The following is a 57,671-nucleotide window of genomic DNA, read 5'->3' on the forward strand; positions in this document are numbered from 1 at the left end:
TCGACCAGGGTGACGATCTGCTGACGCAGCGCCGGTTCGGTGATGCGGATGAAACGCCATGGCTGCATGAAGCCGACACTTGGCCCCAGATGCGCCGCCCGTAGCAAGCGCTCGAGCAGCGCAGGCTCCAGCGGCTCGGGCAGGAAATGCCGCATATCGCGACGCTGTTCGATAACGCGATAAATGGCCGCGATATCGGTGTCGTTGTAACGTCTCATGAGGGCGAAGCTTCGAAGGATGGCTGGCGTCACCGACGAGGCTAACAGACGAAGCTTTCGAGCGGATGTTTCGAAGCCTCAGCACACGTCGTAGCCCGGATGAAGCCAACGGCGGAATCCGGGACCGCGACTTGCCGTGCGCACGGGGTATGGCAATTCACCCGCCCCTGACCCCACCCCGGATTCTCGCTGCGCTTCATCCGGGCTACGTGTGATTTCTTGCGACGGTCAGTTTGATTTGACGTAGAACACGTAAGTCGCCGTATACGGCACGCCGACCTTGGTGCCCTCCCGCGTGGGCGCTGATGCCGGCGCCACGCCGCCCTTGGTTTCCACGCGCTGCACGTAAACGACCTTGCTCAAGATGCCCGGCGTGGCATCGGGGCTGACCTTGATCAGCAACCACGGAATATCCGCGCTCGCCTGCCTGGCCGGCACCGTGGCAACCGGCGCCTCCTTGTCGCGAACCACCTTGCTGCCATCGGCCGCCTCCCAGGACGGGCCGGCGTAGTGATGGATCACCCCGCTCGCGCTGCGCAACTCCGCCAGCGGCGCTTCAAATGTCCACTTCGGCGCGGAGCCGGTTTCCGCCGTGCTCGTATAGATCTGCACACCGGTGGCCTTGGCCGTGAACGCCACCTTGTAACCCGCCGGCGGCTGCAACGTGGCGGGTGTCGCGTCCTGCGCGTGCGATGCGGCGATACCGGCAAGAAAGCATGTGGCGGCGACCCGCTTTCCGAATGTCGATGTTAGGTTCATGGGTTTTCCCGTTGGATTCGAACGTTCACTGGTCCATGGCGTGCGTCTGCTTTGGATCGAAGATGGACGTGCAAGTCGGTGTCCTTCACCCATACATACCCACAATGGATGCCCAATGACATAGCTCGCGTGTCTAAGAGCGCCCTGCTTCGCCGGCTTAGCCTTCCAGATGGCGACGTCTGGATTGCGCCAGCCGACTCACACCGTGAATGGCAAGCGCCAACACCACCAGCACTGCACCCAATCCAGCAACGGGTATCCAGCCACCGCGTTGCCAGGCGATCACAGCACCCCATGCACCGAACGCGCCACCGACAAACATGCCACCCATGAACACCGTATTGACCCGACTGCGCGCTTCCGGGCGCAACGCATAGATCACATGCTGGTTGCTGACCAACGCAATCTGCTCACCAAAATCCAGAAGGATGACGCCGACGATCAACCCAGCCACGCTCGGCCACCCTGCAAACACCAACCACGATAACAACATCACGACAGCACCAAGGCCGATGATCAGGTGCGGCCCCTTGCGATCAGCCACCCTGCCTGCCAAGGGCGCCGCAAGCACACCAATGGCTCCCAGGATGCCAAAAGCACCGGCCGCCTCTGCACCGAGGTGAAAGTGGGCCTCCAGCCTCAGGGCCAGAATGCTCCAGAACGCAATGAACGAACCGAACAGCAAGGCTTGAATGGTCGTCGCTCGCACGAGCGCCGGTTCTTGCGCCAGGAGCGTACCCAGTGAACGCATCAGCGTGGCGTAGGTTTCCGTGGTGCTGGCTGCGCGACTGGGCAGCGTTGCCCACAGAAGGCCTGCTGCCGCGGCCGAGAGCAGCGCGCCGCACCAGTAGGCCGCACGCCACCCGAATTGCTCTCCGATGTACCCGCCAAAAGCCCGACTGAAGAGAATCCCGCACAGCAAGCCGGCCATGACTCTTCCAACGACGCGTCCTCGTTGTTCAGGGTTGGCGAGTTCTGCTGCAAACGGCACGATCTGCTGCGCAACGGAGGCGGTGATGCCGACGAGTGCCGAAGCGACAACCAGGACAAGGGCATTGGGTGACAGAGCAAGAAGCACCAGCGCCAGCACCAGACACAACGTCTGCGCAATGATCAGCGGCCGGCGCGCGATGCGGTCGCCAAGCGGAATAACGCAGACCAGGCCTCCGGCATATCCAAGCTGGGTGATGGTGGGAACCCAGTCAACGATGCCGGCCTGACCGTCAAACGCGCTCTGCAACAAACCTAACAGCGGCTGGTTGTAATAGATGTTCGCCACGCAGACACCACAGGATGCCGCCATGGCTAAAGTCAGTACCGGCCCGATCGATGGGGCGGGAGCCGACGCCGGGGTACTCGCCTTTCCAGGACGGCCCGCAGACTCCAGAGAAGCATTCTGTTCGCTCATGCCGCACCCCGGATCGAGATGACTGGAAGCGGTGAATCAACAGGCGGTCGCTTTGCCGCACGGTGCCGACATGGTCCATCGGATCGACCGGCAAGTCCAACGCCTGCGGAAACCAGGAGTGACCATGCGCATCATCGCCATCTCCCAGCTGAGTGCTCCTTGACGCTTATGCCCGCGTCAGGTCGAAAGCAGGCATCCGCGTTGGGCTCACTTTGCTAACGGACTTTCCCCGAGGGATGGTTTCGCGGCCCCATCCCGGATTCTCGCTGCGCTTCATCCGGGCTACGTGTTGGCGAGTAGCCCGGATGGAGGCGTAGCCGGAATCCGGGAAGGCACGGCATAGATACGTTGGTGCGGGCGTCGGGGTGGGTATCGGGTGAGTGATGGTTTCGCGGCCCCATCCCGGATTCTCGCTGCGCTTCATCCGGGCTACGTGTTGGCGAGTAGCCCGGATGGAGGCGTAGCCGGAATCCGGGAAGGCACGGCAAAGATACGTTGGTGCAGGCTTCGGGGTGGGTATCGGGTGAGTGATGGTTTCGCGGCTCCATCCCGGATTCTCGCTGCGCTTCATCCGGGCTACGTGTTGGCGAGCAGGCCGGACGGAGGCGTAGCCGGAATCCGGGAAGGCACGGCAAAGATACGTTGGTGCGGGCTTCGGGGTGGGTATCGGGTGAATGATGGCTTCGCGGCCCCATCCCGGATTTTCGCTGCGCTTCATCCGGGCTACGCGTTGGCGAGTAGCCCGGACGGAGGCGTAGCCGGAATCCGGGAAGGCACGGCAAAGATACGTTGGTGCGGGCTTCGGGGTGGGTATCGGGTGAGTGATGGTTTCGCGGTCCCATCCCGGATTCTCGCTGCGCTACATCCGGGCTACGTGTTGGCGAGTAGCCCGGATGGAGGCGTAGCCGGAATCCGGGAAGGCACGGCATAGATACGTTGGTGCGGGCTTCGGGGTGGGTATCGGGTGAGTGATGGTTTCGCGGTCCCATCCCGGATTCTCGCTGCGCTTCATCCGGGCTACGGTGCTGGTGGCTTACCACGCATCGATGCCTTGCAGCAGTTTCTTGGCCAGTCGCGGCTGTCGGAGTTGCTCCAGCCACCACTCCAGCGCGCGGCCATGGTGATCGCCGCGCCAGCCAACGTAGAGCCGGTTGGGTTCGCGCGGGGCGGCCATGCGTTTCTCCACCAGTTCGCCACGCTTGAGCAGCGATTGCACGCGTTGCCGTGGAAGCCAGCCAACGCCAAGGCCTTCGCGCTGCGCGAGGATCTTGGCGCGCATGCTCGGCACCGCCAGCGTGGTCTGGCCACCCTGGATGCCATAGCTGTGGCTGCCCAGGCCGCGAGCGGTATCGGCCACTACCACGGCGCGATACGGCAGCAATGGTTCCTGCTGCAGCGGCTCGGCGACCTTCGCCAGCGGATGGCGTGGTGACACGGCGAATACCCACTCCATGACACCCAGTTCCGCCCAGCGCAGGTCGGGAATGGCAGGCGGCGCATTGGTGGCGCCGATCACCAGGTCGGCGCGGCCATCGCGCAGCGCCTCCCAGGTGCCGTTGAGCACTTCGTGGGTCACGCGCAGCAGCACTTCGGAAGCCAGGGCGTCGAACGCGCGGATGACCGGCAGCAGCGTGTCGAACTCCAGGATTTCGTCAGTGACGATCCACAGCCGGTCTTCCCAGCCGCCGGCCACCTGCTTCACCCGGCGCGTGAGTCGCGAGACGTCCTGCGCCAGCCGGGCGGATTCTTCGGCCAGCAGCTGGCCGGCGGGCGTGAGCTGCATGCGGTAGCGGCGGCGGTCGAACAGCAGCGCATCGAAACGCGCCTCCAGCTGCCGCGCGGCGTGCGAAACGGTTGAGGGCGCCTTGCCCAGCATCTGGGCCGCGCGCGACAGGCTTCCCCGGGCGTGGATGGCTTGCAGCAAGGCCAGTTCGTCGTCTGACAACATGTTCGACACCTTCGAACGTGTGCACCGATGCCATGGTACGGCAAAGCGCGGCCTGGCGCGCAGCATGGTGATCGTTCCCTCCCAATCACTTCCGGAGCATCACCATGAAACGCTACGCAGACAAAACCGTACTCGTCACTGGCGGCAACAGTGGCATCGGCCTGGCCGCCGCCAAGGCTTACGCCGCCGAAGGCGCCCGCGTGATCATCACCGGCCGCGACGCCACGGCGCTGAAGCAGGCGGCCGACGCGATCGGCCCGACCGCCCTTGCCCTGCGCAGCGATGCCGCTTCGCTGGCCGACGGCAAGGCACTGGCCCATGAGCTCACCGGGCGCGGGTTGCGCCTGGACGCTGTCTTCATCAATGCCGGCATCGCCAAGTTCGCTTCGCTGGAGAACGCTGACGAGACGCTGTGGAACCAGATTTTCGATACCAACGTGAAGGGCCCCTACTTCCAGCTGCAGGCATTGCTGCCGCTGCTGAACCAGGGCGCGGCCATCGTGATCAATGGCTCCATCAATGCGCACATCGGCATGCCGGATACCTCCATCTACGCTGCCAGCAAGGCGGCACTGGTGAGCATGGCCCGCACCTTGTCGGCCGAGTTGCTGCCGCGCGGTGTGCGCGTGAACGTGGTGAGCCCGGGCCCGGTGAGCACGCCGATCTACAACAAGCTGGGCGTGGATGCCGCCGCGCTGGATGCGGTGGCCGGGCAGATCCAGGCACAGATTCCGCTGGGCCGGTTCGGCACGCCGGAAGAGATCGCCTCCACGGTGTTGCACCTCACCGCGCGCGAGTCGGCCTTCATCGTCGGTACTGAAGTCATCGTCGACGGCGGCATGAGCCAGTTGTAATGGATGGAAGACACGGGCCGCACCCCTTCGTGGGTGCGGCACTGCCCTTTTTTCGGCGCCTGTCGACACCTGCACCAGCCCGCAAACTCTTGCGCCAGGCTTTCGGACGGCCAACCGTCCGGCCGCGCCCGGCAACGCCACGCCCCGCTCAACTTTCCACCTTCTACGCCGATAAAAGTTCAGCGCGGAGTAGTGGGCTCCGTAATTCCCGGAGCGAATATGTTGGTCCTGATCGGTGCGATCGTCGTACTTGCGTCCGTGCTGGGCGGCTTTGTGCTGTCGCACGGAGAGATTCTTGCCTTGTGGCAGCCGTATGAGCTGCTGATCATCGGTGGCGGCGCGCTGGGTGCCTTCCTGTCGGCCAACCCGCCCAAGGTGGTCAAGGCGGCGATCACCGATGCCATCGGCCTGCTCAAGGGCCCCAAGTACAAGAAGCAGGATTACGTGGACCTGCTGTCCATGCTCTACGACCTGTTCAGCCTGATCCGCAAGGAAGGTCTGCTCGGCGTGGAGGAACACATTGAAGATCCGCAGGCCAGCTCGCTGTTCTCCGCCTACCCGCGCCTTCTGCGCGAGCACCACCTGATCGAATTCACCACCGACTGCCTGCGCCTGATCGTGGGCGGCAGCATGAACCCGCACGAGCTGGAACAGTTGCTGGACGTGGAGCTGGAAACCCATCACCACGAAGCGCTGGCGCCTGCGATGGCGGTGACGAAGATGGCCGATGCGCTGCCGGGCTTCGGCATCGTGGCGGCCGTGCTCGGCATCGTCACCACCATGGGCCAGCTCGACGGCGACACCTCGCGCATCGGCATGCACATTGCCGGCGCGCTGGTGGGCACCTTCCTCGGCATCCTGCTCTGCTACGGCTTCCTTGGCCCGCTCGGCTCGGCCATGGAAAACCGCGTGCAGGAAGACGGCAAGGCGTTCGAGTGCGTGAAGATCGCCCTGCTCGCCAGCCTGCGCGGCTACAACCCGAAGGTGTCAGTGGAATTCGCGCGCAAGGCGCTCTCCACGCAATCGCGCCCGGGCTTCCAGGATCTTGAAGAACACCTCAAGGCGCCGCGCGCCAAGGCGGCGACGTGAGCGAACAAGGCGAGCAGCTGCCGCCCATCATCATCCGCCGTGTAAAGAAGGCGGCGCACGGCCACCACGGTGGCGCCTGGAAGGTGGCCTACGCGGACTTTGTCACCGCCATGATGGCCTTCTTCCTGGTCATGTGGCTGATCGGCGCGGGCACGCGGCAGCAGCGCGCTGCCATTTCGGAATACTTCAAGAACCCCAGCATGACGCCCGGCACGGCCACCATGGCTCCGCCGGGACAGGCCGGCCCGGGTGGCGCCAGCAACAGCATGATCAAGCTGGGAGGTGCGATGGACATGTCGCACGGCCCCGGCAAGGACACCAAGGGCGTGGCCGCCAGCGCCGATCCGAAGGAGATCGAAAAGGAAGCGCGCAAGCAGGAACGCGCGCGCCTTGAAGAGTTGATGCAGCAGCTGCAGGCAGCCATCGAGAGCAGCCAGGCGCTGGAACCGTTCAAGGACCAGCTGTTGCTGGACATCACGCCCGAAGGCCTGCGCATCCAGATCGTGGACAAGCAGAACCGCCCGATGTTCGACACGGGCAGTGCACAGCTGCGGCCATACACCACCAAGATCCTGGAAGAGCTGGCCAGCTTCATCAATCGCGTGCCCAACCGCATCAGCCTGTCGGGCCACACCGACGACGCGCCGTATACCAGCGACCATCAATACAGCAACTGGGAGCTCTCCGCCGATCGCGCCAATGCCGCGCGACGCTCCTTGCTCTCCGGTGGCCTCACCGAAGACAAGATTGCTCGCGTGGTGGGCCTGGCCTCCTCCGTGCCGTTTGACCGCGTGAACCCCGGCGACCCGATCAATCGACGCATCAGCATCATCGTGATGAATCGTCAGGCCGAGGCCGCCTCGCTTTCACAGGAAAGCGGACCCGAAGAAATGAAGGTACCCACGGCCCCGCTGCCCACGGTGACACCGGTCGCCGCCGCCGCGCCGGCCATCATCACGGTCGCACCGGCGGAACCCGACGGTGCGGGCCATGCCGATGCTCCCGCGCAGGCTGGCCCTCACTCACCGTAAGGCAGGTGGTGCCTTGCGGGCACCATACGGGTGCGCATTCATCAATGCATGGCGCTCTCCCGCGCGCCGTGCGCACCCGCCGATCCGACGCGTATGCAAAACCTTGGGCTATGTAGACCCCATGTACACCCAAAACGGGCTATGCTCGAAGACTGGCCTGACAGCTTGACCGACCGCTATCGATCGAGGTTGCAGCTCATGTTCAAGCTTGGGCGATGGTCCATGCTCAATCTGCTGATTGCGATGATGAGCGTCATGGTGCTGATCGCCGTGATCGTGCCCATCTGGCGCACCCTAGGCACCCGGCAACATATTGCCGACGCCGTGCTGGATGCGAGCGCACTGAAAGTGGTGGTGCTGGAAGCGGCCACGGTTCGCGGCGGGCTGGCCGAGGTCCGTTCCAATGACCTGCACTACAACCCCAAGGCCTCCATCGGCACCTATGTGGCCTCGGCCGAAATCGCCGACGGCGGCCTGATCACCCTGCACACCCGCAACACCGGCACCAGCCCCGACCCCATCCTGATGCTGATTCCCAGCGAACGGAACGGCAAGGAAGGCGCCGAGATCACCTGGACGTGCAAGATGATGCAGAACGCCTATGCGTTGTCCCCTCCCGATTGCCTGAAGCAGGACAGCACTCAGCCGGCCCCTGCGAATTCGCCGACGCCTCGTGTCACGACGGCAGCTGCCGCACAGGCGCTCACGCGCACTGACACGACGCACTAAAGCCCCGGGGCAAGATGCCCCGGGCGATCAACCGTGGGCGGCGCCACCCTCAGCTGCCAGCGCGTTCGCTGGCGGCGTCACGGTGGCCGCCGGGAAGCTCTCCGAAATGTCCCTGGCCAGTGCGTCCAGCGCATTCACCTCTTCGCTCAACACGCCCACCATTTGATTGGTGATGTGCAACAGCTCCCGGGGCTCGACGTCGCCTGCCTGGATATCGATGGTGGCATCGGCCATGCGCGATTCGCTGAGCACGGCCGTGGTCTCACTGGCGATGATGGCGGCCTTGGCGCTCTGCTCGGCGTATACGCTGGAATAGCGGCGCAACTGCCCGGCGTCGATCCAGCCCGCCGACTGGTTGGCCACGGCCACGTCCCAGGCTTCATGGCGCAGCGTGGGCCAGCGTCCATCGAGATAGAAATTGCCGGCCATGGCATCGTGCAGGTGCTTGTCGATGTCGGCCGCGGACGCATGGGCTTTCAGGTCGCCAAGCAGATCGTCACGGAGCTTGCCGAGCGTACGCATGCGCTCACGATCATGCTCCCGTGCCCGGGTGATCTCCACGAAGTTCTGGTGGATCTCTGCATCGATGCGCGCCCGTGCCTCGCTGGCTGCATGCTCGTGATGCACGTGCTCGACCCACGCCTCCAGCGAAAGCGCCGTGAGGATGCTCACCACGATCATCACATAGTGCTTCGCAAAGGCTTTCAGCGAATGGGCGTGTACTTCCGGTAACTCGAAATGCATGGGACAACCCTGTCTGGCCAACGGAAAGGACAAACGGCAGATCGCTCCACCGATGTGGAACGTCTTGCCCTGCAACGAAAGAACCATCCTGCCTGGGCGTGCGGACCTGCTTCGTCGGCATCACGCGCCGCCGGCATGATATCGGACCCTGGCGCCATCGACCCACCGACTGCCGGTGTCGCCCTACCCTCGCCGCCTCCTTCCTCCACGCCATTGCTCCATCGTCAGTTCGACGAAGGCGCGGCTCGCGGCGCTCTGATAGGCATCTTTCCGCCGCAACAGCACGGCCGTGCGCTTGAGCAGGCTGGGATGGAGCGCAACGGCGAAAAGCTCGGGATGCTGGGCCGCAATGGATGCCGGCAGCAGTGTGGACAGCGTGGTGCGCCTCACGATATCCACCACGGCACTGATCGAATTGGCCTCGATGGCCACATGCGGATGAACGGCATGCTCGCCGCAGTAGCGGTCAATCTGCTCGCGCGTGGCGAACTCCTTCGAAAGCAGCACCAGGGACTCATCATTCAGGGCCTGCAGCCCAAGGGTCCGCTTGCCCGCGCAGTGGTGTGCCTTGCCAACGACGAGCGCCAGGGTTTCCTCCAGCAGCGCACTGGCCTCGATATCGGCAGAACGCACTTCGTCAAAGGCAATGCCGACGTCGAGCTGGTCGCTGCCCAGCAGTTCCTCGATGCGCTCCTGCGGCATCTCGCGGATGGTCAGCACAATATGCGGGTAACGCCGGTGAAAGGCTTCCACCAGCGGGCCGATCAGATAGGACGTGAAGGTAGGCGTCAGGCCCAGGCGCAATGCGCCACGACTCAGGTCCTGCACGTCGTGCAGTGCGCGCTTCCCCGCCTCCAGATCCAGTAGCGCCCGTTGCGCGTAACGCTGGTAAACCTCTCCGGCATCGGTCAGGCGCGTGGCCTTGCCGCTTCGATCGAACAGAGGCACGCCCAGCGTCTCTTCCAGCAGTTTGATCTGCTGCGACAGCGCCGGCTGCGAAACGTGGAGAGCCTCTGCCGCGCGAGTGAATCCGCCGTGCTCGGCGACCGCCAGAAAGTAGTGGATGTGTCGCGAAAGCACAGCCAGTCACTCCATAAGAAAATTCAATTGATTACATCATAAATCAGTCTTTTACCTTATGCATTGCGACGCGTACCGTGGGCTCCATCGACCACCCGAGGGCCGGAGCAGCAGCCATGAAAGACATCATCGACGGTTTCCTGAAGTTCCAGCGCGACGCCTTCCCCGAGCGGGCCGGCCTGTTCCGCGAACTGGCCACGCGACAGGCGCCCCGCGCCCTGTTCATCTCCTGCTCCGACAGCCGCCTCGTGCCGGAACTGGTGACCCAGCGCGAGCCCGGCGATCTCTTCGTGATCCGCAACGCGGGCAATATCGTGCCGTCCTACGGCCCCGAGCCGGGCGGTGTATCGGCATCGGTGGAATACGCTGTCTCCGCACTGCACGTGTCGGACATTGTCATCTGCGGCCACTCCGACTGCGGTGCGATGACCGCCATTGCCTCCTGCACCTGCCTGGACCATATGCCGGCCGTGGCCCACTGGCTGCGCTATGCCGACTCGGCGCGCGTGGTCAATGAGGCCAGGCAGCACAAGACGCCGCTGGAGCGCGTGCAGTCGATGGTGCGCGAGAACGTGATTGCGCAGCTGGCCAACATCAAGACGCACCCGGCGGTGCGCCTTGCCCTCGAAGAAGGCCGAGTGAGCCTGCATGGCTGGGTCTACGACATCGAGACCGGCAGCATCGATGCACTGGACGGCGCCACCGGCCGCTTCGTCTCGCTCGCCGCGCAACCCCACGTCTGCGCCACGCCCGCATCGCACGCCCACGCAGCCTGAATCACCCCATTAAAAGGAGCCCCCATGATCCAGTCGCAGCACACGCCGTCAGCCCGCCAGGCGCTGTCCGAAACCATCATCGCCACCAAGCTCAGGAAGGATCTTTCCTTCGAACAACTCACGGACGGCACCGGCCTGAGCATTGCCTTCGTCACGGCCGCCCTGCTTGGCCAGCACGCGTTGCCGGCGGATGCCGCCCACGCGATTGCGAAGAAGCTGGACCTCGACGACGACGGCACCGCGCTGCTCCAGGCCATCCCGCTGCGCGGCAGCATCCCCGACCGCGTGCCCACCGACCCCACCATCTACCGCTTCTACGAGATGTTGCAGGTGTACGGCACCACGCTGAAGGCGCTGGTCCACGAGAAGTTCGGCGACGGCATCATCAGCGCGATCAACTTCAAGCTCGACGTGCAGAAGATCGATGATCCGGAAGGCGGTTCGCGCGCCGTGATCACGCTGGACGGCAAGTACCTCCCCACCAAGCCGTTCTGATCCTTGCACCTGACATCGGGCGGCGAGCGGCTTGCTCGTTGCCCGGTCTCGCCTCGCCACCATTGCTCATGGCCAGGCTTCCGCCTGGCCCGCCCCACTGAGGTACCCCATGGATTTTGTAAAGCGCACCATCGACCTTGCCATGAAGAACGTCGAAGAAGGCGGCCGCCCCTTCGCGACGGTGATTGTCCGCAACGGTGAGATCCTCGCCGAGAGCCCCAACCTGGTCGCCCAGACGAAGGACCCCACCGCGCACGCGGAAATCCTCGCCGTGCGCGAAGCCTGCCGGAAACTCGGCACCGAACACCTGACCGATTGCGATATCTATATCCTCGCCAGCCCCTGCCCGATGTGCCTGGGTTCGATGTACTACTGCAGTCCCCGGCAGGTCATCTACATCACCACCCGCGAAGACTACGCGCCGTTCTACCGTGACGACCGCAAGTACTTCGAGCTGGATACCTTCTACGCCGAATTCAGCAAACCCATCGGCGAACGCCGCATGCCCATGCTGCAGCAGAAGGACGAAAGCGCGATCAAGGTGTACCAGCGCTGGAAGGAACTCAACGCGAAGTAATCAGACACCCCGTAGCCCGGATGAAGCGAAGCGGGAATCCGGGAGCAAGCGCCGCCATGGCTCGATATCACTTCAAGGCAAGGGTTTCGCCATCCCACAGGTTGCGACACGCCACGCCCTCCCGGATTCCCGCTTCGCTTCATCCGGGCTACTTCAAGGGGATCCGCGACCCCGGTCCCCTTACCATTTCATCGAGCCGTCACAATGCACGACTAACGTGCGACATCCACGAACACCCAGCCGCTGAAGCCTTCGGCGGCGTCGCGAGTGCATGTGACCGTCGATTCCACGTCCGGGCTGGCCCGGTTGTTCGAGCAGCAGCACGACACGCTCTACCGCTATTTCCTCAAACGCACGGCGCATGCCTGGGATGCGCAGGATCTGGTGCAGGAGCTTTATCTGCGCCTGCTGCGCACGGATCGTGACCAGGGTGCGGTCATCCAGAATCCGGAGGCCTATCTGTTCACGGTGGCGGCCAACCTGGTGAAGGAGCACGCCACGCGGCGCCAGCGCAGCCCGCTGGGCAGCGATGACCTGGAGGAAGTGATCGAGCGGCTGGCCACGCCTTGCGACGCGGCTGCCGGGGTGGATCGCTCGCTGCGGCGGGAACGGCTGGCCGACACCATTGGCCGGCTGCCGGCGAAATGCCGCGCAGCGCTGGTCATGCACTACCGTGACGAACTGGGTTATCGCGATATCGCCGAGCGCCTGGATATCTCCACCCACATGGTCAAGAAATACATCGTCAAGGCGCTGGCCGTGTGCCGTCTGGGGATGGCCCGCTATGAATGATTTCGCCCGCCACCAGGCACCGACGAACCAGCAGCGCCGCATCGCCGAAGAAGCGGCCGAGTGGTACCTGGATCAGCGCGAGGGGCTCAGTGCGGAGCAGCATGCCGCCTTCATGGACTGGCTGTGCCGCTCTCCCGCCCACGTGGCGGAGTACCTGGCCATGACGCGCCTGCATGGCGATCTCGCCGCAGCCGCGGCGCTTGATCCATTGACGACTGCGCAGCTGAAGGAGCACGCCGCACAGGAGCACGCCGTGACGCCGCTGCGCCTGAGCACCCAGAGCGGCCGGCCGGCGACCGAGCCCACACGCCGTTGGCGCCGCGCGCCGATGCAGGCTGCAGCTGCCGCACTGGTGCTGTGCCTGGGCGCACCCACATGGTTGCAGCAATCGCCGGTGCACTGGGACGCCTATGCGTCCGACGCCGGCCAGGTCCGCAGCCTGCAGCTGGACGATGGATCGCAGCTGGAACTGGATGCCAACAGCATCGTGCTCACGCAATTTGACCTGACGCAGCGCCGCGTCGAGCTGTGGCGCGGTGGTGCACTGGTTGATGTGGCGCACGACCCGGCCCGTCCGTTGAAGGTCAGGCTGGGGCGCAATGAACTGCAGGATATCGGCACGGTGTTCGACGTCCATCTTGGCAAGAACGGCAACCGCGTCACCGTGATCAGTGGCCGGGTCAAGGTGTGGCAGCCCGCGCACTCTGCGTGGATGGCCAGCCCGGACAATATCGGTTCGCTGGTCGCTGACCTCTCCGGCGGCCAGCAAGCACGCCTGCACGACGATGGTTCGCTGGACCTGGTCGATCGCCAGGCCAATCTGTCCGACAGCACCGCCTGGCTACCCAGTGACATCCATTTCGAAGGAGCCACCGTGGCCGAGGTAGCGCGACGCTTCAACGCGTACACCACGCAGCCGCTGGATATCGAGGATGCCGGCGTGGCGGCCACGCGCATCTCCGGACGCTTTCATGCCAGGGATGTCGACGCATTCATCACTTACCTGCAGACCCTGCCGGGCGTGCAGGTGGCGCGCGGCGCAGACAGCGTGCGCGTGTATGCCGGCAACGGTCCGTTGAAGGACGTCCGCCGGCTGTAAGAAAAAATTCATGAAGAAAAAGGTACCCAATGGCTGCGCTGGGCACTCGTAGAGAGTCAGGCAGCGGCAAGGAGGTCCACTCCTGCCGCCTTACAGACTCTCCATCGAAGGCTATCGGCTCCATGCGTACACGGCTTGCTCTTCATATCGCGCTTCTGCTCGGCGGCGCCATTCCCACCCTTTCGCTTGCCGACACGGCACCGGCCATTCCGCCGATGCAGCTGAGTCAGGCACTGGATCAGTTTTCGCGGAGCAACGGCGTGCAGGTGGTGTACAGCGCCGACGTCACCGGCAGCCTGCGCAGCAGCGCCGTACCCGCCGGCACGGATGCCAAGACCCAGCTGAGCCAGCTGCTCAAGGGCACGGGCCTAGGCTACCGCTTCATCACCCCGACCACCGTCACCATCATCCGCGAGTCCGATGCGGGAAAGCCCTCGGCCGCGGGCGCCGAAGCGTCCCGCGGCCCGACGACCAAGGCCAATGACGCCACGCACGAGCTGGCCCCTATCAGCGTCAGCGCCAATGCGGTGAACACACTGGCCCCGAGCGCCGCGCCGCTGGATGCCGTGCAGCCGACCTCGGTGATCGACGAGCGCTTCATCCGCGACGGCCTGCGCTTCAACTCCAACTTCGACGACATCATCAAGTACGCGCCCAGCGTGACGGTGACCTCGCCCGAAGGCCCGGGCATGGGCAAGAACGAAGGCATCAGCATCCGTGGTTTCCAGGATGGCCAGTTCAACATCACCTTCGACGGCATCCCCTTCGGCGACGCCAGCGACCTGCACCACACTACCTCGGCCTACTTCAACAACCACGTGCTGGGCCAGGCGGAAATCGACCGCGGCCCGGGCGGTGGCGCCACCATCGGCAATGCCACGTTCGGTGGCACCGTGGCGCTGCGCTCGCGCGACCCCAGCGACGTGCCGGGCATCACGCCCTACCTCACCTATGGCAGCTGGAACACCCGCGCAGGCGGCATCAGCGCCGACGAGCAGCTGGGTTCCAGCACACGTCTGTTCGCCGATGTGTCGAAGGAAGCCAGCGACACCTACCTGAAGGGCACGGACGATCGCCGCGAGCATGCCTTCATCAAGACGGTGAGCGACCTCGGCGCGTCCACCACGCTGACCTTCGTGTCCAGTTACAACAGCGAACACCAGAACACCGTGCAGGGCGCCACCAAGCAGGAGATCGAGGAGTACGGCTGGCGCTATGGCCTCAGCGACAACCCTGCCTTGCAGACCTACAAGGGCTACAACAACGCCGCGTACTACTCCAGCTTCACCTACGTAGGCCTGGCCACCCGCCTGGGCGACTGGGATCTGGACAACAAGGTCTACTACAACAGCTTTGACCACTGGGCTCGCAAGACCACCGATGCCAGCGACGACAACTCCGCCGACAACGGCGTGACCTTCTACGACGCGAACGGCAAGAAGCTGAAGAAGGTGACGGCCGATGTGCCGGGCAAACTTTCCGATTCGGGGTTCCATGCCTTCGGCGACGTGCTGCGCCTGGCGCACGACCTGGGTCCGGGCAACCTGCAGACCGGCATCTGGCTGGAGCGCAACCTGGATGCGCGCTACCAGTATCCGATCGACCTGAGCACCGGCCAGCAGACCGGCACCAAGTACGGCCCGACGTACAACTACCAGTTGAACGATCGCACCGACACCGTGCAGCCCTACGTGCAGTACGACTGGCAGGTCACCGAGTCGCTGACGTTGGCCCCCGGCGTGCGTTACTCGCAGGTCACGCGCTATCTCAACGCGGCGCTCAACAAGGTGTCGCCGCCCACGCCCTCCTACGCCGAGAGCACCTACCATGCCACCCTGCCCTCGCTCAGCGCGCACGAGAAGATCAGCGATGAGTGGAGCGCGTATGCGCAGGTGGCCAAGGGCTTCCTGGCGCCGCCGATCGACGTGATCGAAGTGAATGGTTCGCGTGGCCTCAAGCCCGAACAAACCACCAACTACCAGTTGGGCACGGCCTATGCCACGCGCGAATTCACCTTTGGCGCGGACGTCTATTACATCGACTTCGACAACTACCTCACCGAAACCGAAGTGAACACGGGTAACGGCAACGAGAACACCTATATCAACGGTGGCGGCGCCATCTACAAGGGTGCGGAGGCCGAAGCCACCTACGCATTGACCCAGACGCTCAGCCTGTATGGCAATGCCAGCTACAACAAGGCCACCTACAAGAACTCCGACGTGCAGGTGGCGGCCACGCCCAAGGTCACTGCCGCGCTGGGCGTGCTCTACTCCAGTCCCACGGGATACTTCGGTTCGCTGATGGGCAAATTCGTCGGCGAGCAGTACGGCGTGGACAACATGACCAACAGCTCGGGCGATACGGTGTTCGCCAACAGCCAGCGCATCGGCGGCTACTTCAGCACCGATGCTGCCTTCGGCTTCCGCAGCGAGCATGGTCCCTGGGGCACCAAGGGTTACTCGGTGAGCATGGCGGTGAACAACCTGTTCGACGTGCACAAGATCACCGGTTACGCCGGCACGCAGTCCGTCAGCGGCGATCCGCTGTTCTTCGGCCTGCCCGGTCGTGGCGTGTTCCTCGACCTGTCGGTGAAGCTGTGAGCGCCGCCCGCCTTGTCGCGCTGGCCCTGGCCTGCCTGTTGAGCTTGCCGGCCGCGGCCAGCGACAACACGCCGCTGGCGCGGGTGATCGTGCTGCGCCACGGCGTGCGTTCGCCCACCAGCGCGCCGGCCGAACTGGCACCGACGGCTGCCAAAGCCTGGCATGCGTGGCCGGTGGCGCCGGGCGTGCTCACCGAGCACGGCGCCGCAGCGATGCAGTCACTGGGCCAACGTTATCGCCAGATGTTGATGGCGGACGGCCTGTGGTCGGGTCGTTGCGACGAACAAGGTCGCGTCTCCATCCTGGCCGACAGCACACCGCGCAATCGCGCAAGCGGCGCAGCACTCGCCAAGGGCCTGGGCGGCAACTGCCACCTGACCTATCGCGCATTGCCCGCGGAGCAATCCAATCCACTGTTTCACTATGCCGAGGCTCATGGCGCCAAGGATGGCGATGCGCCCACCGTCACACCGCAGGCGTGGCCGCCGGTGGCACTGACGGAATTGCAGAGCATCCTGCTCGGCTGCGAAGACAAGGCTTGCGTGGACAACGCCAGGCAACAAGGGCGCAAGCTGTTGCTCGACCCCGCCCACGACGATGCCGCCAGCCGTAGCAAGGCGATCAAGAGCGCGGGCAGCCTCAGCGAAAACCTGATGCTGGAATACGTGCAGGGCTTTCCCGCCGCGGAAGTGGCGTGGGGGCACGGCAATGAGGCAACGATTGGCCGTCTGATCAGCCTGCATAACCTGCAGTTCGCGCTGGCCAAGAAACCGCTGCCCAACGCGGCACCAGCCGGGTCGAACCTGCTGGCGCACATCATGGCCACCCTGCAGCAGGCGGCGGGCGTGCCGCCTGAGGTCCAGCCATTGGCCAGCCGCCAGACACCGACCGTGTTGCTGGTGGCGCACGACACCAACCTGGCCAACCTGGCTGGCCTGCTCGACGTGGACTGGCACGATGCGCGCCAGCCCGATGATTATCCGCCCGGCGGCGCCCTGGTGTTCGATCTGGTCAGGGTGCATGGCGAAGACGTGGTGCGACTCAGCAGCTGGATGCCGACGCTCAATGGGCTTCGCAACGCGCGACTGGAACCGGCGGATGCCATGGTGATACGTACGCTGCGCCTGCCGCCCTGCCCGGATACCGATGCCTGCCCGCTGACGCGTGTGCAGCCATGGCTGCAGTCGCGCATGGCAAGCGACGCGACGGATCACGATATACCGGTGATGCCGGTGGTGCTGCCCTGACCATGACACGAAGACGGCGGGGTTGATCCCCGCCGTTTTACGTTGCAGCCGTTCTTTTCCGGCGCGCCTGTCAGCGACCAGTGATCGCCATCAGGTTCGGCGGATAACGCTCGCCTTCGATTCGGATGGCCGTTGCAGCCTTCTCGATCACATCCAGGTCGGCAGGCGTCAGCTCAACCGCGACGGAGCCGAGGTTTTCTTCCAGGCGATGCAGTTTGGTGGTGCCGGGAATCGGCACAATCCACGGCTCGCGTGCCAGCAGCCATGCCAGCGCGATCTGCGCAGGCGTGGCGTGCTTGGTCGCGGCGATCTCCCTGAGCAGGTCGACCATGGCCTGGTTTGCCGCCATCGCTTCCGGCGAGAAGCGCGGGAGATTCTTGCGGAAATCGTTGTCGCCTATCTTGGTGTCCTTGCCCATCGCACCGGTAAGGAAACCCTTGCCGAGCGGGCTATAAGCCACCAGGCCAATGCCGAGTTCCCTGCAGGCATCAAGAATACCGTTGGTTTCAGGGCCTCGCGTCCACAGCGAATACTCGTTCTGCAACGCGGCCACCGGCTGTACGGCATGCGCACGACGCACCGTCTGCGCGCCCGGCTCGGACAGGCCGAAGTAGCGGACCTTGCCTTCGGCAATCAGGTCCTTGACCGCACCCGCCACCTCTTCGATCGGCACATTCGGATCGACGCGATGCTGGTAAAGCAGGTCGATGGTGTCGATACCCAGCCGCTTGAGCGAGGCATCCGCTACGGCCTTGATGTGCTCCGGCCGACTGGTGAGGCCGTTGTTCTTGCCGGTGGCGGGATCGATGTCGAAACCGAACTTGGTGGCAATGACCACCTGATCGCGAACCGGCGCCAACGCCTTGCCCACCAGCACCTCGTTGGTGAACGGCCCGTAGACTTCAGCGGTATCGAAGAACGTCACGCCACGTTCGAACGCGTCGCGAATCAGGCGAATGGCGTCATCGTCCGAAAGGGCATGGCTGTAGCTGAAATTCAGCCCCATGCAACCAAAACCCAGGGCGGAAACCTCCAGGCCGCTCTTGCCAAGCAAGCGCTTCTGCATAAATCACCTCATGGAATACGGAAAATCGATCGGTACTGGGCCGCGTTGATCAGGGGTTCTCGGCGAACAACTTGCGCGCAATGCCCACGGCGGTGCTGGCAGTCGGCCAGCCGGCATAGAAGGCCAGGTGCGTGATCGCCTCGATCAGCTCGTCGCGCGTCACGCCGTTCTCCAAGGCGAACTTCAAATGGAACGGCAACTCATTGATGCGGTACTGCGCCACCAGTGCGGACACCGTGATCAGGCTGCGGTCGCGCTTGGAGAGTTCCTTCCGCTCCCACACTTCACCAAACAACACCTGCTGGGTGAGCTGGTCGAGCGCGGGGGCCACGTCAGCGAAAGGGCCCTGGGTCTTCTGCGTGAAGTCGGTCATTGCCGGGTTCCTTGGGAGGTGTAGATGGATTCGGGCGGCGCGCAGACGAAGGCAGGGCCGCGATGGCCCCGCCAGTGTGATCCCGCCCCGCCTATCTGATAAGACGGCAAATATCGAATGGACTTATGATCTCTATCGATCAATCACGTCGGCGTGATCATGGCCAGCGAGAACTACAACGACCTGCAGGCATTTCTCGCAGTGGCGCGGGCGGGCAGCTTCACCCGCGCTGCCGCCCAGCTAGGCCTGTCGCAATCCGCGCTGAGCCATAAGATCCAGGGACTGGAAGCACGGCTCGGCCTGCGCCTGCTCACACGCACCACTCGCAGCGTGTCGCCCACCGAAGCCGGCGAGCGCCTGCAGCAGGCGCTGGCGCCCAACTTCGAAAACATCGATGCCGCCCTTGCAGGGCTCAGCGAACTACGCGACAAGCCGAGCGGCACCATCCGCATCACCAGCAGCGAACACGCCGCGGCCACCATCCTGTGGCCGGTGCTGCAGACTTTCCTGCCGCGATATCCCGATGTGCGCGTGGAAGTGATCAGCGACTCCACGCTCACCGACATCGTGGCCGAGCGTTTCGATGCCGGCATCCGCCTGGGCGAGCAAGTGGCGCTCGACATGATTGCGGTGCCCATTGGCCCACCGACGCGACTGGTGGTGGTCGGCAAACCGGCCTACCTGAAACGCCGGCCGCCCATCGTCACGCCACGCGATCTCACCGCGCACGACTGCATCAACCTGCGCTTCCTGACGCATGGCGGGCTGTATGCGTGGGAGTTCGAAAAAGGCCGGCATGCACTGAACGTACGCGTGGAAGGCCGCCTGACGTTCAACAACCTGGATCGCATACTCGACGCGTCACTGGCCGGCTTCGGCCTGGCCTATCTGCCCGAAGACATGGTCCGCCCGCACATCAGGGCCGGACGCCTGCGCCAGGTACTGGATGACTGGTGCCCCCTGTTCCCGGGCTATCACCTGTACTACCCAAGCCGACGACAGCCCTCGCCCGCGTTCGCGCTGCTGGTGGATGCGCTGCGTTATCGCGCGCGCAAGTCGTAGGTCACCCTCGACGGGAAAACCATGCCGGGCAGAGCCTTCGTTCGCACCAGTGTCGGTGCTCCAACCGTCATCGCCATCGCGGCGGAACTCATGTTGTTGGCGTGTCGAGGCTGTGTTCCGTGGGCTGCGGTGTAATGGTCATCACCTTGAGCCGGTCGGATCCTTCAAACCGGTGCCAGACGCCCTTGGGTATGACGATGAGTTCCTGCTCTACGAGGGAAAACCGCTCTTCCCCGGCATTGCCCAGCAGGATGACGGTGGTTGTTCCCTCCAGCACCATGACCACTTCGTCGCCGTTGGGGTGACGTTCCCATTCGCTGGAGCCGGAGTAGTAACTCACATACACCGCACCGTCCCGGTAGGGTGCAACTTCGGCAAACGCCTCGCTGGCATCACCCTCAAAGGCCATCGCCGGGGTTCGATCCGGCAGATGCTTCAACCCTGATAGAACGTTGGTCAGTGACTTTTTCATGGCCAGATAACAGTCCTGTGTTGATGTGTCGAACGGCACGTAATCCGGCGCGGGATGGCAGCGTTCTGCCGGCTCGATATCACCCTTCGAGTGGCCCGGATGTTGCCGGGGACGCCAGCCGGAACGGTGCGACGCTCCATGCACCGGACAGGCGGTCTTGCGAGGCACCCACCCGGATTCTCGCTGCGCTTCATCCGGGCTACAAGGTCGGCCCATGTTGGCTGGCTGCAACTGGCAAGGATGCCAGACACAAGGCGTGCTGCACGCAGCAGCCCTGAAGCTTGCATGTAACGGCTGCGCGGGCAAACGTCACATGTCAGGTTGGGCCGAGTTGCTCGTCGCCCTGACGATAGTTATCGTCGCCGCCCCGCATGGCACACGGCACCAACACGATGGCGAGCACTCACGCATGCGCGGCTGATTTGTTGCATGCAGATGACAGTCGGCACGCATTCAAGGTCTTTGCTCCATCGCCGATAGCAGGTTGCCCCCTCCCTTCCTTCGCATTGGGAATGATGATGCCCCAGCGTCGATAAGCACGGTTCGCTGTGCCCGCAAGAATCCATGTGAATCGTTTTCTTTCCGAGCAAAGTTCCTGAGTACCAGGGGATATATGAGAATTCGTTTGAACAACCGTCAGCAAGCGGGATTTACGTTGATCGAATTGATGATCGTCGTAGCCATCATCGCGATCCTGGCAAGCATTGCGATACCGGCGTATCAGGACTACGTCATTCGTACCCAGGTCATGGAAGGCTTCGCGTTAGCCGAAGGTCCGAAGAACGCCGTCGCCGAGTACTACTACATCACCGGCCAGTTCCCCACCACGGAAGCCCAGGCAGGCTTGCAGAGCGCCAATGCTTATGCGGGAAAATACGTGAGCCGAGTAGACGCACTTTCGCGGACCGGTGACATCCTGGTTCACTTCGACAGCACCGGTGGACAACATGCCAATGCAGCCATCAGCGGCCTTCAGCTGGGGTTCGCGGCAGTCATCACCAATGGCACGATCCAATGGGTATGCACCGACCGCAACATCAACGGCATCCCTCTCCGATATCTGCCGACGACCTGTCGCTGATGCGGAACGTTGAGAAGCATTTGACGAAGAACGATATCGCTTCCCATCGTGCCGGGGACGCCCGCGTTGGGTCCCGCTCCAGGCTCCTTACATCCCGCGGCTTTTTGAACTGACGGCCGCCATCGCCAGCCGAGACGAGTTCAAGGGAGCGATCTCAGTTTCCGGGAATGACCTCTCCGTATCTCTGAAGTCCGCTATCGCCGAGCGATGTCGGCTTTGAGTCGAAAGCGGACATCAACGTAGCCGACACTCGGCGCTCCCGATCGCCATGTCCCGGGTTGAAGAAGCCTGACGGCCTGGGGTCAGAAGACCTCACCCCACACGCACCAGCCTGGAGCCAGGACAAGCCGTGCCGTCGAAAACGCATGTCTCAAGGCGCCTCGCTTGACAATATTAATCACTTGATTAATATATATTCATCACTTGATTAATTTGAGGCCATCATGGCACGGAAACCCAGTCGCAGAGCCGGTCGCCCTACGGAAGACAACGCGTTGCTTCGCGAGGTGCTGCTCGATGCCGCCTTGGTGACTTTCGCCGCCAACGGCGTGGCCGCCACGTCGGTCCGTTCGATTGCCACGGATGCGGGCGTGAATGCGGCGCTGATGAGCTACTACTTCGGCAGCAAGGCCGATGTAGTGGAGGCGGTATTCGAGGAACGCGTCAGCCCGGTGCTCGCCGGCTTTTTCGGGAAGCTGCTCTCCAGCGAAGGCGATGTACGCGCTTTTGCCGCGGCATTCGTTTCCGGCATTGGCCAGATCATCGCGGCCCACCCGTGGTACCCGTCGCTATGGGTGCGCGAAGTCTTGTGCGATGGCGGAGCCTTCCGAGAGATGTTTGTGGCACGGACGGCCGAAGTAGCACCGCGCATTACCCAGCGATTCATCCTCGCCCAGAAGGCCGGCGAGATGAACCCGGATCTGGATGCCACGCAGATGGTGGTATCGCTGCTGGGTCTGACCCTGGTGCCTGCGGCAACCATGCCGCTGTGGCAGGTGGGCTTTGGAGCGAAGACGGCCGCCGAGCGCGAGCGGCATGTGCTGGCCCTGCTGCTGCACGGCCTTTCGTAGCACGCATTCACGCGCCACGTCGCGCTCCCTACTGAGGCAAGCCATGAAACCCGCCAAAGCGCCCCCACGCAAACCCCGATTCCGGGACAACCTCGTCCCGCTACGCGCGGACCACTCCGGTCATCAGCTGGCCGGCTGGCAGCCCTCCGCGAAAGCGATGGAGGGCCTGGGCTGCCAGATTCTGGCCGACCAACGCGTGCCGGTCGCGCCGGACGTGGCGCTCGCGGCGGACGTCTATCTGCCCAGGAAAGCGGGTCGCTACCCGGCCATCCTCGCGTTTGGCGCCTATACCAAGGAGTTGCACAGCGCGGGCGTACCGGCGGGCACCAACGAGGTGGGCTGTCCGCCCGTCTTTACCGATCGAGGTTACGCGCATGTCATCGTGACACGCCGTGGCATGGGGCAATCGGACGGCACGTTCGATGTCTTCTTCAACGATCAGGAAGTAAGCGATCATGAGGCCACCATCGCCTGGGTGGCCGCGCAGCCCTGGTGCAACGGCGAGGTGGTGATGTATGGCACGTCCTACTACGGCTGCGTGCAGGCCAATGTCGCCGTGCGTCAGCCCCCGGCGTTGAAGGCGTTTTTCACTCACGAGATGTGCACCGACTACTTTCGTCACATCGCCATGTATGGCGGAACGCCGAACAATGAATTCCTGAGCCTTTGGCTCGGCTCCAACTTCACCGATCAGGTGATTGGCCTGCGCGTTCCGCCGCTCACCCGGGCACTGGTGAGTCAGGTGCTCAACTCGCCTCTGAAGAAGTTCTGGTGGCCGCGCTTCAAGAAGATGATCCGGAAGATCATGGTGAACTTCACCACCAAGACGCCCACGCTGGAGGCCCGGCGTGTATTCGCCAACTTTCTGATCGACGGAAAGACGCGCGCAAGCAACAGGATGCCGGCCGGCCCTTACGCAAGCCTTGACCGCATCGACGTGCCTTTCGTGGTCGTGCAGAACGAAGCCATGTGGAACCTGCACCAGTTCGGCAGCTACGACCTGTGGCAGCACGCCTCCACGCCGCCCGACAGGAAGTGGTTGATTATTGGCGAGGCCTCGTACCAGTTGCCGGCGTATGAATGGCAGCAGGAAGCGCTCGCCTTTTTCGATCACGTCCTTCGCAACACACCCAACGGCTATGTGGATCAACCCCACGTACGTTACTGGCTGAAGGGCGCCGACAGGTTCCAGGGCGACGACGCGTTTCCTGCGACGGGCGCTGTTCGCAGGCGTCTCTACCTGCAGCAACGAGGCGACGATCGCGACATGCATGCACTGGCAACGGAAGCACCCGCAAACGGCGCCACCTCATGGGCCGCCGTTCCGCTGGGCGCCATTACCACGGGCGGGTTCGATGACGTTGCCAATCAGACGCTGTCCTTCGCATGGCTTGCTGCGCAAGACACGGAGTTCGCCGGTGCAGTGACGGCAAGGTTGCGCTTCAGCTGCAATGAGATCGACTCGCACGTCGTGGCTCGGCTCAGCCACGTGTCCGCCGCCGGGGCTGAAACCTTGTTGTCGATGGGCATGATCCGTCCGGCGCGGCGACGCCTCGACCCCTCCCGCGGTTCACGCTGCGAGATCGCCATGGATACGGATGTCGTGGAACCGCTGGTGCCGGGCGAGCCCGTCACGCTCGAATTCAGCCTGACGCCCGCCCCCGTACTCGTTCGCCAGGGCGAACAGCTTCGGTTGTCCGTCGCCAGCCGGACCGATCTGCTGCGCAGTGATCAATCGCACGATCACGCCCATTTCGATTGCCAGGTACCGCCCTACTTTTCACGCAACACCATTCATTGCGGTGAAGACAGTTACGTCGAGCTCGATGAGGTCAAGCGGGCGTAGTGTCGACCTTGCCGGCGATGCGGGACGGCGCCCGCTGTCATCGACGGGCGCCGATGCTGATCGCGTCCCGTCAGAAATTGAACTTCGCGCCCAGCGTGGCAGCACGCGACGTGCCGCTGTTGCCGGTGAACTGCGCATCAAGATTCAACCACCATGACCAGTGCTGTCCGATCTGCGAGGTGAGGCCTGCGCCGAGCCAGCCGCTGTCTTTCGCGGGGTTGATGCCCTGTACGGTGAACGTTGCCGCGGGAGCACCCACATACGCTGCGCTGAAGCTCAGGTCACGGCCACTGAAAAGGTGTTGCCACAGGGCGAAGCCACTGATGAAGGTGGTGCCTCTGGCGGTCGCCCAGCCGTAGCTGAGGCGGCTGCCCAACTGCCCCACCGTTTCGTTGAAGCTTTGGCCGCCCGATGTCAGGCCAAAACCGCCCGCTCCCGATTCGGTGAAGCCGTCGCGATCCAGGTGGTTCATGCCAAGCGAACCGAAAGGCGTGACGGCCCAGTTGTTCGACTTGAACACATAGCCTGTTTCGGCATACGCCGAGGTGATCCCATCGTTACGCGACGTGCCGATGTTCTGCTGCGCCTGGCCGAGCATGCCGGTGCGATCCACCGTCGAACGAACCCAGTCCTTGCCCAGTCGCCCTGCCAGATAGGCGTTGCCCAGGCCATAGCGGCCGTACAGTGAAAAGCCGGTGGCGCGCGAGGTGCTGCGCCCGGTGTCGCCGTCGTAGTCCGCGGTCAGGCGGTTCCAGCTCAGTGCTGCACCGATGATGCTGCCCTCACCCAACGCAGCATCGATACCCGCCATCGCACCGCCTCCCGTGTAGTTGCCGGTAGAGAACCCCGGGCGGGACAGATCACCGTTGGCACCCGTGGCCTGGACCCATGCACCGCCCTGTGCGAACGACGGATCGGCCAGGCGGTCGGCAACGGTACGGCTGACGATGTTGGCCTGCTGCAGATTCAGTGCCTGGGACGACGCATGGATTTCGCCCGACAAGCTGTTGATCGATGCTGCCGCAACGGCCAGCGTCGGCGCGTGCTGAAAATCCCCGGCTGCCGCGATGAAATCGCCATGCCCCGGCGCTCCCGTGGTTACCCAGGTATCCACCTGGGCCAGGGCTTTGTCGAGATTCTGCGCGGTGCGCTGTGTGCTCACGGCCGAGAGCGGTGCGGCGGCGATCGCCACCGCCGAAGGAGACACGCCGGTCAGCGCGATATTCGCCGTGGTGGACGTATAGGACAGCGTGCCGCTCAGATAAACGCTACCCGAGTAGCCCACCGAACCAAACGTGCCCGTCAGGCCACCCGCCGCCACCAGCAACGGCTCCACCGATTTCACGGTATAGCCGCTGGGTTCACCCACCGTGAGGCTGGAGCCGTTGAGCACGGCCGTTCCATTTACCTGCAACGGCGTGCCGATCAGGATCACATGGTTGGCATATGCCGCCGCCGTGTAATTGCCGTTGATCGTCAGCGGACCGAAGTAAGTGGAAATGTTGCCGTTGTTGTTGACGGCCACATTGCCGTTCACCACGCCCTTGCCGGCCAGCACGCCCTGGGCGTTCACCGTGACCGGCGATGCCACGGAGCCGTCGATCTGCAGTACGCCGCTGTTGACCGTGGAGCCACCGCTATACGTATTCGCGCCGGAGAGGACCAGCGTACCAAGGCCGCCAGCACCGACCGTCAGGCTACCCGTGCCGGTGATGTCGTTGGAGAACGTCGCCGTTGCCCCATTGGGGATGTTGGCCTGGAACACGCCCCAGTCGAACTTGCCCGGACCACGGATGGCCTTGTCGGCATTCACCAGGCCGTAGCCATACAACGATGGATCGCCCAGCGACGTCGCCGTACCCAGGAGGGTTTCCTGCACGTTGGATGCGCTCATCCACGGAAACTTCTGCCAGACCAGCGCCGCCACACCGGTCACCACCGGCGCAGACATGGACGTACCTTCGGCGCCACCGGACGAGAACCCGGTGTTGGCGGCGCCCACGCCATAGAACAGGCCCGGCGCGACAAGACAGAATGACGCAGCGGCACCGCACGCGCTGGACGGCACGTCGGTGGACTTGTCCAGGCCGGACACATGGCCATCTGCATCGAGCGTCACATTCACCACGGCCAGCCAGTTGTGGGCGTATTGCGCGCTCGCCAGTGGCAGGCCCGCCAGTTGCGACACATCGGCCTGCCCGTTGTTGCCGGCGGCCACCACCACCAGCGCATCGTGATTCAGCACGGTTTGATAGCTTGAAATTTCCCAGTTGAGACCGTTGGTGTTCCAGTCGCCTGCCATCGCCTGGGTGATGGACGTGCTGTTGCCGGCCGAGATATTGAACAGGCGAACGTTCTGGGCCACCAGATCGTTGATGGCGTTGACGAAGTAGGCTTCCGAGCCGCCGCCTGTATCCGATATCGCACGCGCCACATAAAGCTCGGCCTGCGGGGCCACGCCGCCGCGGAAGTTGCCGGTCGCGGTACCACCGAGATCCTCGGTCACCAGGGTGCCGTGTCCGGCGACGTCCTGCGTGGTGAGATCGGTGCCGGCGTAGTTCTGATACCAGGTAATGCGTCCGCTCAGCGCGGCGTTGTTCGCTTGAGCGCCCGTATCGATGATGCCGACCTTCACGCCCTGCCCCTGCAACAACACGCCATTGCTCGCACCGTCGGACCACACCTGCTGTACCCCGGTCGGGATCAGCTGGTTGTAGGTCGGATCGTAAGGTGCAGGTGCGGGTGCTGGTGCCGGTGCCGGTGCCGGTGCCGGTGCGGGTGCGGGTGCGGGTGCGGGTGCGGGTGCGGGTGCAGGTGCCGGTGCAGGTGCAGGTGCGGGTGCCGGAGTGACAGTCGATCCCGTGGTCGACGGGCGCGTGTTGCCTCCACCGCCACCGCAGGCAGCAAGCGAACCGGAAAGGGCAACCGACAGGGAGATGGCTAGAACAGGACGCGAAAACGACGGCACGGATGGAGCTCCGGAAGCAATGACGGCCATGTCGAATCGTGGACCGTTCCGGATGCGGGACTCCCAACGCACCGCACGCATCGCCATGGCCGGCAACCATCCAGCGCGGGATGAGCGATGTCTCCCGTTGCATGGCCGATGGCCGCACGAATGACGTACAGACCATGACATCGGCACAGGCCGGAGATTCTTTACGTTTTAAGGCTGACTGTGCACGTGGTGATGGACCGCCCGCGAAACGCCTGCCCGATGCACATGGATGGACCGCTGGCGATCTAGCCGGGCACGTCGGCTTTCCGGGGAATGCCCGCCCCGCGCTGCCTGCGCCGGTCGCGCAGGCGCAGGAAGGGCCGTTCGATCGCACCGTGCAGCAAGGCACCGCCAGCCAGGGTTGCCACGGCATAAATGGCGAAAAGCAGCAAGCCGTGTTGCTCCAGTTGGGCACCCCAGGCCTCGTTCACCAGATGAAAGACACCCTTGTGACTCAGGTACATGCTGTACGAAATGCCTGCCAGCCAGGCCGCGCCGGGAACCCGCACGCGCGCCAGCCATGCCTTGCCGCCACTGGCCGCAGCCACGATGGCCAGCAACGCCAGCGATAACAGCGGGTACCCCACCACCGTGGCAGCAAACCCCACGCGTTGCTGGAACACCACGATGGACGCCGCCAGCAGTGCCAGCCCCAGCAGCAGCACGGCGTTGCCGCGGCGCTGTAACCGCGCCATCCACGCCGGCCGGAACACCGCACAGACCGCGAGCGCCACGCCGGCAAGCAGGCCATCCAGACGCGACCAGGTGGGGTAATAGATGTAGCGCAGGAACATCAGGCCCGTCGGCCCGTCCTCCTGCAACGTCGCCGGCTGGTAGTAGTGCAGCCACAACCACGCGCGCAACGCCATGCCGCCCAGCACGATCACCGCGCACATCACGGCAAACCGGAACGCGGAAGGCTTGCGCAGCATCCAGAGCGCAGCAAAGGGGAACAGCAGATAGAAATGCTCTTCCACGCACAGCGACCAGACATGCGAGAAGGCGTAGTTCTGCGGCTGGTCGTACAGCAGGTTGAAGGTGAACGTGGGGAACTGCCACAGCGGCTGCATCCCCGGGGTTTCACGCCATGCCGGCCACAACGCGTACAAGGCCAGCACCACGAAGAAGGCGGGAAGAATGCGAAAGGCGCGTCGACGATAGAACGCGAACAGATCCAGCGCGCCGCCTGCTGCCAGCGGACGCAACACCTGTGTGCCGATCAGGTAGCCGCTCAACACGAAGAACAGGTCCACGCCCATCCAGCCGTACCGCTCGGCGCCCCACAGATGGTCGCCAAGGCCACCGACAAGATAAGAGTGGAACAACATCACCCACACAATGGCGAGGGTGCGAAGCAGGTCAAGACCGGGAGCCCGCAGCGGCAGCCCGGCCGCGGGTACGGCGGAAGAAAGGCGTGACATCGTGATCCCCGAGGGCGCCGCATCCGTGCGCGAAAGTGCGGGAGAACGTATAGCGTTCTGCACGCAATGTCATCCTGCATGACGGAATCACTGCCTTGCGCAGACGCCACGGGTGCTACCGCGGGCCGGCGACCTTGCAACGTACGTGCGTGACCAGCCCTCAGAGCGGATAGCGCACGGCCAGGCTCACGCTGTTGTTCCAGTAGCCCGAGCCACCACCTGCAGCCGAAGCCGTGGAACTGCGCCCCATCTGCAGTTCAAGACGCCCGTTGCCCGGCAGGCGGCCGTTGAGCGATACGCCGACGGTGTAGGCACTGGCCCCTGCCCCGTCCACCACCTGGCGACCGACAGACGCCACGCCCCGCACTTTCCAGTCCTGGTTGAGGCTGTACACACCCACCAGGCCGATCTGCGCGGTGCGGTAGTTGGCGGGGTTGAAGTACACGCCATGGCTGGGCTGGCTGCTGTGGAAGATGCGCGCGGAGAATTCCGCACCGATGGCGCCGCTGGTATCGGGAATGTCGTAAGGGCTCAACAGCACACGCAGCGTGCCGCCATCGCGCTGGTTGCCGTCGCTGAAGTTCTGCCGATAGTACGTAGGCAGCACATACCAGCGCGCGGCCGGCCGGATGCTGACGCCGATGCTGTAGACGTCATCGATCAGGCGATCGGCAATGGCCGTATTCGTGGGGACTGGCGCACGCTCCACGCCCGTGCTCAGGCTGAAGCTGTCGCCGGGCTGCAAAGTCCAGCCAGCGGTGCCCTGCAAGTAGTGCCAGCCACCGGTCCGACCAGGCCCCAGGTTGAGGTCGATGGTGTTGTACTGGCCCAGGCGCAGCTGGCCCAGCAGGGAAAGATCAACCATGTGGCGCACATCCACGCCATCGTCGATGCGCGTGCTGCCGGCCGCGATGCCCCAGCGCTGCGACCAGTCGCCATTGGACAATGGCGCGAAGCGATAGGACGTGCCGAAATGCAGCGTATCGAGCCCATCGCTGTCGTGGCTGTAGCCGAAGTCACCTTCGAGCTGGGCCGACTCGGCAAACTGGATATCGTCCTTCAGCAGGCGGTACTGCGTGGATAGATAACCCTGCGGCGGCAGTTCCGCCAGATCCAGATAGCTTGCGCCCAGATCCTGCCAGCCCAACGCCTGCGTGGCTCGCATCAGTTCAACGGTGGGCTTGAGCTGGCCTTTTGCAAACGGCTCCACCAGCGCATAAGCCGCACGCGGATAGCCCTGCGCGTTGAGCGCCTGTGCCAGGCCCGTGTCGGCCGCCTGGCGACCGGACGTATCGTCGGCCAGTGCGTGCGCATCGCGGAACGCGGAGGCTGCGCCGGGATACGCGCCCAGCCACAGTTCGGATTGACCCAGCCCCATGGATGCCGCGTAGCGATCTTCGCGGGCACCGCCGGGCTGGGCCAGCGCCGCCTCGAACAACCCGCGCGCCTTGGCCGGCTGGCCAGCGGTCAGCGCCGCACGGCCGGCCTGTATGTCACTGGCCATGGAAGGAGCGTCGGCATGCGCCACCGGCGCCAGGAGCAGTGCAAGCCACAGCAGCCGCCGGTTCATTTCGTACCCCAGCGCTTGCGCAGCCTGAGCAGTTCTGCCGCGTAACCAAGCACGCAGCCGGGCTGCAGCACGATGCCGTAGAACAGCGTGTACAGCAGGAAGCCCATCGGGTTGCGCCGCACCTTCAGGTCCTGCTCGTGAAACATGCGCGACTGGATCAGGTACATCAGGCCGTTCACCAGGAACGCCATGGGAAGCACCAGCAGCGTCATCGGGCCGGCGAGCCAGTAGATGCCAAAACACGCCAGCAGCAGGCCCGGGATAAATACCAGCGTGTAGACCAGGTCCATATACGGGAACAGCAAATTCCACCAGATGAACAAGGTGCTCATGCGGCGCCTGAAAAGCAGCTCGCCATGGGCCTTGAACGCTTCGATCAGCCCACGCGACCAGCGCTGCCGCTGGCGCACGAACTGGTGGAACGTGGTGGGCGCATTGGTGAAGGTGATGGCGTCTTCGCAGTAACCCACGCGATGACCCTCGCGCAGGATGGCCCAGGTCAGCACGATGTCTTCGCCCACGCACTCGGGCCAGCCGCCAACCGTGCGCAGGATATCCGTGCGGTACAGCGAGAACGCGCCCTGCGCCACCAGCGTGCCCTGGAACAGGCTCTGCAGGCGCTTTACGGCGGCAATGCCGTGGAAGTAATCCCACTCCTGCATGCGCGTCACCACGTTCTCGCGCGAGTTGCGCACGAGCACCGCACCGGCCACGGCGGCCGTGTTCGGCGGATCGCTCAGGAAGCGCTCCACCAGTCGACGCAGGGCATGACGGTACAGATAGGAGTCCGCGTCGAGGGTGATGGTCAGCGGATACGTGGCGTGGCTCAGCCCGATGTTCAGCGCGTTGGCCTTGCCGCCGTTGCACTTCAGGTCGATCACGCTGAGCCACGGATAACGCACGCTGCGCAGCAGTTCCATGGTGCGGTCGGACGAACCGTCATTGATCACGAACACTTCGATCGGCGCCGGGTAGTCCTGCTTCTCCAGGCTGGCGAGCGTGGCGAGTATCGAATCTTCTTCGTTGTAGGCCGCCACCAGCACGGTGATGCCCGGCAGTTCATGGTCGGCGAACTGGTGGCGCGCGGGACGCCGGTCCAGCAACAGGCCGACCACCAGAAACGCATTCATGAAGCCGGGAAGGATGGCGATGCCCACGATCATCAGGTGCGCCAGCACGCTGCCCGCGAGTTTCGACAGCTCGGTCATCCATTGCTGAGCAACCACATAAGACAGCACGGCCCAGGCCAGCGACAGCACCAGGGTGAGTGCGAACTTGGTACGCACCGACAGGTAGTTCCAGCGACGTCGTTGTTCGTTGGCGGCCGTGCGCGGCAACAACGTGGGCACCACGTGTTGCGATGACGACGGCTGCTTGAACAACTGCGGTGCATCGACACTCATGAAGCTCTCCCCTCACTTTTCCGGGCATGAGTCCCCCCAGGCCCGTCGCACAGATTCGGCGGGCTTGGGCACTCAGCGGTGGTGGTTGGTCGCCCTGGTCGTTGGCGGATTCGCAGCCGCGTGCGCTGTTGAATCCGTCACCCTTCTGACTCAGAGAGGGCAAGAGTCATGCCAGCGAAAAACCCGCCACTCCTAGGGAAATTCGGCAAGTTAAGAGGGGGGCGCAGGTGTTTGATCGCGACCGGGGAGGTAAGTCCGGGCGATTCAAGTCACAAACTGACCTGGCGGGTGCCGAAGGCTGGCAGGTTCGTGGCAAGGGGGGGGGCGGATGTCCCGGAGGCTGCGGCAACGGTGCCCCGGATTCCCGCTGCGCTTCATCCGGGCTACGGGGGTGGCCCGTTGGCAACCCCGGATATGCACATTCCATTATCATGTCATGCACATCTGCTGTGAGCAGGCCCATGACTGTTGAAAACCGCACCGCCCGGCTGACCATCCTGATCGACCCCCGCAAGAAGGCGGTGTTCGAGCGCCTGTGCGCCGCCGAGGACACCACCCCTTCGCAGGTTGTGCGCCGGCTGATCCGGGAATACATCGAGCAGACCACGGGCCGGCCGTGGCACAGCGAGGAAGAGGCCCTGCCCCGGGACGACGCCAGCTAAGCGCAACGCGCAAAGGCGCCGCGGCACGTGGGGCCCGTTGCCCCTGTGGCACCTCCTCCAGCAGGAGGATTCCCCCAGTCCCTGCCGCACCGAACGATCTTTTTGAAATCCCTGGAGCTACCCCATGACCATCCACGACATCCCTGCCTGCCCGGTTTGCGGCATGGAAAACACCTATCCGGACCATGACCAGTTCATCTGTCCCGATTGCGCGCACGAATGGCCGCAGGTTGCCGTGCTGGCCGACGACGCCGACACGGTGGTGCGTGACGTGAACGGCAACGTGCTCCAAGCCGGCGATTCGGTGGTGGTGATCAAAGACCTCAAGGTCAAGGGTTCTTCCATCCCCCTGAAGCAGGGCACGGTGATCCGCAACATCCGCCTGGTCGACGGCGATGCCGAGCACATCGAAGGCAGCTCGGACAAGATCAAGGGCCTGGTGCTCAAGGTCTGCTTTCTGAAAAAGGCCTGAGCAAGCCCGGTGCAGCGGGCGACGCTGCGATCATTCGGCCGGATGGACGGCCGAATGATCGATGACCACCTGGTTGCGGCCGTTGATCTTGGCCTGGCGCATGGCCTGGTCGGCGCGCGACATCAGGCTTTCGATGCTTTCCCCGGGCCGGTTGCACGGTGCGATGCCGATGCTGATGGTCAGCAGCCGATCCGGGCGATGCACGATGTGCATGGCCTGGCGCAACTGCTCGGCCCGCGTGTGCGCATGCTGCACCGTGAGACCGGATAACAGCACCACGAACTCTTCGCCGCCGATACGCCCGATCAGGTCCGTATCGCGCATCTGCGCACGCAGGCCGTCGGCCAGGCGCATCAGCACGTCGTCACCGGCCGCGTGACCGAACTCGTCGTTGAGCTGCTTGAAGTGGTCGGCATCCAGATACAGCACCGCGGCCGGAATGCGCCGCAGGTAGATGTCGTTCAATTCGAAGCGCGCCAGCTCCAGGAAGCGATTGCGTTGCAGCAGCCCGGTCAGCCCATCCGTGTGAGCCTGCAGGCGCAACTGTTTTTCCAGGCGGAACTGCTCGAACAAGGTGCGCGACATGAAGGCCCGCAGCACCGTGGCCACGGAAATGGCGATGGTCATGTACACCGCGTACTGGAAGATCGGCACGCCGTTGACGGCACTCAACAGCAACATCGGCAAGGGCCCCAGCGCACACAGCGCCATCGCCACGATGAAGTCCCACCGCCCGATCCAGATCACCGACGACGCCACCGGCAGCAGCAGGCCCGGCAAGGCCAGCCGCTGGCCGGCTACCTGCCCAATGCCATTCAGATTGACGCCCATCTCCAGCGTCAGCACGCAACCCAGCGCCAGCAGGCTGAGCTGCAGCGGCCGCTTTTCGCGACGGGCCGCCATGGCCAGCAGGGCCAGCGGAAGCACGGGCGCCAGGCGCAGCACGAGCGGCACCGGCGAAACACTCAGCGCGGCCCGTCCACCGGCGGCCAGCAGATAGGCCACGACGGCAAGCAGGGTCAGTGCCTGGATGGCCGGCGCCATGCGCTGAGCAAGATAGTGCGTGTACTCCCGCCGATGGCTCGCATCATCGGCTCGCTGCTGCTTGGCGAACGGCTTGTGCATAGGGAGCCCGGTGCGCGGAAGTCGAACGGATGCAAAAGGACAGCAAGATGGATGCCATTCGCTCGGAACTCAGGCCTGTCGCCAAACGGTGGGCTACGTAGCACGCAGGCGCACGCTCGCGGCTTACGCTGGAGGTCAGGCAGCGACGCCGAGGGGCACTCGCCACACAGTTGGTTCGAGGCGCAAGGCCGCCGCGAATGACGCCCGAGTACGCCGCAAGTTCACCCCGCATGTTTTCCGCCCCCTCCTTCCAACCCAGGAAAAGGGCGCGACGGTCTCTGCCCGCCGCGCCCTTGGTCTGACTCGCTACCGGAGGATCAGAGCCCGATGGCCGAGATACGCGTGCCCCAGTTGCTGAGCGCGCCGCGCGTGCCACCGCACTGGAACAACGGCGCCGTCAGGTACTGGCTGAGGGTGCACGTCTGCGCGATGTACTCCGAGGCAATCCAGATGGTGTTGCCGTCGGCAGAGGCTGCACCGTAGTCGCCCCAGCGCGGCCGGTCGTCACCCAGGTAGGGAATGCCGGTGAAGCCATCCCACGGACCGGCACCTGCCGCGGCAATGTGCACGTCACCCGCACCCACCTTCGCATCCAGGCTGGCGTAGCCGGCGCTGGGATAGTCGTTCGGCCCCACCACGGTGAAGGCGATCACTCCGCGTCCGCTCTGCGTCACGGCCGCTGCACCATAGGTGAGGTTGGCATCGGGCAAGGCCAGCGTGCCGTTGGCAAAGAGCACGCCCGAGTTCGGATTGATCACGAAGTAACTGATGCCCGAACCATGACTGCCATCACTCAGCAGAACGTCGGTATCCAGCGTGCCCCAGAGTTTGCCGTTGGCGTAGCTCACCTGCTGCATGCGCGAGTCGTTCACCGCCAGGTCGCGCGGCGCGGGATAGACGAAGCTCGGATAGCCGAGGAAATTGTTGACGCAGGCGGGCACGGCAAAACAGTCACGCAGCGGCGTGCTGCCGGGCTTCTGGTGGGCAAGGCTGCTGGGCACGGCATACTGCTGCACGGTGAGCGGCGATACGTTCAGAGCCAGCGCCGAAGGCGTGCTGTCGATGGCCTGCGTGTTCGATACCGACCACACCCACACATTGGTGGAGGTACCGGAGTCGTTGAATACGGCGTCCGAACTGAGCAGGTATTCGGTACCGCCGTTGGCGCCCGCGTACTGGCCGCCCGATGACACCGCCGGCCAGACGGTAAAGGCAGGTGCGGGGATGCTCGGGTCGCCACCGTTGAACAGCACGCCACTGACGGAAGAGGAGCCCGAGGCCAGTGCCTGCTTGGAGATGGCGTAGATCTGCGCGCCATAGAACCCGTCGCCGAACAGCGAGAACTCGTTGGTCGTCAGGAAGATCGCGTGGGCGTCCGCTCCGATATGCGGGTAGTCACCCAGGCAGAATCCGCTTGCACAGCCGTGGTCCGGCGTACCCTGCGTGCCGTTGTTCTGCACGGGCAGGTGATAGATGTTCCAGGCACCGGTGGGGTCGGAAGTCTTGCTCACCGCGATGTCGAGGTGATTGGTGCCGGACAGCGCCGAGGTCGTGCCCACGCGATCCAGCGTCAGCACCACCTGGAACCAGCGCTGCGTGGCGGCGTCGTAGTAACACGACGGGTCGGTGATGCTGGGGCCGTATGCGCCCGTGCTGCGGTTGATCGCCGCCGGGTAGCCGTAGAACGTGTTGAGATCCACCGGTCCCACAAGCCGGGTGCCGGAGGTGCTGTAGATCGCCAGCACGTCGTTGACGCTTTCCAGCACGAATCCGTTGCCGGCGCACAGCCCCTGGTCGGGCGGCTCCACCGAAAACTGATTGCCGCCATTGGCGTAACGCTGGTCGTGGAAGTTGAGGCCGTCGAAGCCACCCAGCAGTTCCGGGCTGGACTTGGCTCGCCCGCCGTTGCCCATGCGGTTGCTGCCGGCATGCCCATGGGTGATGCCGCGATTCACCACGGGCTTGTTGCCCATGTCGTAACCGTCACCCGAATCGGCATCGCCGGAAGTCATCGCCGGATCCAGCTCCAGCGCGGTCAGCGGTGCACCACCGAGCGGTGTCGTCGTGGGTACGGTCGTACCTCCTCGTTGCAACTGGAGCGTGACCGGGGTTGCGCCGAAAGCGCACGTTGCGCACGCCATGGCAGCCACTGCAAGAAGCAGTCGGATCTTCATAACACTGGTCTCCCTTGATGTTTCGACAGGTGACCGCGCCCCCTAGTAAAACGCTGAATCGGTCGCATCGGAAGGGCCGAGGAGCGTCCGCGCAGGTACGCATATTTGGCATATGCGCGCGAGCAACATACGCGCATCCGGCACGCGTCGCCATCAGCCTTTTTTCTTCCCTTCAGGCAATTGACAAGCAGTCGCGAAAGCGATGCATCGATGGCCTTGCCGGGATCTAGGTCGGCCGATAGATCTGCGCGACGGTGCCCCGTGGAAACCGGGTGGAACTGACCAGCTCGAACGCCCGCGGCGCAGGCAGCTCGATGAATAGCGGTAGCCCCTGCCCCAACGCCACCGGATGCACCAGCAACACATACTGGTCCACCACGCCCAGCGCTACCAGGCTGCGGGCAAAGCTCGCACCGCCGTGGGCGATGATGGCTTTGCCATGCCCGGCCTTGAGCCTGGCGATTTCCTCGCCAAGGTCGCCGCTGGCGACCTTGGCTTGCGCCCAGCTGTCGGCAGCGGGCGGTGCGTCGCCGGCTGCCGTCGCGGCGGTGGCGCTGATTTCCTGCAGGATCGATGCGCCCTGCTTCGAGAAAACCGCCTTGGGAATCTGGTTCATCGGCGGGGCGAACACCGAGCTGGCCGTGGGCCAGTAACCCGCCATGACGCGGAACGTGCGGCTGCCCATGATGTGCAGGCTGGCTTCGCTGATGGCGGCGGCCGACCACTCGGCCGCCTTTTCGTCGCGACTGGCCATCATCCACTGGCCTCCGCCGTCCGGGGTGGCCACGAAACCATCGATCGAGATGGACATCTTCAGGATCAGTTCGCGCATCGTTGCTCTCCCGGCGTGTGTGGTTTCAACAACGACGAAGCAGACCGGGTCATTTCGACAGCACCGGTGCGCGAAGTATAGGGCTGCCCTTTTGCCACCGCCGGGCGCATGCCGGGCTGGTGATCCGGGCACGCACGCTTTCCATCCACACGCTATTGGATAGCATCCGGGCCCAACGGATCCACGACAGGCCCCCTGCCATGCCCAGCCACCCGATGCCGGCCGTCTTTGTTGGTCATGGCAACCCCATGAACGCGATCGAAGACAATCGCTACCACGCCAGTTGGCAGCGCCTGGCGGCGACGCTGCCGCGCCCGAAGGCGATCGTGTGCGTGTCGGCGCACTGGGAAACCCGTGGCGTCTACCTGACGGGCGCCGCGCAGCCCGAAACCATCCACGACTTCTACGGCTTCCCAGCCGAGCTGTTCGCGGTGCAGTACCCCGCCCCCGGCGATCCAGAACTGGCGGCGCACGTGGCCGGATTGTTGCGCGAGACCGAACCGCGCGTTCACCGCGATGCCGGCCGTGGCTTTGATCACGGCATGTGGAGCGTGCTGCGGGTGATGTACCCGCAAGCGGATATCCCCACCATTCAACTGAGCCTGGACACGACGCGCTCCGGTAGCGGGCACTATGCGCTGGCGCAGCAGCTCGTGTCGTTGCGCGAAGAAGGCGTGCTGATCCTCGGTAGCGGGAACATCGTGCACAACCTTGGCATGTTCCGCTTTCATGACCGCACCGCGCCGCCTTGGGCAACAGCATTCCAGCAGAAGGTGAATGCGCTGATCCGCGGGCGCCAGCATGCCGGCCTGTGCCAGTACGAGTCGCTCGGTGAGCATGCATTGCTGGCCATTCCCACGCCTGAGCATTACCTGCCGCTTCTCTATGTGCTCGCAGCCCAGCGCGACGGCGATGTCGTGTCGCTGTTCAATGACGAGGTGATGTCGTCACTCTCCATGACTTCCCTGGTCATCGGGCAGGACGTTCAACTCTGAACGTCACTTGCTCCGGCCAGCGCTTGCGCGAAACATTCCTTGAGTGGCGAGCCTCCGGACTAGCCGGACGATGGATCTCCCGGCGGTGGAAACACCGGGTTGGTTGCCATCCATGCTTCGAATACCTCCGCCGTCATGGGCGGCCCCACGTACCAGCCCTGCGCGCCGTGGCAGCCCAGGTCGCGCAGGAAATTCCATTGGGCGAGATTCTCCACACCCTCGGCCAGCACGCGCATGTTCATGTTGCGGCCCATGGCCACGATGGTCGAAGTCAGGCTGACCGCCCTGGGATCATCCGGCAGGCCACTCAGGAAACTGCGGTCGATCTTCAGCACCTGGATCGGAAACTGGTTGAGATACGCCAGTGACGAATAGCCCGTGCCGAAATCGTCGATGGCCAGGCTCAGGCCCAGTCCGCGCAGGCTGGCAAGCGTGGACGACACCGCCGCTCCGTGCTGCAGCAGGCTGCCCTCGGTGATCTCCAGTTCAAGCAGGTGCGGTGGAAGCCCCGAGGCGCCCAGCGCATCCGACACGTGCTCGAACAGGTGCGGGCCGGCAAATTGCCGGGGGGACAGGTTCACCGCCATGCCCAGTTCCGGCAGGCCGATCCGCAGCCAATGCGCAGCGCGATGGCAGGCCTCCTGCAGCACCCAGTCGCCTATGGCATTGATGAAGCCGGTTTCTTCGGCATAGGGAACGAAACGGTCGGGCATCATCATGTCCGTTCCGTTGCGTCGCCACCGCAGCAGCGCTTCCACACCCACTACCCTGCCCGAGCGCAGCTCCGCCTGCGGCTGGTAGAGCAGCACGAATTCGTCGCGCTGCAGCGCTTCGCGCAGTCCCTCGCCGAGGTCGAGCAGCACCTGCGCCTCGTTGCTCAGCGACGCACTGTAGAAACGAAAGCGCGAACGTCCTTCGCGCTTGGCCTGGCCCAACGCTGCGTCGGCATGCTTGAGCAGCGACGCGCCGTCGGCACCGTCGCCCGGGTAGATGCTGATGCCGATGCTGGCGCTGATGAAGATGTTGCGACCGCCCCAGGCGAATCCCTTGCCGATCAGGCGGAGCATGCGTTCGGCAGCGGCCGTGATCGTGGTGGTGTCGAGCGGTCCCTGCAGGGTGACCGCGAAGGCATCGGATCCCACGCGCGCCACGGTATGCGTCGGCCCGATACCGGAAAGCCGTTCGGCCACCTCCTTGATCAGCTGGTCGCCCACCTCGTGCCCCACGCTTTCGTTGATGCGCTTGAAGTGATCCAGGCCAATCAGGAACAAGGCGAGCCGGGAACCCTCGCCCTGCTTGATCGCGTGATCGAGGCGATCGATCAACAGGCTGCGATTGGGCAACCGGGTCAGTGCATCGTGGTAGGCGAGAAATCCCAGGTCGCGCGTGCGGCGCTCCACCGCCCGCCGCAGGGAGAACACCCAGATACCCAGCGCAATACCCGCAATACCCACCAGCAGCAGCGCGTAGGCGAAGAACTGCGTATACGGTGTAAAGCTGACCGGCCGACCCATCCACTTGCGCCGCAAGGCCTCGCGTTCGTCGCTGGTGATCAGCTTCATGCCACGGTCGACCAGCGCCAGCGTGGCGAGATCGCCCTTGCGCACGCCGCGATGGAAATCGCCCGAGTAGAACTCGAAGGCACGGGTGAATTTGACGCTGGAGCCGTTCTTGTACAGGTAGTAGTTCGCTGGGTAGTCGTCCATGCAGAGAATGCGCACGTCGCGGTCGCGCACGGCGTCGATCATCTCGGTGTAGCCGCGGTAGAGCTTGATGGCGTTGATGCCGTGCAGCCGCAGGTGTTCGGTGCAGGCGTCGCCGCGCTCCACACCCACTTCGAAACCACGCAGTGCATCGATGTCGTCGATGCCGGAGATGGACGAGTCGACGTAGATGCCCACGGAGACCTTGGCGTAGGCTTCGGAGAAGTCATAGTGCACCTCGCGCTCGGGCGTGCGGAACAGCATCTCGATCACGTCGGCCTTGCCATCCAGCAGCATGTGCTGTGCATTGGCCCAGTCGGTGGGTATCAGCTCCACGTGGACGCCGGTCTTCTGTTCCCAGAGTTTCCATTCGTCCACCAGGTAGCCGCGTGGCTGGTGATCGGGCCCCATGAACAGGTAAGGCGGATAGTTGTCATCGCTGACCACGCGCAATGAGCCCGGCGCCGCCGTTGCGGTGGCTACCATCAGCCCTGCCAGCAGAAGCGTTGATAACGCCTTGAGCACCTGCTCTCCCTCGTTGCTGCAAACGATGACTTCTGCCCGGTGCCGGGTCATGCGAGTTGGGAAGAACTGTCGTCCGATGCCTGACAAGGGCGGTAAGGGCTGGCGGTCGCGCGGACCGCACTCGGACGTTGCTGCGTGAAGCTAATCCCCTGCGCTGTGAACGCCGCATGCAGAAGCCCGGCCGAACATGCATGGCTGGGCCCGGATACGGGCACCTTCAGGTGGTATCGGCAGCTTCGTGCGCGGGTTGAGGGCCCCGCCGCCCCATGGCGTGCCGCCCCGCCCTGCAACGAGTCCCACGCCCCTCCGCAAACGACGATGCCCCGCCTGGGCGGCGGGGCATCGTTTCCTGACTGGACGAACAACAGGTGCCGGGAAGTGACCCCGCCAGCGCGGCGGGGCCATCGCCAGCATCACGCCAGATCGAAGCGATCCAGGTTCATCACCTTCACCCAGGCGCCGACAAAGTCGTGGATGAACTTCTCCTGTGCGTCGCTGCTGGCGTAGACCTCGCTCAGTGCACGCAACTGCGCATGCGAACCGAACACCAGGTCGGCGCGCGTGGCACTCCACTTCTTCTTGCCGGTCTTGCGGTCGATGCCTTCGAACGCATCGCGCGACACCGCCTTCCACTCCGTGCCCATGTCGAGCAGGTGGCGGAAGAAATCGTTGGTCAACGCTTCCGGTTTGTCGGTGAACACGCCATGCGCGTCCTTGCCCGTGTGCACGTTGAGCACGCGCAAGCCGCCGACGAGCACGGTCATCTCCGGTGCGGTCAGGGTGAGCAACTGCGCCTTGTCGATCAGCAGCACCTCGGCGGGCACGCTGAACTTTTCCCTGGTGAAATTGCGGAAGCCATCGGCTGCCGGCTCCAGCATGCCGACCGATTCAACGTCCGTCTGCTCCTGCGTGGCATCCATGCGGCCCGGCGAGAACGGCACGTTTGCCTTGTGTCCGGCGTTCTTCGCTGCCTGTTCGACGCCGGCACCACCGGCCAGCACGATCAGGTCGGCCAGCGAAATCTTCTTGCCACCGGCTGCCGACTTGTTGAAGTCGGCCTGGATGCCTTCAAGCACCTTCAATACCTTGGCCAGCTCATCGGGTTCATTGGCCTTCCAGTCCTTCTGCGGCGAGAGGCGGATGCGCGCGCCATTGGCGCCGCCACGCTTGTCGCCACCGCGGAAGGTGGATGCCGAAGCCCAGGCGGTTTTCACCAGCTGCGACACCGACAGGCCCGACGACAGGATGGTCTGCTTGAGCGCGGCCATATCCTTGTCGTCCACCAGCGGATGGTTCACGGCGGGGATCGGATCCTGCCAGGTGAACTCTTCCTTCGGCACTTCGGGGCCGAGGTAGCGGGCGCGCGGGCCCATGTCGCGATGGGTCAGCTTGAACCACGCGCGGGCGAAGGCATCGGCAAACTTCTCCGGATTCTCCAGGAAGCTGCGCGAGATCTTTTCGAAGCCCGGATCCATGCGCAGCGAAAGATCGGTGGTGAGCATGGTCGGGCGCTGCTTCTTCTTGGCGTCGAACGCGTGCGGCACCGTGGCTTCGCCACCCTTGGCGACCCACTGGTTGGCGCCGGCCGGGCTCTTGGTCAGCTCCCACTCGTGATCGAACAGGTTCTGGAAGAAACCCATGCCCCACTTCGTGGGCGTGCTGGTCCAGGTGACTTCCAGGCCGCTGGTGATGGCGTCGGCGCCCACGCCGGTGCCGAAGCTGCTGTGCCAGCCCAGGCCCTGCAGTTCGATGCCGGCCGCTTCCGGTTCGGGGCCCACATGGTCGGCCGGACCGGCACCATGCGTCTTGCCGAAGGTGTGGCCGCCTGCGATCAGCGCGACGGTTTCCTCGTCACTCATGGCCATGCGGCCGAAGGTGTCGCGAATGTCCTTGGCGGCGGCGAGCGGATCGGGATTGCCGTCCGGGCCTTCCGGGTTCACGTAGATCAGGCCCATCTGCACGGCGGCCAGCGGGTTGGCCAGGTTGCGCCCGTTGTCGGTGCGGCTGTGTTCGCTGCCGTGCAGCTCCTTCTCGGCCACTACCACGCCTTCTTTCTCGTTGCCGGGTGTGCCCTTGCCATAGCGGATATCACCGCCCAGCCAGGTCTTCTCGTTGCCCCAGTACACGTCCTGGTCGGGTTCCCAGGTGTCTTCGCGGCCACCGGCGAAACCGAAGGTCTTGAAGCCCATGCTTTCCAGCGCGACATTGCCGGCAAGAATCAGCAGATCGGCCCAGGAAATCTTCTGGCCGTACTTCTGCTTGATCGGCCACAGCAGGCGGCGCGCCTTGTCCAGGCTCACGTTGTCCGGCCAGCTGTTCAGCGGTGCAAAGCGCTGCTGGCCACGCCCGCCACCGCCACGGCCGTCGCCGATGCGGTACGTGCCGGCGCTGTGCCACGCCATGCGGATGAACAGGCCACCGTAGTGACCGAAGTCGGCAGGCCACCAGTCCTGCGAGTCGGTCATCAGGGCGACAAGGTCTTTCTTCAGTGCCGCGTAGTCGAGGCTCTTGAAGGCCTCGGCGTAATTGAAATTCGGATCAAGCGGATTGGTCTTGCTGGAATGCTGAGCCAGCAGATCCACGCGCAGTTGCGTGGGCCACCAGTCGTGGTTGGTGGTGCCGCTGCCGGCGGCGTGGGGGAACGGGCATTTTGCTTCGTTGGACATGCGCTTTCTCCTTGGGAGACGGATCCACTACGGGTACGACGATGGCGCAAGAGGTCGATGGTGCGCTGGTGATGCAGTCGCGCGTGTCGCGGACAGCCGCACCCGGGCGTCCCGCGAGGGGCCACCGGTCATGCATGGGCAGACATAGATAGTGAGTGTCGCGGCGTGCATGGGACCCGTATGGCTCGCGTCGACAAACCTGTCGTCCATGGAATTTACGCAAGGGCCATCGTCAAGAGAATTTGATTTTTGCAATGCCACCGATAGGCAAGACCTATGGTGTCACCGCAACGGTCCTTCATTCTGTTCGCGTCGCTGCCATCTCTTTGCAATAGCTTCACGACACGAACACGCGCGTTCGACAAAGCGGAACTAATACGGCAAGCAGGGTGAAGGGCGCGTGGTGCGCCGACGCGTATTTCCACAGACTCATACGGACACGCCGTGCCTGTTCATGCCGACAGGACAAAGGGCCTCGGGCCGGCACGGTGGCCATGATGCAGAGCAGCACGCGCGAATGCGCGCGACCCAGTCGATGAGCCGGGTGGCATCAGTCGTCGAGAAAAGCCTGGCGCGCTGAACCTCTGAATCCCACCGGCGGGCCGGCATACAAAAAAGTGGCGATGCACGCTCGTGCATCGCCACCCTGCCCGGTTTCCGCAAGCGCTGCGTCAGCGCAGCTGCTGGATACGGATCATGTTGCCCGCCGGATCGCGCACGGCGCAATCGCGCACGCCATAAGGCTGATCGGTCGGTTCCTGCACGATGTCGGCGTCGCGGGCCTGCAGGCGCTCGAACGCCTTGGCCAGGTCGTGCGTGGCCAGCAGGATGATGCCGAAGGTGCCCTTGGCCATCATCTCCGCGATGGTGCGGCGCTCGTCATCGGTCATGCCGGGGCTGGCTTCAGGCGGATACAGCACGATGGAGGTCGCGGGCTGCCCCTTCGGGCCCACCGTGATCCAGCGCTTGCCGCCGTAGCCCACGTCGTTGCGCACTTCGAAGTCGAGGGTGTCGCGGTAGAACGCCAGCGCGGCGTCCGGGTCGTTCTGCGGAAGAAAGCTCGAGTGAATCTGGATATCCATGGGGTCCTCTCAGTGGGTGGTGAAGTCCATGGCGATCAGTCTAGTTCGGGCTCTCCGACGGGCGCTTCTCGATTCCTGACCGGTCGCGTCACCTGCCGGGCCACGCACGAAGGCATGCCCTGGGTGGCGTGCGCCTGTTCGCGCCGGTACGCGCTGGGCGACATGCCGACCAGTTCGGTGAACCGCGTGCTGAAGGTGCCCAGCGACGAGCAGCCCACTTCGAAGCACACCTCCGTGACGCTGAGCTCGCCCACGCGAAGCAAGGCCATGGCGCGTTCGATGCGGCGGGTCATCAGATAGGAATACGGTGACTCGCCATAAGCCTGGCGAAACTGGCGGCTCAAGTGCCCTGCCGACATGTGCACGCCCTGCGCGAGCGACTCCACGTCCAGCGGCTTTGCATACTCGCGGTCCATGCGATCGCGCACGCGACGCAGCCGTGCAAGATCGCGCAGGGTCTGCGCCTGGGTGGGTTTGCTGGCCATCGCCCGATCGTGTCACGGGCGCCGGGCAGGCTCAAGCCACCCGTTCAGACTAAGCAAGCGCCCATGCTGGCGACAGCCGGCCTTGCTGGCAGAATGCGTGATTCACCTGACCGGCGAGACGCATTGATGGATAACCACGTTGCACCCGTACCGCTGGAAAAGGCCTACCGCCTGATCAACCACGGCCCCACCGTGCTGGTGTCCGCCCGTCACGGCGGCGTGGACAACGTGATGGCAGCCGCCTGGGCCTGCGCGCTGGATTTCGATCCGCCCAAGCTCACGGTGATACTGGACAAGCAGACGCTGACGCGCGGGCTCATCGAGCGCAGCGGCCACTTCGTGATCCAGGTGCCCACCGCCGCACAGCTGCAGCTCACCTACGAGGTTGGAAACCGTTCGCGCGCCAACGTCCCCGACAAGCTGGAACGCGCCGGCGTGCAGTGGTTCGGCGTGGATGGCCATGACGTGCCGCTGGTGGCGGGATGCTCCGCCTGGCTCGCCTGCCGCCTCATGCCCGAGCCGCACATGCAGGACACCTACGACCTGTTCGTGGGCGAAGTGGTCGGCGCATGGGCGGACACGCGTGTCTTCGCCAACGGCCACTGGAACTACGAGCACGCCGACCCGGCGTGGCGCAGCCTGCACTACATCGCCGGTGGCCAGTTCTATGCCATCGGGGCATCGCTCAAGGCCGATCCGCTGAAGTGACTCCGCACGGCTACGCGCGCCATCCACTGCCACCGGCTAGCGGGATGACGATGCCGGCAGGCCGCACTGGCTGATGTCCGCGGGCCCCGTGCGTCGCGCCAGCACGTAGTCGATGTGCGGATCGTTCGGGTCGGCCGCACCGGCTCCCCAGGACATGCCCGTGCCGGTGTAAAGGCTGTCCGAAAGCGACATGTCGACCTCATAGCCGGCATCCGGCGAACGAAAGAGCGACAGGTGCACGCGCTGGTTCTGGTATGACCATCCCGTGACAGCGGGGTGTCGCGTATTGGCGTAACCGGTGAACTTGCGCCCGGGCAGCAGGCTGAGCGTGTAGCAGGCGCTGAGGTCACGCTGCGAGGCAACGATGTCGTCACGCGGATCCAGCAACTCCCGTTCCGCACGCGAGAAGGTATAGGGCAGCAACACCATGCGGCCGCTGATCAACGCCTTCTCCGGGGCGTCGATCGAACAGGCCTCGCTGCAGATCAATAGCTCATAGGTGCCTTCGGGGAGATCCCTGGCGGCGTCGTCAGCCAACACCGGGCGTATCCACGCCATCATCGCCAGAGGTGCCAGCGCCAGCAGGCGCGCGGTGCGAAGGACCATCGTCATGTGAAACCACTCCTCAAGCGCTCGTCCGCTTGCCAATCAGACGCCATGGCCACACAGGCCACGCGCGGGTGAGCACCCCGTCCTTGCATGTCTTGCCAGTGCCATCGCCTGAACAGGTCTTGGCACAACTTCCCTGACCGTATCCCGGTCATCCCCCGCCCTGTCCAAAGACTGCATCAACCATACGATGATGAGTGCGGCACAGTTGCCAGATTCGGCACGACCGGCACGCGAGGGAGCGTGACGTTCACGTTCCGCCGGGATCTCCGGCAAAAAAGGCCGGGTGATAACGCACGTCCGCCACGGGCATGCGGCCGGCAAACAGCAGGCTCTGGAAATACGCCGCCGGTACATCCGGCAGTACCAGCGAGGGATTCGCGCTGAAGCCGAAACGGCTGTAATAGAGGGGATCGCCCAACACCACGCAACCAGTCGCGCCATGCGCGCGCAACACGTCCAGCGCCTGATGAACAAGTCGCGAGCCTATGCCCTCGCGTTGGCGCGTTGGCGCTACCGACACCGGCCCCAGGCCAAACCAGCCCTCGCTGCCATCGGACAACACCACCGGCGAGACGGCCACGTGCCCGACGAGAGTGTCGGCATCCTCCGCGACCAGTGACAGCGTCAACTGCCCCGCGTCGCGCAAGGCATCGTTGATGAACTGCTCGGTGTGCGAGGTGTGTTCGGCCTCGCGGAATGCCGCTTCGGTCAGCGCATGGATGGCAGGAACATCGGCCGGCGCCTCTGCACGTATCAACATGCGTCGCCGGACTCCCCGGCATGTTCCGGCCACAGGATGGCCTGCGCCACCACCACATGCTCACCATTGAACGTCGCCGCGGGTGAGCCATGCAAGCGATAGCCCAGTGCCAGCGCATCGGATACGCGCTGGCAGAACGCGGCGTCGTCCTTGCCGGTCAGCAGGCGATAACGGGGAAGACCATCCGGAGGTGAGCCTGGCATGGAAACTCCTTGGGTTGCGCCGTGGAAACGGATGCCGACTGTACAACCACCACGTGCATCCATCGACCGCCCGTCGTGCACAGAAAAAAGCCGGAGCGCCTTGCGGCGGCTCCGGCAACTTACTACGGGAGACTGCTAGGGGTGAATCAGAACTGCTGGTTGTACTGCAGGTAGATGTAGCGGCCCAGGTCCAGCGTCGGATCGACCGAGCCCGACGAGTTGTAGCCCAGCACGTAGGCGTTGACGGTGTTCGGCGGGTGCTTGTCAAAGATGTCACGCATGCCGAACGAGATCGTGCCCTTCCACGGCAGGGTGTAACGGACCTGCGCGTCGTTGAACACCGAGGCGCCCATGCGATTGGCGCCCGTGCCGTAGCCCCAGTTCACGCTGGTGTAGTTGGGCATGTTGCAGTGGACGGTGTCGCTGAAGCACTGGTCCAGGAACGCGCCGTAGTAGCGGATGCCCCAGGTGGCGCCCCAGTTGCCCAGGTTCCAGTCCAGACCCAGGTTGGCGCGCCAGTGGTTGTAGCCGTACTGGCCGGCGTAGTTCACGACCGGCGCACCGACGGCACTCATCTGATTCCAGTCGTCGAGGTAGTTCGCGTTCAGGTTGATCACGAACTTGCCGAACGAGAACGTGGGCAGTCGATAGTTGACGCCCAGGTTGTAGCCGGTGGTCTCGATCCAGCCCAGGTTGGCGTTGCCGCGGTTGAGGTTGATCACCTGGCCGTTGGCGTCACGCGAGAACGCCGAGCAGAACTCCTGCACCGAGTACTGGTAGCACTGGTCCAGCACGTAGTTGGCGTCAATCGGCGTGATGACATTGGTTATCTTGATGTCGTAGTAGTCCAGCGTCATGTCCAGACCGTCCACATAGTGCGGGCTGTACACGAGGCCGAGCGTGCGGGTGGTGCTGTGTTCCGGCTGCAGGTACTGGTTGCCTGCGCCGGCGACGAACGGCGTGGTGCCCTGCTGGTTCGGACCCTTGACCGCATTGCCAGCGGTATCGAGCTGGTGGAAGTCGGTCGGCGACAGGCCGGCGGCCGCGCAGTTCTTGGCCACCGTCGGGTTGCTGGTGCTGCCGTAGGTGACATCGCAGGGGTCAGTGTACTGATCGAACGTCTGCGAGCCGCCACCGAACAGGTCGCCCAGCGTCGGTGCACGGAAGCCCTTGGCGAACGTACCGCGCACCATCAGGTCGTCGAACGGCGACCAGGTGAAGCTGTACTTGTTGTTGGTGGTGCTGCCGAAGTTGCTGTAGTGCGAGTAGCGGGTGGCGATGTCCACGGCCAGCGACTTGGCGCCCGGCAGATCCTTCAACAGCGGCGCACTGAGCTCGAGGTAGGCTTCGTTGGTGTTGTACGAACCCGAGGTCGGACCCGCGGCCAGGTCGGTGGTGTAACCGGACTCGGCCAGTTCATCGGGCTGGTCATAACCGCTGACGCCGCGATGTTCAATGCCGGCTGCAAAGGAGAAGGTGCCGGCCGGCAGCTCGAACAGACCGCCCGTGATGTTGGCGGTGAAGTCCTTGTTGATGCTCTGATCGGTGGCGTGCTCGCGCGCCATGATGTAGTTCAGCGCTTCCTTGGTCGACGCGCTCGGGCCGCCGAGGATGTTGAACGGCGTGCACTGGTTCAGCGCAATCGGGTTGGCCGCCGTACCGCACTGCACGACGCCACTGGCGTTGAGGAACGACGGACCCAGCGCCTGCTGCAGGTTGAGCAGGTTGATGTTGCCCGTGCCCGTGGTGTCGACGTCGTACTTGTTGTAGCCAAAGCCCGCATCCCAGTTCCACGGGTGATCGAGGAACTCGAAATTGCCTTCAAAGCCTGCATCGAAGTGCAGCGACTTGGCGCTCTCGCTGGTGACGCGCGGCAGCTCGACGATGCGGCGGGCGAACGACAGGTCATTGCCCGGCAGCGGGTTGTAGTAGCTCTCGCCACTCAGGTACACCGGGAAATTCGGCTGACTGGTGCTGGTGAGCGGGTAACCGGCCACCTGCGTGGACGAGTTGCGCTCGGCATACATGCCGGTGGCCTTGAACGTCACGTTGTCCGAAAGGTTGTAGCTGCCTTCGGTGAAGATGGACTTCAGCTCGCTCGGCAGCTGCTCCATCATCTGGTTGGTGGCGTTGAAGTAATCGTTGTCCTGCACGCCGAGGTGATAGTTGTTGATATCACGCGAATCGGCACCCACGCCGATGTTGTTCGGGTCACCCGTGTGGTTCAGCACATAGGTTTGCTTGCTGTTGGCGGGGTTGGTGAAGCGACCCCACGGACCCGTACCGCTGTAACCGGCGGTGTTGTCGAAATCACCGTAGGTGTACTTGGTGAAGTCACGATCCTTCGCCCACACCGTGCTGGTCTTGTTGTAGGTCGCGGCAAACACCAGCGAGGCCTTGTCCGTGGTGGTGCCCACCGTGAACGAGTAAGCCTGCTGCGTGCCGTCGTTGTGGCCGCCTTCGTTCTGGCCGACGTAGCCACTCACGGCAGCGCCGTTGAAGCGATCCTTGAGGATGATGTTGACCACGCCGGCGACAGCGTCGGAGCCGTAGATCGATGACGCGCCGTCCTTGAGGATTTCGATGCGCTCGATCAGTGCCACCGGGATGGTGGACACGTCGGTGTAGCCGTTGAGGCTGGTCATCCAGCGCTTGCCGTTCACCAGTACCAGCGTGCGGTTTTCGCCGAGGTTGTAGAGGTTGACGTACTGGCCGCCTTCCTCGGTGTTGCTGGTCAGCACGGCGGCCTTGGAAAAGGTCGGCTGGCCGGTGATGGTGAGGTTCTGCAGGATGTCGCCGACGCTGGTCAGGCCGGTCTTCTGGATATCGGCCTGCGTCATCGTGATGACGGGCTGGGCGGTCTCCACGTCCACGCTGCGGATGCGCGAACCGGTAACGGTGATGGTTTCGAGCTTCTTGGCCGAATCCGGGCTGGCCGGGGCGGTACCGGCATCCTGCGCGAACACGGCACCCGCGACGGCGAATGCGCCCATCGCAAGACCCATACGAACGGCCACAGACAGCTTGCTGTTTTGATAGTGCTTCACGTTTCTAGCTCCCCTAAACGACGTGATCGACTGACGATGTGATAGCCAGGCGTCGCCCTGGCTTTTTTTGGGCGCACAAGTCCCCGCGGGGCTGTCCTCATGACAGTCCCGTGCTCCCTTGAAACAAGCAGGAAATTGCGGATCCCCCCTGCCGCCCTTCACCGAACGTATCTGTCGCCATCACGAAAAGTCAACGATTTTTGTAAGCGAGGCGTAAGGTTCATTGGAAACAAATGCTTACGACATAGCTGCCCTGTCATGGAAATAGCTTTCGAACGTTCGCTTTTTGCAAGCTTCGCGAATGACACGAGCAAGCTTCACGCAAGAACATGCGGATTGGACCGAAAAACGGGCTTCCTCCGGCCCGTCGTCGCGAGCTCCGGGTGCAATGGCGATGGGGGCGAGGTGTTGCCGGGTGGTCCGAGGCAAAGAACGGGATGACGTTGCTGTCGCAAGGACTGTCGACGGCACCTCAGGAGGGAGCGGTCTGCGCTGAGGCGTTGCGCCTTCTGATGGTGGCCATGCCTCGTCGGAACTGCCCTCTCTCCGGATTCTCGCTGCGCTTCATCCGGGCTACGTCCCTGTAGCCCGGATGGAGCCGAAGGCGGGAATCCGGGAATTCACCGCGCCATGGGGAAAGGTCTTCGCGAGCTCCCCCGGATTCTCGCTGCGCTTCATCCGGGCTACGTCGCGGCTACGTCCCCGTAGCCCGGATGGAGCCGAAGGCGAGAATCCGGGAATTCACCGCGCCATGGGGAAAGGTCTTCGCGAGTTCCCCCGGATTCTCGCTGCGCTTCATCCGGGCTACGTCGCGGCTACGTCCCTGTAGCCCGGATGGAGCCGAAGGCGGGAATCCGGGAATTCACCGCGCCATGGGGAAAGGTCTTCGCGAGTTCCCCCCGGATTCTCGCTGCGCTTCATCCGGGCTACCGCCTGGCGTCGTAGCCCGGATGGAGCCGAAGGCGGAATCCGGGAATACACGGCGCCATGGGGAAAGGTCTTCGCGAGTTGCCCCGGATTCTCGCTGCGCTTCATCCGGGCTACCGCCTGGCGTCGTAGCCCGGATGGAGCCGAAGGCGGGAATCCGGGAATTCACGGCGCCGGCTGTGAAAGGTCTTCGCGAACTTCCCCCGGATTCTCGCTGCGCTTCATCCGGGCTGCTGATCCGGGCTACCGCGCGTGGTGACGTCCGTTATCGATCCGGCGCGTTCGCGTCTTCGTCCTTGGCCTCTGCCCGGGCACCAAACAGGGCGTAGGTTGCCAGGGACATGGCCGCCAGTGACGCCCAGTAACTCAACACGGCGAACTGCCGCCACACCGCCAGCGATACGGGGACATAACAAGCCGCCAGCGCCACCAGCGTGAGGTAGCCCAGCCTGGGCCGCACGCTCAGCAGAAACACCGTCATGATGGCCAGCACGCCGCAGCCTATCCATGCCGCAAGCGCAAGCGTGTCGCTGTGGCGCATGGCTTCAATGCCGGGGGCATCGGGAAAGATATGCCACGCGAGATCCAGCGCCACGCCGAAGAGCAGGATCGCCATGTATCCCACAATGCATTGCACAACTCGCCTGGCCTGTGCCGTTTCCATGCCTGCCCCCTTTTCCTGCATCCCATGCAGCTTCCATGGCGGGCGGCGGGGCCACCCGGACGCGAACGGTCAAAGCCTGCCCAGAGGCGGCCTCCGGAACAAGTACCGGCGCACCCGCACTGGTGCGCCACGGCACGCGCATCATTCGCGCAACGGCGCGCAAGCACCAGTCCTTTCAATGGCATAGCCTGCATCACCCAGGTAACCCATGCGCCAGACCTCGACCGATTGGCCTAGGGGCCGCGACGGCTGTCACAAATTCCTATCCCTCTCGTGTACACAAACGTCACGACTCCGTGGACAATGTGCCCGCCCATCAGTCCGGAGGGGGAGCCGGAACCATGACTCATAGCGATGCCGCGGCACGTCCCGTGGCGCAACTGCTTGTTGTCACGCGCAGCCTAGTGGAGCTGACGGATCGCGCTGTCTCCGACAGCGAGCTCTCGCATGCGGCGGCTGACGTGCTGATGTTCGCGGCGCGACAGGCCGCACGGCTGGTGGAAGACGTGGTGAGCCTGCGCTCACGCGATCCGGACATCGCCAGCATGTTCATACAGTGCTCGAGCAGCAGTGATCTTGATCGCGCGTACAGCGACCTGGAGTGCCTGGCGGAAGCCGCCGGCATGATCCGGGCGCACGGCATCGGCTCGCAGTACCGCGCACACCTGGCTTATCTGATGCGCTATGCGGCGGAATCGGCCAGCAATGCACTCGAACGCGCCGAGCGTTCCATGAACCTCGCCGACCTCACCACGCTTACGCAGACGTGGGTGATGGACGCGCACAACTGAGGCTGTCCAGGGCGCGGCGCCGTCGCCACGTCCTGCATCGCAGCCCCAACACTCCGATGCGCTGAATCGCGGCCGTTCCCGCATAACGGGCCGCGAGACATCCGGCAATGCTCAGTGTTTGCCCGCGTCCGCGTCCGGCACCTGCTGCAACGCGCCCACCTGTACGTGGCCGGCCCAGCCATCGAATACGTTCACGGCAGCGGCGTCCACCATTTTGGCGACGACCTGCACCGGCGGACAGCCGATGGGATCGGCCACGGGGCGCGACGGATCGGTCATGCCTGCCATGCAGAACTTCGCGCCGCGGTTGGCCAGGCGACTCAGATTGGCCATGCCTTCGGCATAACGCTGCTCTGCGCGCGGCGCGGCGGTGGCATCGCCATAAGTGGAGCGCATGGTGGCGAACAGTTGCTCAGCGGCGTGCCGATCAGCCTCGCTGGCGTTCTTCAGGGCCGTGTCGTACGCCGGCCGGAACGACGAGTTGGCACGCTCCGATGCCAGCGCAAACCATGCCAGCGCCAGCGGAACGTTCACCGGCTGGTGGTCGCCATGGAGGGCCATCACGCCCAGCACGTACTGCGCCGGCTTGCTTGCCCAGCTGGCGGCTTCCTTGAAGAAGTGCTGCGCGGATTCGACATGGCCCTGGCCGTAGGTCTGCGTGCCAAGGCAGTAGAAGTAATCGCCGGGCAGGAATTTCTCTTCACCGCTGACGCAACGCGTGTTGGCCAGGTCCGCATCGGTAGGCACGCTGTCGGTGCCTGGCGTGGCGGCAGCCGTTTGCGCATGCGCATGAGGTGCAGCCCATGCAAGGCACAGGGCCATCGCCACCATGCACGCCCTGCCCTTCCATCCCTGACTTGCCATGTCTTGCTCCCGTGATTGAGCCGCGTTGCGGACGGCGCATCCTAACGCGGCAGGATGCAGGCGGGATGACGGCGGATAAATGGCATGTTCTTGCGCCTGCGCTGCAGGCGATGGTGCTTCGTCGCGTGATGCCGGATACGTGTTCCTAGGCACACACCCGGACACCATCGCGACGAAGCGCGCGGATTGTGTCCACAGCGGATGGACGCGTCCATGCGTCCAATCGCAAATTCGCGAGATGCCTCAGGCGGCTTCCGCCCGTCGTGACGAAGCGCTCAGTGAAAGTGCCACCAGCACCACGGCCAGCACTGCATACGCCGCGGTGAACTGCCAGACCAGCTGGCGCGTCGCCTCGTCGAGCTTCCATGGCAGATAGATGCCGCCGCTGAGCTCCACCGAATGGATCACGCCGAACAGGCTCAGCGCCGCGCCGAGCAACAGGATCAATGCCGCACGCAGCGCGTTGCCGTCGATCATCGCCACCACGAAGCTGGCCCACACCATCGAGGTGATGATGAAACCGTTGCCCAGCGCATTGATGATGGCCAGCTCCGAGAAGCCGTGCGCACGATCGCCGAACAGGGCAACCACGTGGTCAGGCGACACATAGGTGGGATCGGTGAGCTTGATCGCCACCATGCGCGCAATGGCCGGAAAGAAGCTGAAGACCACCGCCGGCGCATAGCGCATCGGCGTTGCCTCGAACGCCTGCACGGTGATGCCGATGGCGACGAACACCAGGATGGGCGCCAGTACCGACAGCGGGATCAGTTCGACCAAGTTGGAGAGATAACCGAACACGCCGCCCAGGCCCACGAACAAGCCGGTGAGCAGGGTGTAGCCCGTGCCGGCACCCATCGCCTTGTACGAAGGCTGGCCGATATAGGGCGTGGTCTGCGCCACCCCGCCACAGAAGCCGGCCACCAGCGTGGCCAGCGCCTCCACCAGCAGGATGTCGCGCGTGCGGTACTCGTCACCGGCGGCGCGCGCGCTTTCCGTCACGTTGATGCCGCCCACCACCATCAGCAGGCCGAACGGCAGGATCAACGGCAGGTAGGGCACGGCAGCGCCCATGCCGCCCACCCACTCCAGCGTGGGCAGCGGCAAGGCAAAGCGCCACGTCCACGGCTTGGGCGGTTCATAGCCGGCGCCCAGCCAGCCCAGCGGACCAAGCACGTAATAGAGCACCGCGCCCACCACGAAGGCCACCAGCACACCGGGCAGGTTCCACGGCATGCGCGCACGCGCCACCAGTGCGTACAGCACCACGCCCAGCCCGGCGAAACCCACCAGCGGCTGCTTGAGTATTTCCACCAGCGGCAGGAAGCCCATCAGCACCAGCGCGATGCCGGCAATGGAACCGAGCAGGCCGGCGCGCGGCACGTGCCGCTGCACCATGCCGCCAAAGAACGACAACACGAACTTCAGCACGCCCATGATCACCAGCGCCGCCATGCCCAGCCGCCAGGTGGCGAGGCCAGCGGCTTGCGGATCCAGCCCGGCCTGCTTGAACTGCAGGAACGCCGGGCCCAGCACCAGGAAGGCCATGCCGATACTCGTGGGTGCATCCAGGCCCAGCGGCATCGCGGTAACGTCGGTGCGGCCCGTGCGGCGTGCCAGTCGCCGCGCCATCGCCGTATAGGCCAGGTTGCCCAGCAACACGCCAAAGGTGGTGCCGGGCACCATGCGCAGGAACACGATGTCCGCCGGGAAACCGAACACGCCGATCAGCGCGGTGGCGAGAAAGGCCAGCACCGACAGGTTGTCGACCACCAGCCCAAGGAATCCGTTGAGGTCGCCGGGCGAAATCCAGCGTTCGCGTGCTGTCGTACTCATCTCAGAAAGACACCTCGGCCGGCTGGGTAACGCGCAGCACGGACTGGTCGCCCGTGCGCTGCTTCCATGCGGCGCGGATGGCCTCCACCTTGTCGCGGTTGGCCGGGCTGTCAGGGTAATCGATCACCAGCATCTTGGAGCGCAAACGCTCGGGCGTCGCCTGGCCCTTGCCCTGCCACTGGCCGTAGACGTCGAGCACGCTCAGTCCGTCGGGAAAGCGCGGCGTCACTTCGGCATCGAGGAACGCGCGCCAGCCCTGCTCGCTCACGCCATGGCTGGCGTCATCCACCAGGCCCAGCCCGAAGAACAGCCGCGTTTCCACCCACCCCTGCGTCTGCGCGGGGTGCGCCGCATCACCATGCAAGGTGGATCCGGTCGCCGGCGCGGTGGTCGCGCAGCCCGACAGCAAGGCCATCGACAACAGCGCGGATGGAAAAAGCAAATGACGCATGGTTATGTCCTTATGTTTGTTTGGACATCCATACGGATAAATATCCGTAGAGATCCTTCGCAAAGTATTGACAACATATCTTGCGCAATGCAACAAATAACGAACGGTCACGTAGCGATACGGGCCCACTGCCAGATTCACCGGGGACACAGGCCTGCCTGACATGAACGTCGACCAGCCACGACATCGTCCGTTGCCGCATGGCCATGCCATGCGGCGATGTTGCCCGGGCTGACGTTCCGGCGCCCTGACCGGCGCCCCGCTTTCATACCAAACCGCCAGCACCCGCCCCGCGGGTGCCATGGACTGCTGCGCTTCAAGGAAACCCCATGCCGACCCACACCACGGCTCCGCGCCGTCGACTTATTCCCGTGCTGATCGCCGCCCTGCTCGCGCCGGCGGCGCAGGCCCAATCCAGCGCCGACGACAACCAGGCCAAGACGCTGGACCAGGTCGTGGTCACCGGCGTGCGCGCCAGCCATCGCACCGCGCTGGAATCGCCGGTGCCGGTGGATGTGCTGACACAGGACGACCTGCGCGCCGCCGGCGCGGTGAACGGCGAGCTGGGCCAGGCGCTGGCCACCTTGCTGCCCTCGTTCAATTTCCCGCGCCAGTCCAACTCCGGTGGCTCGGACCATGTGCGAGCCGCGCAGCTGCGCGGGTTGTCGCCGGACCAGGTGCTGGTGCTGGTGAACGGCAAGCGCTTCCATACCTCGGCGCTGGTGAACACGGATACCAAGATCGGACGGGGCACCACGCCGGTGGATTTCAACGCCATCCCGATCAGTGCGATCAAGCGCGTCGAGGTACTGCGCGATGGCGCCGGCGCACAATACGGCTCGGATGCCATCGCAGGCGTGGTCAACATCATCCTGGACGATGCACCGCAGGGTGGCGAGGTCACCGCCACGGGTGGCGCGTACCACACGCATTTCCGCCCGGCCGACCGCGACATCACCGACGGTGACAGCGGCTACGCGGCAGCCAAGTGGGGCACGCGCCTGGGGGGATCGGGCTTCCTCCGCTTCGGCATCGAAGCCAACAACCACGGCAACACCAATCGCGCCGGCATCGACACCGTGCCGGACTGGCTGGCCGACCCCACGCCCGCCAACCTCGCCCTGCGGGGGCGGCGCAACTACGTGGCCGGCGATCCTTCGGCGGAAAGCTACAACGGCTGGCTCAACAGCGAAGTGCCGCTGTCCGGCAACGCCACCTTCTACTGGTTCGGCACGTACACCCAGCGCCACAGCGTGGGCGACAACTATTTCCGCTACCCGGACAGCAGCGCCAACATCACCTCTATCTATCCCGATGGCTACCTGCCCAAGTCCGTCGGCACCGATCGCGACCTGCAGACGGCCGCCGGCGTGCGCGGCCTGGCCGGTGACTGGCACTACGACGGCAGCGTCAACTGGGGCAGCAATGCCTTCGACTACAACCTGCGCGATTCGCTCAATGCCTCGCTGGGCCCGGACAGCCCCACCTCGTTTCACATCGGCACGTATCGTTTCGACCAGGGCAGCGTCAACGGCGACTTCAGCCACGACTTCAGCGTGGCCTCGCGCAACGTGACGCTGGCACTGGGCGCGGAATACCGGCACGAAAACTTCCGCACCACCCCGGGCGATCCGGCTTCGTACATCGCCGGGCCGTATGTCGATGCCCCGGTAGGCGCGCAGGCGGGTGGCGGCCTGCAACCGCAGGATGCGGCCAAGCTTTCGCGCGACGTGGGTGGGCTATACGCCGAGCTGTCCAGCGATGTGACCGAGCACATTTTTGTCGATGCGGCCACGCGCTATGAGCATTACAGCGACTTCGGCGGCAACTGGAGCGGCAAGCTCAGCGGCCGCTGGGAATTCGCGCCGGGCTTCGCGCTGCGCGCGGCGTGGTCCAACAACTTCCGTGCACCCTCACTGAGCCAGATCGGCTACGAAGCCACCACTACCGGCTATGGCGCGGACGGCAAGCTGGTCACCGGCCGCATCCTGTCGGTGAACAACCCGATTGCACGCGGCCTGGGCGCCGAACCGCTGCAGCCGGAGAAATCACGCAACGCCAGCCTGGGCCTGACCGGCCAGGTGGGCGAGCACTTCGATTTCACCCTGGATGCCTACCAGATCAACATCGACCATCGCGTCACGCTGTCGGAGACCATCGACAGCCCGGGGCTGGAGGATTACATCCTGCAGCACTTCGGCGTGCCCGGCGTGCAGAGCGTGGCGTTCTTCACCAATGCGGTGGATACGCGCACGCGCGGCGCGGAACTGGTGGGC

49 protein-coding genes (2 of these 49 cut by a window edge) are annotated in these 57,671 nt (G+C 64.3%); 21 read left to right on the forward strand and 28 right to left on the reverse strand.

All coding sequences use genetic code 11. The features are described from left to right. From bluB to H8F01_RS03240, 4 genes are all read right to left on the reverse strand, one after another. A protein-coding gene (gene bluB / locus H8F01_RS03225; RefSeq protein ID WP_187057649.1) for a 5,6-dimethylbenzimidazole synthase crosses the window boundary here: on the reverse strand, positions 1-218 show its beginning. 445 nt of this gene lie to the left of the window's left edge; 218 of the gene's 663 nt are visible here — the first part of the coding sequence; it begins with the start codon at positions 216-218; its stop codon lies beyond the left edge, outside the window. 228 nt (positions 219-446) lie between these two features. Further along, positions 447-977, reverse strand: coding sequence for a DUF3455 domain-containing protein (locus H8F01_RS03230; protein ID WP_187057650.1), 531 nt, complete (start codon positions 975-977; stop codon positions 447-449). A gap of 157 nt (positions 978-1,134) precedes the next feature. Continuing rightward, on the reverse strand, positions 1,135-2,385 hold the full coding sequence (locus H8F01_RS03235) for an MFS transporter (protein WP_187057651.1): 1,251 nt from the start codon (positions 2,383-2,385) through the stop codon (positions 1,135-1,137). Positions 2,386-3,418: 1,033 nt separating this feature from the next. Next, positions 3,419-4,333 (reverse strand): LysR family transcriptional regulator, encoded by a 915-nt coding sequence (locus H8F01_RS03240; protein ID WP_187057652.1) that lies wholly within the window; start codon positions 4,331-4,333, stop codon positions 3,419-3,421. A gap of 104 nt (positions 4,334-4,437) precedes the next feature. Between H8F01_RS03240 and H8F01_RS03245 the strand changes: the two genes are divergently transcribed. The 4 genes from H8F01_RS03245 (at position 4,438) to H8F01_RS03260 (ending at position 8,036) form a co-directional block, all read left to right on the forward strand. Then, entirely contained in the window at positions 4,438-5,187 is a 750-nt protein-coding gene (locus H8F01_RS03245; RefSeq protein ID WP_187057653.1) for an SDR family oxidoreductase, read from the forward strand. Positions 5,188-5,406: 219 nt separating this feature from the next. After that, the gene (gene motA, locus H8F01_RS03250; protein WP_187057654.1) at positions 5,407-6,276 is read left to right on the forward strand and encodes a flagellar motor stator protein MotA; all 870 of its coding nucleotides are present in this window, start codon (positions 5,407-5,409) and stop codon (positions 6,274-6,276) included. Next, positions 6,273-7,307, forward strand: coding sequence for a flagellar motor protein MotB (gene motB, locus H8F01_RS03255; RefSeq protein WP_187057655.1), 1,035 nt, complete (start codon positions 6,273-6,275; stop codon positions 7,305-7,307). Before motA ends, motB begins: the two co-directional genes overlap by 4 nt. A 198-nt stretch (positions 7,308-7,505) precedes the next feature. Beyond that, the gene (locus H8F01_RS03260; protein WP_187057656.1) at positions 7,506-8,036 is read left to right on the forward strand and encodes a hypothetical protein; all 531 of its coding nucleotides are present in this window, start codon (positions 7,506-7,508) and stop codon (positions 8,034-8,036) included. 27 nt (positions 8,037-8,063) lie between these two features. On the opposite strand, the gene H8F01_RS03265 is transcribed toward H8F01_RS03260, so the two are convergent. After that, on the reverse strand, positions 8,064-8,780 hold the full coding sequence (locus tag H8F01_RS03265; protein ID WP_187057657.1) for a hypothetical protein: 717 nt from the start codon (positions 8,778-8,780) through the stop codon (positions 8,064-8,066). A 183-nt stretch (positions 8,781-8,963) separates the two neighbouring features. Continuing rightward, positions 8,964-9,860, reverse strand: a complete 897-nt coding sequence (cynR, locus tag H8F01_RS03270) for a transcriptional regulator CynR (RefSeq protein WP_187057658.1) — start codon at positions 9,858-9,860, stop codon at positions 8,964-8,966. Between the two features lie 116 nt (positions 9,861-9,976). On the opposite strand from cynR, the gene H8F01_RS03275 reads away from it, so the two are divergent. The 7 genes from H8F01_RS03275 to H8F01_RS03305 all read left to right on the forward strand — a co-directional run bounded on the left by H8F01_RS03275 (position 9,977) and on the right by H8F01_RS03305 (position 17,449). Beyond that, positions 9,977-10,636 carry a carbonic anhydrase gene (locus tag H8F01_RS03275; protein ID WP_187057659.1) on the forward strand — a complete coding sequence of 220 codons (660 nt, stop codon included), beginning with the start codon at positions 9,977-9,979 and terminating at the stop codon, positions 10,634-10,636. 24 nt (positions 10,637-10,660) lie between these two features. Next, on the forward strand, positions 10,661-11,131 hold the full coding sequence (gene cynS / locus H8F01_RS03280) for a cyanase (protein ID WP_187057660.1): 471 nt from the start codon (positions 10,661-10,663) through the stop codon (positions 11,129-11,131). Between the two features lie 109 nt (positions 11,132-11,240). Beyond that, positions 11,241-11,708, forward strand: a complete 468-nt coding sequence (locus tag H8F01_RS03285; protein WP_187057661.1) for a nucleoside deaminase — start codon at positions 11,241-11,243, stop codon at positions 11,706-11,708. Between the two features lie 273 nt (positions 11,709-11,981). Then, positions 11,982-12,500 (forward strand): RNA polymerase sigma factor, encoded by a 519-nt coding sequence (locus H8F01_RS03290; RefSeq protein ID WP_238481129.1) that lies wholly within the window; start codon positions 11,982-11,984, stop codon positions 12,498-12,500. Further along, positions 12,493-13,599, forward strand: coding sequence for a FecR family protein (locus H8F01_RS03295; protein WP_187057662.1), 1,107 nt, complete (start codon positions 12,493-12,495; stop codon positions 13,597-13,599). Before H8F01_RS03290 ends, H8F01_RS03295 begins: the two co-directional genes overlap by 8 nt. Before the next feature lie 122 nt (positions 13,600-13,721). Further along, on the forward strand, positions 13,722-16,202 hold the full coding sequence (locus H8F01_RS03300; protein ID WP_187057663.1) for a TonB-dependent receptor: 2,481 nt from the start codon (positions 13,722-13,724) through the stop codon (positions 16,200-16,202). Continuing rightward, positions 16,199-17,449, forward strand: coding sequence for a histidine-type phosphatase (locus H8F01_RS03305; protein WP_187057664.1), 1,251 nt, complete (start codon positions 16,199-16,201; stop codon positions 17,447-17,449). Before H8F01_RS03300 ends, H8F01_RS03305 begins: the two co-directional genes overlap by 4 nt. A 70-nt stretch (positions 17,450-17,519) precedes the next feature. Here the strand turns inward: H8F01_RS03305 and H8F01_RS03310 are convergent, their stop codons facing one another. Together H8F01_RS03310 and H8F01_RS03315 are read right to left on the reverse strand one after the other, a co-directional pair. Further along, on the reverse strand, positions 17,520-18,515 hold the full coding sequence (locus H8F01_RS03310; RefSeq protein ID WP_187057665.1) for an aldo/keto reductase: 996 nt from the start codon (positions 18,513-18,515) through the stop codon (positions 17,520-17,522). A gap of 49 nt (positions 18,516-18,564) precedes the next feature. Further along, positions 18,565-18,888, reverse strand: a complete 324-nt coding sequence (locus H8F01_RS03315; RefSeq protein ID WP_187057666.1) for a carboxymuconolactone decarboxylase family protein — start codon at positions 18,886-18,888, stop codon at positions 18,565-18,567. A gap of 159 nt (positions 18,889-19,047) precedes the next feature. On the opposite strand from H8F01_RS03315, the gene H8F01_RS03320 reads away from it, so the two are divergent. Further along, positions 19,048-19,950, forward strand: coding sequence for a LysR family transcriptional regulator (locus tag H8F01_RS03320; RefSeq protein ID WP_187057667.1), 903 nt, complete (start codon positions 19,048-19,050; stop codon positions 19,948-19,950). Positions 19,951-20,038: 88 nt separating this feature from the next. Here the strand turns inward: H8F01_RS03320 and H8F01_RS21785 are convergent, their stop codons facing one another. After that, entirely contained in the window at positions 20,039-20,590 is a 552-nt protein-coding gene (locus tag H8F01_RS21785) for a cupin domain-containing protein (RefSeq protein WP_238481130.1), read from the reverse strand. A 457-nt stretch (positions 20,591-21,047) separates the two neighbouring features. On the opposite strand from H8F01_RS21785, the gene H8F01_RS03330 reads away from it, so the two are divergent. From H8F01_RS03330 to H8F01_RS03340, 3 genes are all read left to right on the forward strand, one after another. Next, positions 21,048-21,503 carry a pilin gene (locus H8F01_RS03330; protein WP_274380578.1) on the forward strand — a complete coding sequence of 152 codons (456 nt, stop codon included), beginning with the start codon at positions 21,048-21,050 and terminating at the stop codon, positions 21,501-21,503. Positions 21,504-21,946: 443 nt separating this feature from the next. Continuing rightward, on the forward strand, positions 21,947-22,573 hold the full coding sequence (locus H8F01_RS03335; protein ID WP_187057669.1) for a TetR/AcrR family transcriptional regulator: 627 nt from the start codon (positions 21,947-21,949) through the stop codon (positions 22,571-22,573). A gap of 43 nt (positions 22,574-22,616) precedes the next feature. After that, complete coding sequence (locus H8F01_RS03340; protein ID WP_187057670.1) at positions 22,617-24,419, forward strand: CocE/NonD family hydrolase; 1,803 nt, start codon at positions 22,617-22,619, stop codon at positions 24,417-24,419. A gap of 70 nt (positions 24,420-24,489) precedes the next feature. On the opposite strand, the gene H8F01_RS03345 is transcribed toward H8F01_RS03340, so the two are convergent. The 4 genes from H8F01_RS03345 to H8F01_RS03360 all read right to left on the reverse strand — a co-directional run bounded on the left by H8F01_RS03345 (position 24,490) and on the right by H8F01_RS03360 (position 31,811). Continuing rightward, a complete protein-coding gene (locus H8F01_RS03345) occupies positions 24,490-27,102 on the reverse strand; it encodes an autotransporter domain-containing protein (protein ID WP_187057671.1) in 2,613 nt (870 codons plus the stop codon). A gap of 560 nt (positions 27,103-27,662) precedes the next feature. Continuing rightward, positions 27,663-28,796 carry an acyltransferase family protein gene (locus H8F01_RS03350; protein WP_187059125.1) on the reverse strand — a complete coding sequence of 378 codons (1,134 nt, stop codon included), beginning with the start codon at positions 28,794-28,796 and terminating at the stop codon, positions 27,663-27,665. A gap of 202 nt (positions 28,797-28,998) precedes the next feature. After that, entirely contained in the window at positions 28,999-30,408 is a 1,410-nt protein-coding gene (locus H8F01_RS03355) for a tetratricopeptide repeat protein (protein ID WP_187057672.1), read from the reverse strand. Next, positions 30,405-31,811 (reverse strand): glycosyltransferase family 2 protein, encoded by a 1,407-nt coding sequence (locus H8F01_RS03360; RefSeq protein WP_187057673.1) that lies wholly within the window; start codon positions 31,809-31,811, stop codon positions 30,405-30,407. The genes H8F01_RS03355 and H8F01_RS03360 overlap by 4 nt, the downstream gene beginning before the upstream one ends. A gap of 461 nt (positions 31,812-32,272) precedes the next feature. On the opposite strand from H8F01_RS03360, the gene H8F01_RS03365 reads away from it, so the two are divergent. Next, the gene (locus H8F01_RS03365) at positions 32,273-32,473 is read left to right on the forward strand and encodes a ribbon-helix-helix protein, CopG family (protein ID WP_187057674.1); all 201 of its coding nucleotides are present in this window, start codon (positions 32,273-32,275) and stop codon (positions 32,471-32,473) included. Between the two features lie 130 nt (positions 32,474-32,603). Further along, positions 32,604-32,945 carry a zinc ribbon domain-containing protein YjdM gene (locus tag H8F01_RS03370; protein WP_187059126.1) on the forward strand — a complete coding sequence of 114 codons (342 nt, stop codon included), beginning with the start codon at positions 32,604-32,606 and terminating at the stop codon, positions 32,943-32,945. A gap of 30 nt (positions 32,946-32,975) precedes the next feature. Here the strand turns inward: H8F01_RS03370 and H8F01_RS03375 are convergent, their stop codons facing one another. From H8F01_RS03375 to H8F01_RS03385, 3 genes are all read right to left on the reverse strand, one after another. Further along, on the reverse strand, positions 32,976-34,070 hold the full coding sequence (locus H8F01_RS03375) for a GGDEF domain-containing protein (protein WP_187057675.1): 1,095 nt from the start codon (positions 34,068-34,070) through the stop codon (positions 32,976-32,978). A gap of 317 nt (positions 34,071-34,387) precedes the next feature. Beyond that, positions 34,388-36,244, reverse strand: coding sequence for a hypothetical protein (locus H8F01_RS03380; RefSeq protein WP_187057676.1), 1,857 nt, complete (start codon positions 36,242-36,244; stop codon positions 34,388-34,390). 226 nt (positions 36,245-36,470) lie between these two features. Beyond that, positions 36,471-37,076 carry a dihydrofolate reductase family protein gene (locus H8F01_RS03385; protein WP_187057677.1) on the reverse strand — a complete coding sequence of 202 codons (606 nt, stop codon included), beginning with the start codon at positions 37,074-37,076 and terminating at the stop codon, positions 36,471-36,473. Positions 37,077-37,195: 119 nt separating this feature from the next. Between H8F01_RS03385 and ygiD the strand changes: the two genes are divergently transcribed. Further along, on the forward strand, positions 37,196-38,071 hold the full coding sequence (gene ygiD, locus H8F01_RS03390) for a 4,5-DOPA-extradiol-dioxygenase (RefSeq protein WP_238481131.1): 876 nt from the start codon (positions 37,196-37,198) through the stop codon (positions 38,069-38,071). Between the two features lie 59 nt (positions 38,072-38,130). Here ygiD and H8F01_RS03395 read toward each other — a convergent pair whose 3' ends face one another. The 4 genes from H8F01_RS03395 to H8F01_RS03410 all read right to left on the reverse strand — a co-directional run bounded on the left by H8F01_RS03395 (position 38,131) and on the right by H8F01_RS03410 (position 44,532). Next, a complete protein-coding gene (locus H8F01_RS03395; RefSeq protein ID WP_187057678.1) occupies positions 38,131-40,260 on the reverse strand; it encodes a putative bifunctional diguanylate cyclase/phosphodiesterase in 2,130 nt (709 codons plus the stop codon). A 452-nt stretch (positions 40,261-40,712) separates the two neighbouring features. Beyond that, positions 40,713-42,965: a catalase/peroxidase HPI gene (gene katG / locus H8F01_RS03400; RefSeq protein WP_187057679.1), complete on the reverse strand. Its 2,253-nt coding sequence runs from the start codon at positions 42,963-42,965 to the stop codon at positions 40,713-40,715. Between the two features lie 671 nt (positions 42,966-43,636). Continuing rightward, complete coding sequence (locus tag H8F01_RS03405; RefSeq protein ID WP_187057680.1) at positions 43,637-44,047, reverse strand: VOC family protein; 411 nt, start codon at positions 44,045-44,047, stop codon at positions 43,637-43,639. A 35-nt stretch (positions 44,048-44,082) separates the two neighbouring features. After that, positions 44,083-44,532, reverse strand: a complete 450-nt coding sequence (locus H8F01_RS03410) for a helix-turn-helix transcriptional regulator (protein WP_187057681.1) — start codon at positions 44,530-44,532, stop codon at positions 44,083-44,085. A 126-nt stretch (positions 44,533-44,658) separates the two neighbouring features. Between H8F01_RS03410 and H8F01_RS03415 the strand changes: the two genes are divergently transcribed. After that, positions 44,659-45,240, forward strand: a complete 582-nt coding sequence (locus H8F01_RS03415) for a flavin reductase family protein (protein ID WP_187057682.1) — start codon at positions 44,659-44,661, stop codon at positions 45,238-45,240. A gap of 36 nt (positions 45,241-45,276) precedes the next feature. Here H8F01_RS03415 and H8F01_RS03420 read toward each other — a convergent pair whose 3' ends face one another. The 5 genes from H8F01_RS03420 to H8F01_RS03440 form a co-directional block, all read right to left on the reverse strand. Next, positions 45,277-45,852 carry a hypothetical protein gene (locus H8F01_RS03420; RefSeq protein ID WP_187057683.1) on the reverse strand — a complete coding sequence of 192 codons (576 nt, stop codon included), beginning with the start codon at positions 45,850-45,852 and terminating at the stop codon, positions 45,277-45,279. A 247-nt stretch (positions 45,853-46,099) separates the two neighbouring features. After that, entirely contained in the window at positions 46,100-46,612 is a 513-nt protein-coding gene (locus tag H8F01_RS03425) for a GNAT family N-acetyltransferase (protein ID WP_187057684.1), read from the reverse strand. Continuing rightward, the gene (locus H8F01_RS03430; RefSeq protein ID WP_187057685.1) at positions 46,606-46,815 is read right to left on the reverse strand and encodes a DUF1737 domain-containing protein; all 210 of its coding nucleotides are present in this window, start codon (positions 46,813-46,815) and stop codon (positions 46,606-46,608) included. The genes H8F01_RS03425 and H8F01_RS03430 overlap by 7 nt, the downstream gene beginning before the upstream one ends. Before the next feature lie 146 nt (positions 46,816-46,961). Then, complete coding sequence (locus tag H8F01_RS03435) at positions 46,962-49,820, reverse strand: TonB-dependent receptor plug domain-containing protein (protein WP_187059128.1); 2,859 nt, start codon at positions 49,818-49,820, stop codon at positions 46,962-46,964. 1,234 nt (positions 49,821-51,054) lie between these two features. Beyond that, positions 51,055-51,405, reverse strand: coding sequence for a hypothetical protein (locus tag H8F01_RS03440; RefSeq protein ID WP_187057686.1), 351 nt, complete (start codon positions 51,403-51,405; stop codon positions 51,055-51,057). A gap of 389 nt (positions 51,406-51,794) precedes the next feature. Between H8F01_RS03440 and H8F01_RS03445 the strand changes: the two genes are divergently transcribed. Next, the gene (locus tag H8F01_RS03445; RefSeq protein WP_187057687.1) at positions 51,795-52,244 is read left to right on the forward strand and encodes a hypothetical protein; all 450 of its coding nucleotides are present in this window, start codon (positions 51,795-51,797) and stop codon (positions 52,242-52,244) included. A 111-nt stretch (positions 52,245-52,355) separates the two neighbouring features. On the opposite strand, the gene H8F01_RS03450 is transcribed toward H8F01_RS03445, so the two are convergent. From H8F01_RS03450 to H8F01_RS03460, 3 genes are all read right to left on the reverse strand, one after another. After that, positions 52,356-53,108, reverse strand: a complete 753-nt coding sequence (locus tag H8F01_RS03450; RefSeq protein ID WP_187057688.1) for an SEL1-like repeat protein — start codon at positions 53,106-53,108, stop codon at positions 52,356-52,358. Between the two features lie 243 nt (positions 53,109-53,351). Next, positions 53,352-54,944 (reverse strand): SulP family inorganic anion transporter, encoded by a 1,593-nt coding sequence (locus tag H8F01_RS03455; protein ID WP_187057689.1) that lies wholly within the window; start codon positions 54,942-54,944, stop codon positions 53,352-53,354. A 1-nt stretch (position 54,945) separates the two neighbouring features. After that, positions 54,946-55,395: a DUF3574 domain-containing protein gene (locus H8F01_RS03460; protein ID WP_187057690.1), complete on the reverse strand. Its 450-nt coding sequence runs from the start codon at positions 55,393-55,395 to the stop codon at positions 54,946-54,948. A 329-nt stretch (positions 55,396-55,724) separates the two neighbouring features. Between H8F01_RS03460 and H8F01_RS03465 the strand changes: the two genes are divergently transcribed. Next, a protein-coding gene (locus tag H8F01_RS03465; protein ID WP_187057691.1) for a TonB-dependent receptor plug domain-containing protein crosses the window boundary here: on the forward strand, positions 55,725-57,671 show its 5' portion. It continues 507 nt past the right edge of the window; 1,947 of the gene's 2,454 nt are visible here — the first part of the coding sequence; its start codon is at positions 55,725-55,727; the stop codon falls past the right edge of the window.

The organism is Dyella telluris (assembly GCF_014297575.1).
In the GTDB taxonomy this organism is placed as follows: domain Bacteria; phylum Pseudomonadota; class Gammaproteobacteria; order Xanthomonadales; family Rhodanobacteraceae; genus Dyella; species Dyella telluris.

Bases quoted from the DNA above. Each gene is read 5' to 3' on its own strand.
- H8F01_RS03310 (WP_187057665.1), bottom strand. From the start codon at position 18,515: ATGCAGAAGCGCTTGCTTGGCAAGAGCGGCCTGGAGGTTTCCGCCCTG.
- H8F01_RS03315 (WP_187057666.1), bottom strand. From the start codon at position 18,888: ATGACCGACTTCACGCAGAAGACCCAGGGCCCTTTCGCTGACGTGGCC.
- H8F01_RS03430 (WP_187057685.1), bottom strand. From the start codon at position 46,815: ATGCCAGGCTCACCTCCGGATGGTCTTCCCCGTTATCGCCTGCTGACC.
- H8F01_RS03355 (WP_187057672.1), bottom strand. From the start codon at position 30,408: ATGAACCGGCGGCTGCTGTGGCTTGCACTGCTCCTGGCGCCGGTGGCG.
- H8F01_RS03410 (WP_187057681.1), bottom strand. From the start codon at position 44,532: ATGGCCAGCAAACCCACCCAGGCGCAGACCCTGCGCGATCTTGCACGG.
- H8F01_RS03405 (WP_187057680.1), bottom strand. From the start codon at position 44,047: ATGGATATCCAGATTCACTCGAGCTTTCTTCCGCAGAACGACCCGGAC.
- H8F01_RS03235 (WP_187057651.1), bottom strand. From the start codon at position 2,385: ATGAGCGAACAGAATGCTTCTCTGGAGTCTGCGGGCCGTCCTGGAAAG.
- H8F01_RS03230 (WP_187057650.1), bottom strand. From the start codon at position 977: ATGAACCTAACATCGACATTCGGAAAGCGGGTCGCCGCCACATGCTTT.
- cynS (WP_187057660.1), top strand. From the start codon at position 10,661: ATGATCCAGTCGCAGCACACGCCGTCAGCCCGCCAGGCGCTGTCCGAA.
- H8F01_RS03320 (WP_187057667.1), top strand. From the start codon at position 19,048: ATGGCCAGCGAGAACTACAACGACCTGCAGGCATTTCTCGCAGTGGCG.
- H8F01_RS03360 (WP_187057673.1), bottom strand. From the start codon at position 31,811: ATGAGTGTCGATGCACCGCAGTTGTTCAAGCAGCCGTCGTCATCGCAA.
- H8F01_RS03385 (WP_187057677.1), bottom strand. From the start codon at position 37,076: ATGCGCGAACTGATCCTGAAGATGTCCATCTCGATCGATGGTTTCGTG.
- H8F01_RS03420 (WP_187057683.1), bottom strand. From the start codon at position 45,852: ATGACGATGGTCCTTCGCACCGCGCGCCTGCTGGCGCTGGCACCTCTG.
- H8F01_RS03395 (WP_187057678.1), bottom strand. From the start codon at position 40,260: ATGGTAGCCACCGCAACGGCGGCGCCGGGCTCATTGCGCGTGGTCAGC.
- H8F01_RS03440 (WP_187057686.1), bottom strand. From the start codon at position 51,405: ATGGCGATCCTGCTCTTCGGCGTGGCGCTGGATCTCGCGTGGCATATC.
- H8F01_RS03375 (WP_187057675.1), bottom strand. From the start codon at position 34,070: ATGCACAAGCCGTTCGCCAAGCAGCAGCGAGCCGATGATGCGAGCCAT.
- H8F01_RS03260 (WP_187057656.1), top strand. From the start codon at position 7,506: ATGTTCAAGCTTGGGCGATGGTCCATGCTCAATCTGCTGATTGCGATG.
- H8F01_RS03415 (WP_187057682.1), top strand. From the start codon at position 44,659: ATGGATAACCACGTTGCACCCGTACCGCTGGAAAAGGCCTACCGCCTG.
- H8F01_RS03275 (WP_187057659.1), top strand. From the start codon at position 9,977: ATGAAAGACATCATCGACGGTTTCCTGAAGTTCCAGCGCGACGCCTTC.
- H8F01_RS03365 (WP_187057674.1), top strand. From the start codon at position 32,273: ATGACTGTTGAAAACCGCACCGCCCGGCTGACCATCCTGATCGACCCC.
- katG (WP_187057679.1), bottom strand. From the start codon at position 42,965: ATGTCCAACGAAGCAAAATGCCCGTTCCCCCACGCCGCCGGCAGCGGC.
- H8F01_RS03245 (WP_187057653.1), top strand. From the start codon at position 4,438: ATGAAACGCTACGCAGACAAAACCGTACTCGTCACTGGCGGCAACAGT.
- H8F01_RS03285 (WP_187057661.1), top strand. From the start codon at position 11,241: ATGGATTTTGTAAAGCGCACCATCGACCTTGCCATGAAGAACGTCGAA.
- H8F01_RS03445 (WP_187057687.1), top strand. From the start codon at position 51,795: ATGACTCATAGCGATGCCGCGGCACGTCCCGTGGCGCAACTGCTTGTT.
- motA (WP_187057654.1), top strand. From the start codon at position 5,407: ATGTTGGTCCTGATCGGTGCGATCGTCGTACTTGCGTCCGTGCTGGGC.
- H8F01_RS03240 (WP_187057652.1), bottom strand. From the start codon at position 4,333: ATGTTGTCAGACGACGAACTGGCCTTGCTGCAAGCCATCCACGCCCGG.
- H8F01_RS03295 (WP_187057662.1), top strand. From the start codon at position 12,493: ATGAATGATTTCGCCCGCCACCAGGCACCGACGAACCAGCAGCGCCGC.
- H8F01_RS03435 (WP_187059128.1), bottom strand. From the start codon at position 49,820: ATGGGTCTTGCGATGGGCGCATTCGCCGTCGCGGGTGCCGTGTTCGCG.
- H8F01_RS03460 (WP_187057690.1), bottom strand. From the start codon at position 55,395: ATGCGTCATTTGCTTTTTCCATCCGCGCTGTTGTCGATGGCCTTGCTG.
- H8F01_RS03335 (WP_187057669.1), top strand. From the start codon at position 21,947: ATGGCACGGAAACCCAGTCGCAGAGCCGGTCGCCCTACGGAAGACAAC.
- H8F01_RS03425 (WP_187057684.1), bottom strand. From the start codon at position 46,612: ATGTTGATACGTGCAGAGGCGCCGGCCGATGTTCCTGCCATCCATGCG.
- H8F01_RS03455 (WP_187057689.1), bottom strand. From the start codon at position 54,944: ATGAGTACGACAGCACGCGAACGCTGGATTTCGCCCGGCGACCTCAAC.
- H8F01_RS03300 (WP_187057663.1), top strand. From the start codon at position 13,722: ATGCGTACACGGCTTGCTCTTCATATCGCGCTTCTGCTCGGCGGCGCC.
- H8F01_RS03380 (WP_187057676.1), bottom strand. From the start codon at position 36,244: ATGAAGATCCGACTGCTTCTTGCAGTGGCTGCCATGGCGTGCGCAACG.
- H8F01_RS03340 (WP_187057670.1), top strand. From the start codon at position 22,617: ATGAAACCCGCCAAAGCGCCCCCACGCAAACCCCGATTCCGGGACAAC.
- H8F01_RS03265 (WP_187057657.1), bottom strand. From the start codon at position 8,780: ATGCATTTCGAGTTACCGGAAGTACACGCCCATTCGCTGAAAGCCTTT.
- H8F01_RS03450 (WP_187057688.1), bottom strand. From the start codon at position 53,108: ATGGCAAGTCAGGGATGGAAGGGCAGGGCGTGCATGGTGGCGATGGCC.